The 51,576-nt window shown below is 38.0% G+C and carries 42 protein-coding genes, 3 tRNA genes and 1 riboswitch; of the genes, 22 read left to right on the top strand and 23 right to left on the bottom strand.

Features of this window, described 5'->3' with window-relative positions; translation table 11 throughout:
• From Q0M21_RS04915 to tgt, 5 genes are all read right to left on the bottom strand, one after another.
• The coding region (locus tag Q0M21_RS04915; protein WP_295335255.1) for a replicative DNA helicase at positions 1-1,044 on the bottom strand (1,044 nt) is incomplete at its 3' end.
• A gap of 139 nt (positions 1,045-1,183) precedes the next feature.
• The gene (locus tag Q0M21_RS04920; protein WP_295335257.1) at positions 1,184-2,137 is read right to left on the bottom strand and encodes an acetyl-CoA carboxylase carboxyltransferase subunit alpha; all 954 of its coding nucleotides are present in this window, start codon (positions 2,135-2,137) and stop codon (positions 1,184-1,186) included.
• A 101-nt stretch (positions 2,138-2,238) separates the two neighbouring features.
• Positions 2,239-3,117, bottom strand: a complete 879-nt coding sequence (locus Q0M21_RS04925) for a DMT family transporter (RefSeq protein ID WP_295335259.1) — start codon at positions 3,115-3,117, stop codon at positions 2,239-2,241.
• Entirely contained in the window at positions 3,104-4,189 is a 1,086-nt protein-coding gene (locus tag Q0M21_RS04930; protein ID WP_295335261.1) for an LptF/LptG family permease, read from the bottom strand. Before Q0M21_RS04930 ends, Q0M21_RS04925 begins: the two co-directional genes overlap by 14 nt.
• Before the next feature lie 80 nt (positions 4,190-4,269).
• The gene (gene tgt / locus Q0M21_RS04935) at positions 4,270-5,400 is read right to left on the bottom strand and encodes a tRNA guanosine(34) transglycosylase Tgt (RefSeq protein ID WP_295335263.1); all 1,131 of its coding nucleotides are present in this window, start codon (positions 5,398-5,400) and stop codon (positions 4,270-4,272) included.
• A 143-nt stretch (positions 5,401-5,543) separates the two neighbouring features.
• On the opposite strand from tgt, the gene Q0M21_RS04940 reads away from it, so the two are divergent.
• From Q0M21_RS04940 to Q0M21_RS04950, 3 genes are all read left to right on the top strand, one after another.
• Complete coding sequence (locus tag Q0M21_RS04940; RefSeq protein WP_295335264.1) at positions 5,544-6,050, top strand: GNAT family N-acetyltransferase; 507 nt, start codon at positions 5,544-5,546, stop codon at positions 6,048-6,050.
• Positions 6,051-6,158: 108 nt separating this feature from the next.
• On the top strand, positions 6,159-7,004 hold the full coding sequence (locus Q0M21_RS04945) for a transketolase (protein WP_295335265.1): 846 nt from the start codon (positions 6,159-6,161) through the stop codon (positions 7,002-7,004).
• A gap of 4 nt (positions 7,005-7,008) precedes the next feature.
• Positions 7,009-7,962, top strand: coding sequence for a transketolase C-terminal domain-containing protein (locus tag Q0M21_RS04950; RefSeq protein WP_295335267.1), 954 nt, complete (start codon positions 7,009-7,011; stop codon positions 7,960-7,962).
• A gap of 48 nt (positions 7,963-8,010) precedes the next feature.
• Here Q0M21_RS04950 and Q0M21_RS04955 read toward each other — a convergent pair whose 3' ends face one another.
• Entirely contained in the window at positions 8,011-9,045 is a 1,035-nt protein-coding gene (locus Q0M21_RS04955; protein WP_295335269.1) for an FKBP-type peptidylprolyl isomerase, read from the bottom strand.
• A 79-nt stretch (positions 9,046-9,124) separates the two neighbouring features.
• Here Q0M21_RS04955 and Q0M21_RS04960 point away from each other — a divergent pair, with 79 nt between their 5' ends.
• The gene (locus tag Q0M21_RS04960; RefSeq protein ID WP_295335271.1) at positions 9,125-9,499 is read left to right on the top strand and encodes a S4 domain-containing protein; all 375 of its coding nucleotides are present in this window, start codon (positions 9,125-9,127) and stop codon (positions 9,497-9,499) included.
• Between the two features lie 56 nt (positions 9,500-9,555).
• Here Q0M21_RS04960 and Q0M21_RS04965 read toward each other — a convergent pair whose 3' ends face one another.
• On the bottom strand, positions 9,556-15,411 hold the full coding sequence (locus tag Q0M21_RS04965; protein WP_295335273.1) for a fibronectin type III domain-containing protein: 5,856 nt from the start codon (positions 15,409-15,411) through the stop codon (positions 9,556-9,558).
• A 345-nt stretch (positions 15,412-15,756) separates the two neighbouring features.
• On the opposite strand from Q0M21_RS04965, the gene Q0M21_RS04970 reads away from it, so the two are divergent.
• Complete coding sequence (locus Q0M21_RS04970; RefSeq protein WP_295335274.1) at positions 15,757-16,251, top strand: phosphoribosyltransferase domain-containing protein; 495 nt, start codon at positions 15,757-15,759, stop codon at positions 16,249-16,251.
• Here Q0M21_RS04970 and Q0M21_RS04975 read toward each other — a convergent pair.
• Positions 16,243-16,761, bottom strand: coding sequence for a shikimate kinase (locus Q0M21_RS04975; protein ID WP_295335276.1), 519 nt, complete (start codon positions 16,759-16,761; stop codon positions 16,243-16,245). The genes Q0M21_RS04970 and Q0M21_RS04975 overlap by 9 nt on opposite strands.
• Before the next feature lie 128 nt (positions 16,762-16,889).
• On the opposite strand from Q0M21_RS04975, the gene Q0M21_RS04980 reads away from it, so the two are divergent.
• The 6 genes from Q0M21_RS04980 (at position 16,890) to Q0M21_RS05005 (ending at position 20,970) form a co-directional block, all read left to right on the top strand.
• Positions 16,890-16,962: transfer RNA gene (locus tag Q0M21_RS04980), tRNA-Lys, on the top strand.
• A gap of 40 nt (positions 16,963-17,002) precedes the next feature.
• Positions 17,003-17,084, top strand: a tRNA-OTHER gene (locus tag Q0M21_RS04985).
• Between the two features lie 183 nt (positions 17,085-17,267).
• The gene (locus Q0M21_RS04990) at positions 17,268-18,164 is read left to right on the top strand and encodes a MerR family transcriptional regulator (RefSeq protein WP_295335278.1); all 897 of its coding nucleotides are present in this window, start codon (positions 17,268-17,270) and stop codon (positions 18,162-18,164) included.
• Between the two features lie 48 nt (positions 18,165-18,212).
• Positions 18,213-19,670: an NAD(P)/FAD-dependent oxidoreductase gene (locus tag Q0M21_RS04995; protein WP_295335280.1), complete on the top strand. Its 1,458-nt coding sequence runs from the start codon at positions 18,213-18,215 to the stop codon at positions 19,668-19,670.
• 12 nt (positions 19,671-19,682) lie between these two features.
• Entirely contained in the window at positions 19,683-20,522 is an 840-nt protein-coding gene (locus Q0M21_RS05000; protein WP_295335281.1) for a phytoene/squalene synthase family protein, read from the top strand.
• Between the two features lie 4 nt (positions 20,523-20,526).
• Positions 20,527-20,970, top strand: coding sequence for a sterol desaturase family protein (locus tag Q0M21_RS05005; RefSeq protein ID WP_295335283.1), 444 nt, complete (start codon positions 20,527-20,529; stop codon positions 20,968-20,970).
• 36 nt (positions 20,971-21,006) lie between these two features.
• Here the strand turns inward: Q0M21_RS05005 and Q0M21_RS05010 are convergent, their stop codons facing one another.
• Genes Q0M21_RS05010 through Q0M21_RS05025 form a run of 4 tightly spaced genes read right to left on the bottom strand, consistent with a single transcriptional unit; the run spans position 21,007 to position 23,093 of the window.
• Entirely contained in the window at positions 21,007-21,540 is a 534-nt protein-coding gene (locus Q0M21_RS05010) for a DUF4252 domain-containing protein (protein WP_295335284.1), read from the bottom strand.
• Positions 21,541-21,546: 6 nt separating this feature from the next.
• The gene (locus Q0M21_RS05015) at positions 21,547-22,134 is read right to left on the bottom strand and encodes a DUF4252 domain-containing protein (protein WP_295335286.1); all 588 of its coding nucleotides are present in this window, start codon (positions 22,132-22,134) and stop codon (positions 21,547-21,549) included.
• Between the two features lie 16 nt (positions 22,135-22,150).
• The gene (locus tag Q0M21_RS05020) at positions 22,151-22,597 is read right to left on the bottom strand and encodes a hypothetical protein (protein ID WP_295335288.1); all 447 of its coding nucleotides are present in this window, start codon (positions 22,595-22,597) and stop codon (positions 22,151-22,153) included.
• Entirely contained in the window at positions 22,584-23,093 is a 510-nt protein-coding gene (locus Q0M21_RS05025) for a sigma-70 family RNA polymerase sigma factor (RefSeq protein ID WP_295335290.1), read from the bottom strand. Before Q0M21_RS05025 ends, Q0M21_RS05020 begins: the two co-directional genes overlap by 14 nt.
• A 123-nt stretch (positions 23,094-23,216) precedes the next feature.
• On the opposite strand from Q0M21_RS05025, the gene Q0M21_RS05030 reads away from it, so the two are divergent.
• Positions 23,217-24,617, top strand: coding sequence for a S41 family peptidase (locus tag Q0M21_RS05030; protein ID WP_295335291.1), 1,401 nt, complete (start codon positions 23,217-23,219; stop codon positions 24,615-24,617).
• A gap of 72 nt (positions 24,618-24,689) precedes the next feature.
• Here Q0M21_RS05030 and Q0M21_RS05035 read toward each other — a convergent pair whose 3' ends face one another.
• A complete protein-coding gene (locus Q0M21_RS05035; protein WP_295335293.1) occupies positions 24,690-26,642 on the bottom strand; it encodes a TonB-dependent siderophore receptor in 1,953 nt (650 codons plus the stop codon).
• A 156-nt stretch (positions 26,643-26,798) separates the two neighbouring features.
• A riboswitch (cobalamin riboswitch) is annotated at positions 26,799-27,035 on the bottom strand.
• A gap of 259 nt (positions 27,036-27,294) precedes the next feature.
• On the opposite strand from Q0M21_RS05035, the gene Q0M21_RS05040 reads away from it, so the two are divergent.
• Genes Q0M21_RS05040 through Q0M21_RS05050 form a run of 3 tightly spaced genes read left to right on the top strand, consistent with a single transcriptional unit; the run spans position 27,295 to position 30,247 of the window.
• On the top strand, positions 27,295-28,431 hold the full coding sequence (locus Q0M21_RS05040) for an ABC transporter substrate-binding protein (RefSeq protein WP_295335295.1): 1,137 nt from the start codon (positions 27,295-27,297) through the stop codon (positions 28,429-28,431).
• Between the two features lies 1 nt (position 28,432).
• Positions 28,433-29,461 (top strand): iron ABC transporter permease, encoded by a 1,029-nt coding sequence (locus Q0M21_RS05045; RefSeq protein WP_295335297.1) that lies wholly within the window; start codon positions 28,433-28,435, stop codon positions 29,459-29,461.
• Positions 29,462-30,247 carry an ABC transporter ATP-binding protein gene (locus Q0M21_RS05050; protein WP_295335299.1) on the top strand — a complete coding sequence of 262 codons (786 nt, stop codon included), beginning with the start codon at positions 29,462-29,464 and terminating at the stop codon, positions 30,245-30,247.
• Here Q0M21_RS05050 and Q0M21_RS05055 read toward each other — a convergent pair.
• The 3 genes from Q0M21_RS05055 to Q0M21_RS05065 all read right to left on the bottom strand — a co-directional run bounded on the left by Q0M21_RS05055 (position 30,237) and on the right by Q0M21_RS05065 (position 32,319).
• On the bottom strand, positions 30,237-30,701 hold the full coding sequence (locus Q0M21_RS05055) for a tRNA (cytidine(34)-2'-O)-methyltransferase (RefSeq protein WP_295335301.1): 465 nt from the start codon (positions 30,699-30,701) through the stop codon (positions 30,237-30,239). The genes Q0M21_RS05050 and Q0M21_RS05055 overlap by 11 nt on opposite strands.
• 30 nt (positions 30,702-30,731) lie before the next feature.
• Positions 30,732-31,301 carry a pseudouridine synthase gene (locus Q0M21_RS05060; RefSeq protein ID WP_295335302.1) on the bottom strand — a complete coding sequence of 190 codons (570 nt, stop codon included), beginning with the start codon at positions 31,299-31,301 and terminating at the stop codon, positions 30,732-30,734.
• 67 nt (positions 31,302-31,368) lie between these two features.
• On the bottom strand, positions 31,369-32,319 hold the full coding sequence (locus tag Q0M21_RS05065) for a DUF4476 domain-containing protein (RefSeq protein ID WP_295335304.1): 951 nt from the start codon (positions 32,317-32,319) through the stop codon (positions 31,369-31,371).
• Between the two features lie 156 nt (positions 32,320-32,475).
• Between Q0M21_RS05065 and rmuC the strand changes: the two genes are divergently transcribed.
• The 3 genes from rmuC to Q0M21_RS05080 all read left to right on the top strand — a co-directional run bounded on the left by rmuC (position 32,476) and on the right by Q0M21_RS05080 (position 37,537).
• Positions 32,476-33,801, top strand: coding sequence for a DNA recombination protein RmuC (gene rmuC, locus Q0M21_RS05070; protein ID WP_295335306.1), 1,326 nt, complete (start codon positions 32,476-32,478; stop codon positions 33,799-33,801).
• 133 nt (positions 33,802-33,934) lie between these two features.
• Positions 33,935-35,062: a hypothetical protein gene (locus Q0M21_RS05075; RefSeq protein ID WP_295335307.1), complete on the top strand. Its 1,128-nt coding sequence runs from the start codon at positions 33,935-33,937 to the stop codon at positions 35,060-35,062.
• Positions 35,063-35,086: 24 nt separating this feature from the next.
• A complete protein-coding gene (locus tag Q0M21_RS05080) occupies positions 35,087-37,537 on the top strand; it encodes an FG-GAP-like repeat-containing protein (RefSeq protein WP_295335309.1) in 2,451 nt (816 codons plus the stop codon).
• Between the two features lie 75 nt (positions 37,538-37,612).
• On the opposite strand, the gene Q0M21_RS05085 is transcribed toward Q0M21_RS05080, so the two are convergent.
• On the bottom strand, positions 37,613-38,116 hold the full coding sequence (locus tag Q0M21_RS05085; protein ID WP_295335311.1) for a GNAT family N-acetyltransferase: 504 nt from the start codon (positions 38,114-38,116) through the stop codon (positions 37,613-37,615).
• 3 nt (positions 38,117-38,119) lie between these two features.
• Positions 38,120-38,575: a DUF1801 domain-containing protein gene (locus tag Q0M21_RS05090; RefSeq protein WP_295335313.1), complete on the bottom strand. Its 456-nt coding sequence runs from the start codon at positions 38,573-38,575 to the stop codon at positions 38,120-38,122.
• Positions 38,576-38,647: 72 nt separating this feature from the next.
• Here Q0M21_RS05090 and Q0M21_RS05095 point away from each other — a divergent pair, with 72 nt between their 5' ends.
• Both Q0M21_RS05095 and Q0M21_RS05100 read left to right on the top strand, forming a co-directional pair.
• A complete protein-coding gene (locus Q0M21_RS05095; protein WP_295335315.1) occupies positions 38,648-39,658 on the top strand; it encodes a DUF3667 domain-containing protein in 1,011 nt (336 codons plus the stop codon).
• 16 nt (positions 39,659-39,674) lie between these two features.
• Positions 39,675-40,697: a M28 family metallopeptidase gene (locus Q0M21_RS05100; RefSeq protein ID WP_295335317.1), complete on the top strand. Its 1,023-nt coding sequence runs from the start codon at positions 39,675-39,677 to the stop codon at positions 40,695-40,697.
• Positions 40,698-40,750: 53 nt separating this feature from the next.
• On the opposite strand, the gene Q0M21_RS05105 is transcribed toward Q0M21_RS05100, so the two are convergent.
• The 4 genes from Q0M21_RS05105 to Q0M21_RS05120 all read right to left on the bottom strand — a co-directional run bounded on the left by Q0M21_RS05105 (position 40,751) and on the right by Q0M21_RS05120 (position 43,181).
• Positions 40,751-40,826 (bottom strand) — tRNA-His (locus tag Q0M21_RS05105).
• A gap of 86 nt (positions 40,827-40,912) precedes the next feature.
• Positions 40,913-41,629 (bottom strand): bacillithiol biosynthesis deacetylase BshB1, encoded by a 717-nt coding sequence (bshB1, locus tag Q0M21_RS05110; RefSeq protein ID WP_295335319.1) that lies wholly within the window; start codon positions 41,627-41,629, stop codon positions 40,913-40,915.
• Between the two features lie 67 nt (positions 41,630-41,696).
• A complete protein-coding gene (locus tag Q0M21_RS05115) occupies positions 41,697-42,758 on the bottom strand; it encodes an isochorismate synthase (RefSeq protein WP_295335321.1) in 1,062 nt (353 codons plus the stop codon).
• On the bottom strand, positions 42,759-43,181 hold the full coding sequence (locus Q0M21_RS05120) for a PaaI family thioesterase (RefSeq protein WP_295335323.1): 423 nt from the start codon (positions 43,179-43,181) through the stop codon (positions 42,759-42,761).
• A 208-nt stretch (positions 43,182-43,389) separates the two neighbouring features.
• Between Q0M21_RS05120 and Q0M21_RS05125 the strand changes: the two genes are divergently transcribed.
• Positions 43,390-44,886, top strand: a complete 1,497-nt coding sequence (locus Q0M21_RS05125; RefSeq protein WP_295335325.1) for a hypothetical protein — start codon at positions 43,390-43,392, stop codon at positions 44,884-44,886.
• Between the two features lie 64 nt (positions 44,887-44,950).
• Here Q0M21_RS05125 and Q0M21_RS05130 read toward each other — a convergent pair whose 3' ends face one another.
• Positions 44,951-47,476 carry a T9SS type A sorting domain-containing protein gene (locus tag Q0M21_RS05130; RefSeq protein ID WP_295335326.1) on the bottom strand — a complete coding sequence of 842 codons (2,526 nt, stop codon included), beginning with the start codon at positions 47,474-47,476 and terminating at the stop codon, positions 44,951-44,953.
• Positions 47,477-47,633: 157 nt separating this feature from the next.
• Here Q0M21_RS05130 and purL point away from each other — a divergent pair, with 157 nt between their 5' ends.
• Complete coding sequence (gene purL, locus Q0M21_RS05135) at positions 47,634-51,320, top strand: phosphoribosylformylglycinamidine synthase (RefSeq protein ID WP_295335327.1); 3,687 nt, start codon at positions 47,634-47,636, stop codon at positions 51,318-51,320.
• Positions 51,321-51,576: the final 256 nt, after the last annotated feature.

Below are 51,576 nucleotides of genomic sequence, written 5' to 3' on the forward strand. Positions count from 1 at the left end.
TCCTTTACCGTTACCACCGGCTGTCATCAACTGAAGGTAATCGACAATAATCATTTTGATCCCGTGTTGGGAAGACAAACGTCGGGCTTTCGCTCTTAAATCGAAGATGGAAAGTGACGGCGTGTCATCGATGTATAAAGGAGCTTTTTCTAAGTCTTTTACTTTAGTGGACAATTGTTCCCACTCGTGTTTTTCCAATTTTCCGGTACGCAATTTTTCGGAAGACAAACCGGTTTCAGAGGAAATCAAACGGGTGATTAACTGTACGGAGGACATCTCCAAAGAGAACAATGCTACCGGTGCACCAAAATCAATGGCCATATTTCTGGCCATCGACAATACGAAGGCCGTTTTACCCATACCCGGACGTGCGGCAATAATAATCAAATCGGATGGTTGCCAACCTGAGGTTACTTGATCCAACTTTTCAAAACCGGTTGGAATACCGCTCAGTCCTTCTTTGTTGGCTATTTCTTCAATTCTTTTTTTGGCTTGGATGACCAAACTTTGTGCTGTTTCCGAGCTTCGCTTGATGTTGCCTTGCGTTACTTCGTAGAGCTTGGATTCGGCTTTATCAAGCAAATCGAATACGTCGGTGGATTCGTCGTAGGATTCCTCTATAATTTCCGAAGAAATTTTGATCAAACTTCTTTGGATATATTTTTGTAAAATAATTCTAGAATGGAACTCAATATGCGCCGACGAAGATATTTTTTGGGTAAGCTGAATCAGATAGAAATCGCCTCCCGCCAATTCCAATTTGCCGTTCTTTTTGAGCTGAGCGGAAACTGTTAACAAGTCGATAGGTTGCGAATCGGTGAATAACTGAAAAATTGCTTCGAAAATGTGTTTGTGAGCGTCTTTGTAAAAGGCATCGGGCTGAAGGATATCGATGACCTCATCCACCCCTTTTTTATCGATCATCATAGCGCCCAAAACCGCTTCTTCTAAATCGAGCGCTTGCGGTGGGAGTTTTCCTTTTTCTAAATTGATGATGGTAGTTTTATCTACTTTAATCGGGTTAATATTTCTAAGATTTTCCATGAAACGAAAGTAACCAATTTGGTCAAATTTATGAGATTGAGTTATTCAAAAACGATGTTTATAAGTTTGTTTTTTTGTTGATAACCCAAAAAAAATCCGAAACCATTGGGCTTCGGATTTGAGTTAAATTTTGTAAGAATTACTCCTTGAACTCGCCCATTTTGCTGTATTTATCCATCCTCTGCGACACTAATTCGTCTGTTGATAAATCTTTCAATTCATTAAAGGCTTTCATGATGTATTGCTCTACGGTTTTAAAAGTAGTTTCCTTGTCGTAATGAGCGCCGCCAAGCGGTTCCGGAATCACATCGTCTACTAACTTCATTTTTTTCATATCTGTAGAGGTTAGTTTTAATGCTTCGGCTGCTCTCTCTTTGTACTCCCAACTTTTCCATAAGATAGACGAACAAGATTCAGGAGAAATTACGGAGTACCAAGTGTTCTCCATCATTAATACTCTGTCACCTACTCCAATTCCTAATGCACCACCGGAAGCACCTTCACCGATGATTACACAAATGATAGGTACTTTTAAGCGAATCATTTCTAAAATATTACGAGCAATGGCTTCACCTTGTCCGCGTTCTTCCGCTTCTAAGCCCGGATAAGCACCCGGAGTATCAATTAAAGTTACTACAGGAATATTGAACTTTTCAGCCATTTTCATTAAGCGAAGTGCTTTGCGGTAACCTTCCGGACTAGCCATACCAAAGTTGCGCAATTGACGCATTTTGGTATTAATTCCTTTTTGTTGACCGATTAACATGAACGATTGACCGTCGATTTTACCCAATCCGCCTACCATGGCTTTGTCATCCTTGAAATTTCTATCGCCAAATAATTCCAAAAAAGTACCTTTGGTTAAGTTGGTAATGTGTTCTAAAGTGTATGGCCTGTTAGGATGACGAGACAACTGAACGCGTTGCCAAGCGGTTAGGTTTTTATAGATTTTTCTTTTAGTTTCCTCTAATTTTTTCTCTATTTGTTTGCAAGTGTTGGTCACGTCTACATCAGACTCCTGACCGATTAACTGGCATTTATCTAGTTGATCTTCTAATTCCTTGATAGGAAGTTCAAAATCTAAATATTCCATAGTATGTTAGTTTTGTTTTAACGAATAGCAAATATAAAATTTTAAATTGTGATAAAAAGCAATTCCGGCAGATTAGTTTTAAACATAGTTATGCGCTAAATTCACTGTTTTTTTCTGCTTTTGATGATGGCATTTAAGAGCACTGTCAGTAAAATAATGACTGCACCTACGTAGAAACCAAAGCTCATTTTTTCTTTCTCTTCAAAAATCAGAACGGCTAAAATGATGCCGTAAATCGGTTCCAGATTGATGGTTAACATAACGGTATACGGACTCAAAAACTTCATTACGGCCGTTGAGGCGATAAAGGCATAAGCCGTACAAACCGAACTCAATATCAACAGATATACTAGATTTTTCATAGATAGCTGGAAAAACTCAACTGAAAAACTACCGAAGAACAGTAATAAAAACGAAAAAAAGACTACACCACCACTGAGTTCATAGAAGGAGATTACCGTTGCATCGTATGATTTTACCAAGCGACTGTTGATAACGGCAAACAAAGCAGATAAAAAGGCTGAAGTCAAAGCCGTTACAATCCCGAGGAAATAATTACCTTCAACATTGAAGATAATATACAATCCGACCACTACCAATAATCCAAAGAACAACTCGTAAGGTACTATTTTTTTACCGTACAAAATAGGCTCTAAAATAGCAGCGAATAATGCTCCCGTTGACAAGCAAGCTAAGGTAATAGAGACGTTAGAGATTTTTATTGCATGGAAGAAAGTAAACCAATGCAGGGCGATGATGAAACCGGAGAACAAAAACTGTAGCAAGATTTTGGTCGGCACCCGCAACGGTAATTTTTTGTAATAGATGTAAATGGCAATAAAGCCTACAGCAAATAGCATTCTGAACCAAACCAAAGGCAAAGCATCCAGCGTTATCAGCGCACCCAAGATGGCTGTAAATCCCCAAATGAAAACAATTAAATGGAGATGCAAATAACTTTTCAGGTTATCGTTTGGCATTGCGTAATAGGTAAAGGGCTAAAATTCCGAAGACAATATTGGGTGTCCAAACGGCTAACATAGGCGGCGCTGTGGATTTCTCAGCTAAAACTCCGAAAACTTTATCTAAAAAGACAAACGCAAAGGCTAAAACAATTCCGATAGCCAAGTTCGCCCCCATTCCGCCGCGGCGTTTCATGGCTGAGACAGCTACCGCTATGATGGTTAAGATGAAAGCTGATACCGGAATACTGTACTTTTTGTAAAGTACCACCAAATACGTATTGATATTGGAGGAACCACGTGCTTTTTCTTTATCAATAAACTTGTGCAATTCGTTTAAAGGCAATGTTTCAGCTATGTACACTACCGGTGTTAAATCTTCTAAATCAAAATTGAAAATCGTATCTTTTTTTTCACCGGACTCTATGATGTCGCCCATGGCACCAACTTTGCGTTTGGTGTAATTGTATAGCGTATAATTCTTTTCTTTTTCGTTCCACTTGATTCTGCTGGCAATTAGTTTGTATTTTAACTGATCGCCTTCAAATTTCTCCATGGAAAAATTAAATGCCATTTTGGAAACCTCTTGAAAATTGCTCACAAAAATGTATTCGTCTTTACTAATTTGACGGAATACATCGGAGTTGTCTCTTACCTCATTTTGACCATTACCAACCAGGTATCGGTATCGGAAACTTTTAAATCCGGCGCTGGCACTCGGCACCAAATACACGCTCATTATCAAAGCGAAAATAGAAACAATAGTTGCCCCGATGATATATGGTCGCATAAAACGAGTAAAGGAGATGCCGGAGCTTAAAATGGCAATAATTTCAGTATTATTGGCCAGCTTGGATGTAAACCATATGACTGATAGGAACAAGAAAATCGGGAACAATAAATTGGCAAAATAGATGGTAAAGTCCATGTAGTAAAGTGCAATTTCTTTGAATGGCACCTTGTTTTCAATCATACGGTTGACTTTCTCCGAAACATCAATCACTATACCGATAGGTATGAACATCAGCAGCATTACAGAGAATGTGGCGAGATATCGTTTTAAGATGTATTTGTCTATTATTTTCAGCATCTTTTGTTGTATGTTGTGAGCTGTATGTCTCAAGTTGCTGTTCTTTAAAACCTAGAACTTACAACTTGGAACCTACACCTTTATAACCTTTGACTCATTTGTTTCACCATCATATCTTTCCAAGTTCTGAAATCACCGGCTATGATGTGTTTTCTGGCTTCTCGTACCAACCACATGTAAAATCCGAGGTTGTGTATAGTAGCGATTTGTTTGCCTAAAAACTCATTTGCGGCAAATAAATGTCGTAAATACGCTTTGGTGTATTCTGTATCCACAAAAGTATGTCCCATTTCATCAATCGGAGAGAAATCGGCTTCCCATTTTTTATTTTTGATATTGATGGTACCATTAGCGGTGAACAACATACCGTTTCTGGCATTACGGGTTGGCATCACACAATCGAACATATCAATGCCTAAAGCGATATTTTCCAAGATATTAATCGGCGTTCCGACACCCATCAAATACCTTGGTTTGTCTTGCGGTAAAATGGCAGTAACTACTTCAGTCATGGCGTACATTTCTTCGGCCGGCTCTCCTACCGATAAGCCACCGATAGCATTTCCTTCGGCACCGGCATTGGCGATGTATTCGGCTGATTGTTGGCGTAAATCTTTGTAGGTACTACCTTGAACAATGGGAAAAAAAGTTTGGTCGTAGCCGTATTTGGTTGGCACTTTCTCCAAGTGTTTGATACAGCGATCCAACCAACGGTGCGTCATGTGCATAGAGCGTTGGGCATAGCGATAATCACAAGGATAAGGCGTACATTCGTCAAAAGCCATGATGATATCGGCACCAATAGTGCGTTGGATTTCCATCACATTTTCGGGCGTAAATACGTGGTAAGAACCGTCGATATGCGACTTAAACTTTACGCCTTCTTCTTTAATTTTTCGATTAGCCGAAAGCGAGTACACTTGGTAGCCGCCGCTATCGGTTAAAATATTTCGGTCCCAATTCATAAACTTATGCAATCCACCTGCTTTTTCCAAAATATCGGTTTGCGGACGAAGGTATAAGTGGTAAGTATTTCCGAGAATGATATCGGGATTGATTTCTTCTTTCAATTCGCGTTGGTGTACACCTTTCACAGACGCAACAGTACCAACAGGCATAAATATAGGGGTTTCAATTACACCGTGATCAGTGGTAATACTACCGGCACGGGCACTTGAATTAGGATCTTTGGCTAATAAATCAAATTTCATAAAACGCTTTTACAGTCGGCAAAGATAAAAGATTTAGGATTTAGGATTTAGGATTTAGGATTTTATTTAACAGGTATTCCTAACCTTTATGGCGATAGTAAAAATCTTATTGTTACTTTAGACAACAAAAAAACGAAAAACAAATGACACAGTTGCCACCCTACGATTCTTTTCCGGAGATTCACAATGAGCTTGTTTTGTTGAGAGACATTTTAACTACGGAAGCGGAAGCCATCATTGACATTTCTTACTACTATGGTAAAAAAGCAACTACTACTGAAGATGTGCTACTGATGCTGGCTAAAATCCAAAAAGACTATACAGAAGGCAACGCTATCAACTGGGGAATAATCGAAACTACCAGTGGACAAATTGCAGGTTCCTGTGGCTATTACCGCGGATTTGAAAATGGTACCGGAGAATTAGGTTGTATTTTACTTGAGGAATTCAGAGGCAAAGGACTGATGACATCCGCCATGCAATTGGCCATCAGATTCGGATGGGAACAAATGAAACTCAATCGTATAATATCACTTACCAAAAAAGACAATACTAAAGCTATTCAACTCCTGAAACGTTTGGGTTTTGTTGCCACAGCCCACCTGGAAAATAACTATGTAGAATTTGAGCTTAAAAAGCCTAACAGTTAGATTTAGCTAAAAGCTTATTGACAATCCTTTGATAACTTGTTTTAAAATCATTTGCCTTCCTATAAAATTAGAAGTACTTTTGAGGCATAATTATACATCCTATATATAATGTCAAACACACAACATTTACAAGATTTTACAACCCAGGTCAGAAGAGACATTCTTCGTATGGTTCATGCCGTAAATTCGGGACATCCCGGAGGATCTTTGGGTTGTGCGGAATTTTTCACCGTATTGTACCAACACCAAATGCAACGCAAAGCAGGATTTGATATGAACGGTATCGGAGAAGATTTATTTTTCCTTTCAAACGGGCATATTTCACCTGTTTTTTACAGCGTTTTGGCGCGTAGCGGTTATTTTCCGGTATCGGAGTTGGCTACTTTCCGCAAACTAAACTCTCGTTTACAAGGCCATCCCACTACTCACGAAGGCTTACCAGGCGTTCGCATGGCTTCGGGTTCTTTGGGACAAGGTTTATCCGTGGCGATTGGTGCTGCACAAGCCAAAAAATTAAACGGTGACAATCACTTGGTTTACTCACTTCACGGTGACGGTGAACTACAGGAAGGTCAGAATTGGGAAGCCATCATGTACGCTTCTGCTAAAAAAGTGGACAATTTAATCGCTACGATTGATTACAACGGCCAACAAATTGACGGTTCTACGGATGATGTTTTGAGTTTGGGTAATTTAAAAGCCAAGTTTGAAGCTTTTGATTGGGACGTTTTAGAGATTACAGAAGGCAATAACATCGAGGCAATCAAGGCCGGTTTAGCTGAAGCGAAAAGCAGAACCGGAAAAGGAAAACCGGTTTGTGTGCTGATGCACACCGTTATGGGGAATGGCGTTGATTTTATGATGCACACACATGCTTGGCACGGAAAAGCTCCTAACGACGAGCAACTGGCTAATGGATTGGCACAAAATAAAGAAACCTTAGGCGACTACTAAAATTATGAAAAAATATACAAACACAGGAAGTAAAGATACCCGTTCCGGATTTGGGGCAGGAATGACCGAATTGGGACAAAAAAACGAAAACGTTGTGGCGCTTTGTGCCGATTTGATTGGATCGTTGAAATTTGACGATTTCAAAAAGAATCACCCCGAGCGTTTTTTCCAAGTAGGGATTGCCGAAGCGAATATGATTGGTATAGCAGCCGGATTAACCATAGGCGGTAAAATTCCGTTTACGGGAACTTTTGCCAATTTCTCTACCGGAAGAGTTTACGATCAAATTCGCCAATCAGTGGCTTACTCTGATAAGAACGTAAAGATTTGTGCCTCACACGCCGGATTAACTTTAGGAGAAGACGGTGCTACGCATCAAATTCTGGAAGACATCGGATTGATGAAAATGTTACCGGGAATGACGGTTATCAATACTTGCGATTACAACCAAACTAAAGCGGCTACTATTGCTTTAGCGGAACATCATGGCCCTGCATATTTGCGTTTCGGACGCCCTGTAGTGCCAAATTTCACACCGGCCGATGAACCGTTCATCATTGGAAAAGCCATCATGCTCAATGAAGGTACTGATGTAACTATCATTGCTACCGGACATTTGGTTTGGGAAGCTTTAATTGCTGCTGAAGCGTTAGAAGCTAAAGGAATTTCTGCAGAAGTTATCAATATTCATACTATTAAACCTTTAGATGACGAAGCCATTTTGAAATCGGTAGCTAAAACCGGTTGCGTAGTTACCGCTGAAGAGCACAATATTTTAGGTGGATTAGGCGAAAGCGTTGCCAGAGTGTTGGCTTTGAATACTCCGGCACCTCAAGAATTTGTTGCGGTTAATGACAGCTTTGGCGAAAGTGGTACACCGGAACAATTAATGGAAAAATACAAATTAAATCACCAAGCCATAACAGAAGCTGCAGAGCGAGTGATCAAAAGAAAATAATTGCTCTATAATATAAAAAGAAAAGCCGCTAAAATTAGCGGCTTTTTTTTATTGATTATGATTACATAGATTGGAAAGGTGTCTTTTCTTGCCATCGCTACAGAGCGGAATATCAGCAAACGGATAAGGGGCATTGGTTAGTGGATTTTTAATTTCACTGGAGGTAGTGAAGTAATCACCATCATCGTCGATGTCCAAGAAGTCCGGCGAGCCGTCACCATCAGTATCATCAGGATTACTTACACCCTGTCCCAACACTCTAACATAACCATCAGGCACACCATTGATTACTGTTGTAGAACCATCTGCATTAACAATCACTGAGTTAAGGTCTTCTAAGTAAGAAGGTATACCATCATTATCATTATCTACCCTTTGGATTTCGTATAGTTTAAAACTAAAAATCAATGGAGAGTAAGAAGGAATCGTTCCGGAAGAATTGTTGTAATAACCTAATCCGGAAGGAATAAACATAATACCGGCTCCAAAGTTAGCATAAGACAAAGTACCATCAGGATTAGCGCTGTAAGTTCCGGTTTTGAACTTTGGAAATATTTCCGACCAACCTTTAATTAAAGTAGATAGTGTTAAATAATTTTCAGGTGTTATAGTTTCTTCAAATTCCTTCAAAGAAATTTTTTCTATCTCCTGCTCATTGATGGTTTCTTTCTTGGTGTAAATGTAGCTACCTCTGTAGGAAGTTAAAACGCGATCTACATTACAAGGTGAATTACTGGTTGTCCCGGATCCTTGGCGCAATTGAATATAGTAAATTTTATAAGTGATATCGTCTTGGGATACATAATGAGCTTGTAACGGATAATCCGTTTGATTCCAAACAGAAGTTTGTGTTCCGCCTTCCGGTATTTCATAAAAAGACACATCTTGGTCTTCTGTATTACCCGGACTGTTGGTTACCTCCATGTAATGCGTTTGCAAAAACTCTTCAATATTGGCTAAATCAGTAGCAAACTGTTCTGCATAGTCACGTTTTGGAGCAACTGTATTACTATCACTTTTAGAACATGAAGCAGCAAAAATTACTGTAACAAAAAACAAAGCTACCTTAGAAAAATTATTCATTTTTATTCTATTTTTGAGCTCGCAAGATACAATATTGATTTATTTTTGTGAACTATTTAACGTTGATTTTGTAAAAAAAATGAGAGTAGACAAATATCTTTGGTGTGTGCGTTATTACAAAACCCGAAACATGGTTACTGAAGCTTGTCGAAAAAATCAAATCACCGTCAACGGTCAAGTGGCTAAGCCTTCTCGAGAAGTTTTTCCTATGGACAAAATTACTTTCAGAAAAGATCAAATTACCTACGTTATTACCGTTTTGGATATTCCTTTGAATCGCGTTGGCGCTAAATTGGTTGACATCTACAGAAAAGATGAAACACCGCCTGAAGCTTTTGCTCACTTGGAGATGCTTAAACTATCCAAAGAACACTACAGAAAAACTGGAGTCGGAAGGCCTACGAAAAGAGATCGCAGGGATCTTGACAACTTTGACTTGGACAATGATTATTAATCAAAATTGGTAACTAACGATTTAGTCAACAATCCGATACAGCGCTGAAAAATTGACTATCTAACTACTTTTTTGGTGATTATTTGTCCGCTATCAGACTCTATCTGAATCAAAAGAACCTCGTTACTCAATCCGCCGTTAACAACCGTTTGATTGGAATCTATTGATTGTAAATCGAATAACAAACGTCCTCTTATATCAAATACTTTTACCGATTTCATAATAATCTTACCGGTATTAACTACAAAATTTTGTTCAGAATTTTTATAGACCACTACCTGATTAGCTGTGAAATCGGGGTTTAAAACTCCCAACAATTGCGACTCAAATCTAATCTTAAATCGGTCATCAAAAGTTCCCGAAGGAGTAGTAAATTCATAGTCTCCGGCTTTTAAATCATGGATAATATTGAATTGAGTATCCTCTAAATAAATATTTTGATTGTTAAATAAACCGTCAAAACTTGATATCCTAATTTTGTATACTCCGGAAATTGTAGATTTAAATCCTAATGGAATTACATCTGTTGGGAGAAATGGCAAAGCTTTTCCTTGAATTGACAGCTTTTTACCTTCATGAGGAACGTATAATGCAACAACATTACCTACATCAACCATTTCACCATCAAAACCTCTGTCCATTCCGGTATTGGTTGCATTTTCTATATATGCAACTAACGTTTGTTTAAAAGCTCCTTGATTATTGTAAACATCTAACCAAAAACGGTGTCGCTCCAAACCAACAGCGTTTTGAGTTGTTTGATTACTCATCCTGAAAAATTGGTCGTTATTACCTGTAATTCTCATACTGTTCTTGAATAAAATTGTTCCTGAAGACAATCCTTTCACAAAAAATCCTTGTCCGGAGGCAATCTTACCATTAGGCACACTGGTATTTAAACCCGGATTAGCAGCTGAAGAACCCGTGCCTACCCCACCAGAGTAGTTATACATTGCATAATCTCCCGCATTATAAACATTGTTAGTTATTGGAGTATTATGTGTCCATAAATATATGGTTGCATCAATTAACGGAATATTTGCAGGGTCAGACAAAAATGCATCTGCACTCAATGCACTAGGGTAAGGATTTCCAATCAGATTAAATTGATTTGCATTACCTATAACCGACAAAGTGATATCTCCGGTATTGGGCACTCCTATAAATGATCCGTTAAAATTATTTGCTGTTGTAACATTAAAAGGGGAAACATCCGGAGCTCTGACTAAATACCCTTTACCGGGTATCATTGGAACATTAGTTGTTGCATAAGCCCAATTGTTTATCAAAGGATTGTAATAGAAAAACATTGAGCTTGAAGGCGAGAATGATATTAAGGTTTGCGGAGCAACAGGAGTTGACCAATAAACATAATCAAATCTTTTTATTGGAGTGCTTATTCTTTTGTAGGTTATATTGCCGGTGTTCGAGAAAGGCAGTCCTAAATTATTGAGAGAGTTTACTTGAACTAAACTAGAATTATTTTCAAAGATTAGGCTACCTCCTACTATTTTAACATCGTTTTGAACGTTCAAAGTGTGACCGGAATTAATTACAATATCCCCGGATAACACCTCAACTGAACAAGCTTCTAAATCACCAGTTGAAGAAAAATTAGAATCTCCACAATCGAACACAACTTTAGTATTAAAATTAGGCAACCCATTACTCCAAGATACGCCATCCCAACGCGTTGTGGGGTATGCTATTGATACAAAGTTGGAATAAACAACAGGACAAGATCCATTTTGCATAACTGCACGGTAATAACGTGTTCCGGAAAATGTTCCAATACTACTAGACGTTAGTACAGCAGTTGTATTAGCAATTGACGTTAAACCTGTGGTAAAAGCAGAATCGCTTGCATATTCCCAACGCACAATACTTCCCCCAGAAAAGCCTGTCAAAGTTAAATCTGAGGCCTGCCATGTGGCACAAATTAATTGATCACTGGAAAGTACTCCAGCGTTAGGCGTTGGAGTAACTGTGATATTAGTAGTTGAACTTGCTGAACAACCATTGGATCCAACTACACTTCCTGTATAAATTGTTGACACGTTAGGCTTCGTGTAAACAGTACCTGTTGGTGTACCGGCAATGTAAGGTATTGATGCCGCTGCATCAAAATAAAGTGCCGTTGGTGGATTCCAAGTTACTTCTACTGCTAAATTTCCGGTAATGCTAACATTGTCAATCGCCCATCCAAAGTCCCAAGTAGCATCATACAAAAATCTTATCTTAACATTGGCAAGTCCTACATAAGCATTCATATTGATATTGGCATTACTAAAACTTGAGGGTGACCCCTGATTAGAAAGATAATTGCCAACAATAATCCAACTCACGCCTCCATCAGTTGACACTTCAACTCTTGCCTTATTTCCGGGTATATATCTTAAAAAATGAAAAAAGCTCAACGTTGCGCTGGTATAACCGGATAAATTAATAGAGGGAGATTCTAAATAGGTAAGAGTTCTGTTGGTTCCCGGACTTCCCTGTGCGTCAGAATTTGTCAAATAAAATTGAGAAACGTCGTTACTATTCATTGTGATATTCCAATAGGAACTTGAATAAGCATATGGACTTGGTCTTAAAGTCCAAGCTGCATTAGCTACAATTCCACCAACTGATGCATTAATTTTAGTCCAATTATTAGTAGGCGCATTGAAGTTTTCGCTAAAAATAACTACCGGTGTAGACAAATCTAAACTGGCATTTAAAGTTTGTATGGCTCCTTCACACAGAGTTGTAGAGGCAGGAACAATTGCAATTGCCGGAGGATCAGGATTAACTGTTACCGCATAAGAAATTACAGTTGAACACAAACCTCCTGAAGATTGAGATGCTGTTAAGATATAATTTGTAGTAACTAATGGACTAAAAGTAAAACCGGAATTAACATTTCCTGTTAAACCAACAGTAGTATTCCAAACAAATGTATCATAAGATTCAAACCCTGTCAGAGTTACGAGCCCAACAGATTCTCCCTTACAGATAGTTGAAGAAGTAGCACTGAAAGATATTGGCGGTGGTGCAGTAACGGTTGCAGTAACAGGTGTTAATAAAGATCGACAAATATTCGACAACTTCCAATTGTATGCGTAAAAGAAGAAAGTATTATCATAGTCATTCCCGGTAATATTTGCTATTGATGATGTATAAGGGTATGAAGCATTATCAATGTTTCCAATCAAGCCGGAAGCAGGCAATGTTTCAAAATACAGAAAGTAATTCCCTACAGCCAAATCTAAACCCAGCGAAATAGTTTGTGGAGTGTTTCCTCCGGCGACATTGGTGGTATAATTGTAAGATGCAACTATAACATTTACTGCGTTTCTAATTTCAATTGTTCCATTCTGACCTGCAGTCATCGGATAGATATCAAAAGATTGTAGCGTTGTGGCAGCTGTTACTGAAAATCCTATCAATGTTTGTACCGCTTGTGTCCCTAATGATCCTCCTTGAATGGATGGTGAAATAGGTCCTAAACTTACCAGTCCACCCGGAGCCTTAGATTGTGCATAAAAGACCGTAGTGGTTGATAACGTTGGAGTAACAAAAGTAGTCCCTGTAGATAATAAAGTTGTTCCAGATGAGTCAGAATACCATTCAATAGTTGATCCGGGAGCTCCAATAGCCTGTAAACTGGTAGAACCACCTCCGCACAATGTTCCGGATGTAACACTCAAAGGAAGCGCAGCAGCACAATCAGTACTAAAAGTTTGAATAGTACTCCAAATACTCTTATCGGTAGTACCGCAATTTCCTCGTACCCAAACATAGTATAAAGTAGCCGGAGCCAATCCGGAAACTGTAGCTGTAGTAGTACCAAATCCAACTACTGAACTTGGAATAGTAGAAAAACCAGGGGTTGTATTTGATGTACTAACATAAATTTCATAACCTTCTGATGGTTCCGGAACTGAGGCAGACCAAGTAATAACCGCTGAATTACTGGTAACCGTTAGCACAGACAAATCAGTTGGTTCATAACAAGTTGGAGACACAATGATACTGATATCATCAATCAATATTTTACTCTGATTAGCAAAACTGTACCCTTGAAATCCAATATAGTAAATATTATCGGCTACCGGAGTAAAATCTACTGTAGCTGTTTGGTATACGGTATTCTGAAAATTTAACAAATCCAATATGGTATTGTTCATGCCACTTTCACTCGCGCCAGTCCCCAAACGAACTCTCAAATTCTCAGAATATATTCCTGTACTTTGAGTGTTGTATTTAAACTTTAAACGATAAGTAACACCGGCAGTTAGATTTAATCCCGGAGAAAAAAACCAATCATCAGAATCGGCACTGGAACTTGTATCCAAATGTAAAGCATTCGGATTGGATGAAGGTTGTACATTTTGTGTACTCCATGTGTTTAAATCCGAATTGTTGTCCGCTACCGTAAAACAACTTGGCAATGAATTTAAGGCAGTAGAATCAAAATTCTGAAAATAAGGTATGTTGTATGCCCCGCAAACAGTGGTACAAGTGGCTGTTGCACTATTAACATTACAAGTTAAACCAACAGCTCTAACTCTGAAATAATATGTAGTTAAAGGAAGTAAACCAGAAATCACTAAATTGGTTGATCCTGATGAGGATGCTCCGCTAAAAGAAGGTAATAATGCTGTAAATGTACTGTTGGTAGATACATCGATAAGGTAGTCTGTTGCTCCAGCAACTGCTGTCCATGACGCGGTAAAAGAATTACCTTCTACAGTAGAGGCTGTTAAACCTGTCGGTGCTGCAATACAAGTTGTTTTAGAAGCTGTAATCATAGCTCCTAAGTTATAATATGGCCCTCCTAAACACCCGGCATTGTAAGGAATAACCCAGTAGTAATAGGTTGTGTTTGGCGTCAAAGCTGTTTGTGTAAAAGTAGTGGCATTAGTAACACTCAAAACCGTGTAAATGCCAGATATTACATTTGATACAGCCCAATAAGTTCTATTCGGCACATCAGAAACAGTCGGAGGAGTATTGACAGTACTTCTCAAAATTAAATAATTAGTAGGTGCCGGACTGGCAGCGGTAAAACTATTGCCTGTAAAAGAAGTTGATGTCACACCGGTATTTCCAACAACCAAAGAAGTTGGTCCGGCAGTAGGTGTTGTGCAAGGTAAGGGCGGTGTGTAGGTATACTTTAAACCACTATTGGGATATTCGGTAATACTAGTCCTAACAGTGCTGGAATTAGCTGTACCGTTTACTGTCTTTCCAAACCACGAAGCATTGGTATTCACACCGGTTTGCAATCGGTTTTGAACATCTCTTTGGGTAAAATTATTTGATGCTCCCCTAATCCCAACTTGTGCATTTAGAACCGTAACATCATCAGGAGCACATACTCCATAAGAGAATTCGATTGTGTTACTAGTTTCATTCAATCTAATCTGAAAATTGAAGTTCCCTGTTTTAGACTTCCTTCTGACATTACTCCATTGAACAACGAAAGTTCTGTTTGGGGCAGAACCGATAGTTTGATAAGCAATATTGTCCGTTGTAGCAATCAAATCAAGACCTAAAGCACTAATCGTTCCTCCATTAGTAAAAACTGTTGCAACACTTAAAGGAAGATAATTATTAGCGGTTGGTTGAACTCCAAATGATATATAACCATTAGGACTGATGAAGCATTGGGTTTGTGTTATGCCATCATAAACAAAATCAAACCCCAAAGTGGCCTGAAAAGCTGATCCCGGAGTATGATCATCCCAAGGTGCTGTGTAGGCAACCGAAGGACTAGTTAAAGCATTGTATACAGCATTTGATTCACTAAATGAATAAGTGGCAACTTGCGCTTTGGTTGTTTGATAAAAGCAAAACAACACTATGACACCAACCAAATCAATCCATCTTTTTTTATACTTAAAACCAAATCCTTTTCTAAAAAACATACAAATCAATAGGTATAATTCAACGTGAAGCAATAACGAAATTTAAAATCAAAACAAAAAATAATTATCATAAATCAGTAAAAACCAGCCCAATAGATAATCACTGGTAAATTTAAAGCAAAACTTTAAATTGTTAGGTAATTAAAAAAAATTGTTTTAAATAATCGTCAAAAGACATTAAAAAATCGACAAAAAGCACTAAACTGTAGATATAGCAATAAATAACATACATCCATAAAAAACATCTATTACTTTTCGGTAAGTATTTTTAAATACTAAACATCATTTTAACTAATGGGTTTATAAAAGTAAAAAGAAGCCATTATCTTTGATAAAAAAATTAAGATGACAAATATTATTCTCAATCACCAAGAAATCGAACACAAAATCAGAAGAATTGCTTATCAGATTTATGAAACCTTTGCGGAGGAAGATGAAGTTGTATTAGCCGGAATTGCCTCTAATGGTTTCATACTAGCGCAAAAAATTGGTCAGGTTTTAAATGAAATTTCGGATTGTCAAATTACTTTATGTGAAGTTAAAATCGACAAGACCAATCCTTTTAAACCTATCACTACATCAGTAACTGAAGAAGCTTATAAAAATAAGTGTATTGTTTTGGTAGATGATGTACTAAACTCAGGCACAACTCTGATTTATGGCGTAAAACACTTTCTGAATGTTCCGGTGAAAAAATTCAAAACCGTTGTTTTAATCGATCGCAATCACAAGAAATACCCTGTAAAAGCTGATTTCAAAGGTATTTCGCTTTCTACTTCCTTAAAAGAACACGTACAAGTAGTGTTTGAAGCGAATAATGATCATGCGTATTTAGTGTAATTTCCGGAGAATTTCTTCCGCAACAGCTTCAGGCATTTTTCCGTCGACACTTACAACATTAAGAGCTTGATGATAGAAATAGCTCCGATCAAAAAGATTTTTGGCGATGAACTCCCGTAATTCTTCCTCTGACTTGTTGCACACTAACGGACGATTTCCCGAATCCATCAACAAGCGTTTGTAAAGTTCAGGTATTGAAGCTTTCAAATAAAACGAAACAACATTCGTAGCCTTTAACAGCAAGTGATTATTGGCATAACAAGGCGTACCGCCACCGGTAGCAATGACTACAGATTGTGGTGCCTCTATCCATTTTTTAAATTCGAGATGTTCTTTTTTCCGGAAATAGATTTCACCATACTTGGTAAAGATTTCACTAATAGATAAGTTTTCTGCTTTTTCGATGTTTTCATCTAAATCTACAAAGTCAATTTGTAGTTTTTCGGCAATAATTTTACCTACCGTCGACTTCCCAACCGCCATATAACCGACCAAAACAATTTTTACCATCGCAATAAAACCTTATAAATTAAGCCCTTACAGACTATCCCAGAAAAAAGGCAAATTTATAGCAAAATTGCTTTGAAATATAAATAATAACGTCTTATATTTGCACCCGCATTCAAGAAATGAATATTGACTCGATAGCTCAGTTGGTAGAGCACAACACTTTTAATGTTGGGGTCCTGGGTTCGAGCCCCAGTCGGGTCACAAAAAGTTGTTCGCCAAGCGGATGACTTTTTTTGTTTTCGGCCACGTGGAGAAATTGGTAGACTCGCCCTCTTGAGGGGGTGGTGTCGCAAGACGTGTCAGTTCGAATCTGATCGTGGTCACTAAAACGTTAAAAGCACTCTGTTCAGAGTGTTTTTTTTACCTCAAAATAACTATTTTCTTTCTAAAACACTGCAGGAACACCTTGAATTCCTAATCTATTGCTCTTTTTTTGAAAGTTTTAGCCCAAAAACATGCTTGGTAAATTAATTTTACTAATTTTGTTTAACTAAATCAAATAAAAGATGAACAATATTAAAAGTGTTTTTAGCATTAAAGACTTGGAGAACTTATCCGGTATAAAAGCACACACCATCAGAATATGGGAAAAAAGGTATAATGTACTCGAGCCTATGAGAACAGAAACTAATATCCGAATGTATGATTTAGAGAATCTTCAAAAGCTGCTCAACATCACCCTTTTACACAATCATGGCTACAAAATATCAAAAATCTCTAAACTTTCAGAGGATAGAATCCCGGAGTTGGTAAATGAAATCATTTCTGAAAAAAGCGCCAAACATCACGCCATCAGTTCTTTTAAAATAGCTATGATGAATTTTGATCAGGCGTTGTTTTTTAACACGTACAGCAAGCTGCTTGTTGAAAAATCTTTCAGAGATGTTTTTTATGAGGTCTTTATTCCGTTAATCCAAGAAATAGGATTGTTATGGCAAACTAATACCATCAGTCCGGCACACGAACATTTTATTACCTACCTTATTAAGCAAAAAATACTCACCAATACTGAGGTAGTTCAGTCCCAAGAACCTACCAGATCAGATAAGGTTTTTGTACTATACTTGCCTATGAATGAAATTCACGAATTGGGATTGATGTATTTAAACTACGAAATTCTAAACCATGGTTACAAAACTATCTATTTAGGTGAGAGTGTACCGACTGACAGTTTGAAAGATTTGAAGAAACATTTTGACAATATTGTTTACTTGTGTTATTCCACAGTAGAACCTACTAAATCCGAAATAAATCCCTATATAAAAGAACTACAAACTGAAATCATGGACGATTCTTCCCAATTATGGTTGATTGGTCGTATGATAGAACATGTTGACCCAAGACTTTTATCGGAAAAAACCATTACCTTTAACAGCATTAAAGAATTAGTAGAATTTATCTAGACAAATATTTTTTTATTGTTTAACTTTTTTCTATTTTTGTTAAACAATATGAGAAAGAAAATCAAAATAATCGGTTCCGGATTCTCGTCGCTTGCCGCGGCTTGTTATCTTGCCCAACAAGGCAACGAAGTAGTAGTGTATGAAAAAAACAGTACTATAGGCGGAAGAGCTCGTCAGCTCAAAAAAGAGGGTTTCACTTTTGACATCGGTCCAACATGGTATTGGATGCCGGATGTTTTTGAACGATTTTTTGCCGACTTCGGTAAAAAGCCTTCAGATTACTACCATCTTATCAAACTCAATCCTGCTTATCAAGTGTACTTTGGCGTCAAAGACTTTGTTACAATAGCGGATAATTTGCCGGAAATCGTAACGGTCTTCGAATCCATCGAAAAAGGTAGCGGTGCGAAACTGACCGAATTTATGAAAGAAGCCCAAAGCAATTATGATATTGCAATTAAAGATTTGGTCTATCGTCCCGGTGTTTCACCTCTGGAATTAGTGACTTTGGAGACTGCCAAAAAAGTGAATCAGTTTTTCGGAAATATTTCCAAAGACATCCGTCGCCGATTCAAGAATACCAAACTCATCCAAATATTAGAATTTCCGGTTTTATTTTTAGGAGCTAAACCTTCAGACACACCGTCATTTTACAGTTTTATGAACTTTGCCGATTTTGGCTTAGGTACTTGGCATCCCAAAAACGGAATGTATAGTGTGATAGTAGCTATGGAAAGCTTGGCTAAAGAATTAGGTGTAACATTTCAACTCAATGCCAATGTTGATAAAATTATTGTCAATGACGGTAAAGCCAGTGCCATAGTAGTAAACGGTGAAACTATTAACGGAGATGTGATTTTAAGCGGTGCCGATTATCATCACAGTGAAACGTTGTTAGAACCAAAATACCGTGCTTATTCTGAAAAATATTGGGATAAGAAAACCTTTGCGCCTTCGTCTCTTCTTTTTTATGTAGGCTTTGACAAAAAAATTGAAAACGTTGAACATCACTCTCTGTTCTTTGATGTCGACTTTGATACACACGCAGCCGCCATTTACGACACACCGCAATGGCCTAAAGAACCACTTTTTTACGCCAGCTTTCCTTCAAAAACAGATGACAATGCTGCACCGGAAGGGAAAGAAGCCGGTATATTTTTAATTCCGTTGGCACCAGGCTTGAAGGATACAGCAGAGTTACGCAATCTTTATTTCGAAAAAATAATTACGCGCTTTGAAAAATTAACACAACAAACTGTAAAAGAAAACATTATCTTTAGAGAATCTTTTTGTGTCAATGACTTCATCAAAGATTACAATTCGTACAAAGGGAATGCTTACGGGTTAGCCAACACCCTATTGCAAACCGCTTTTTTAAGACCTAAATTGAAAAGTAAAAAAGTTAAAAATCTATTTTTTACCGGTCAATTAACTGTCCCAGGTCCCGGAGTGCCACCATCGCTAATTTCGGGGAAATTGGTAGCTGAACTTATTGAAAAAAACTAAAAATATCATGCTATGAAATCAATCTTTGACACTGTATCTTTTGATTGCAGCAAGAATGTAACCAAGTCTTACAGCACTTCTTTTTCTGCTGCTGTAAAAATGTTGGCGCCAAGCATTCGCCAGGACATTTACAACATTTACGGATTTGTTCGCTTTGCCGATGAAATTGTTGATACTTTTCACGATTACAACAAGGAACATCTTTTTGAGAGATTTGAAAAAGATTTGGCTGATGCTTTAGAAAACAAAATCAGCTTGAATCCTATTTTAAATTCTTTTCAACACACAGTACATAAGTATCAAATTCCGAATACATTGATTGCTGCTTTTATGAAAAGTATGAAAATGGATTTGCACAAAAAAGAATACCAAACCTATGACGAATACCATGAGTATATTTATGGCTCTGCCGATGTGGTTGGCTTGATGTGTTTAAAAGTATTCGTTAATGGCGATGATAAAAAATTTGCTGAATTAGAACATTCTGCAATGCGTTTAGGTTCGGCTTTCCAAAAAGTGAATTTCTTGCGTGACTTGAAAGCTGATTTCGAAGATTTGAGCAGAACCTATTTCCCGAACACCGATTTATCACGATTGGACGAACAATCCAAAAACGAAATCATCAAGGAAATTGAAACTGATTTTCAAGTAGGTTTTGAAGGGATTTTAAAACTACCTTTAGAAGCTAAATTCGGTGTTTACACAGCTTTTGTTTACTACAAAAAGTTGCTTTCTAAATTGAAGAAAACGCCTTCTATGGAAATCAAAAATACTCGAATCCGAGTACCGGATTACGAGAAAATTGGTTTGTTGGCCAAGTGTTATGTGAATTATCGTTTAAATTTAATCTAAAATCATGTTACTACATATAGTTGTTTTTTTAATTACTTTTTGTGGGATGGAATTTATGGCTTGGTTTAGTCACAAGTACATCATGCACGGCTTTTTATGGAACTTACACGCCGATCATCACAAAAAAGACCACGATTCTTGGTTTGAGCGCAATGATGCTTTTTTTATATTTTATGCCGTTGTTAGTGTGGGATTCTTTTTATTGTGGCAAAATGATATTTTAGAAATCGGATTGGCTATAGGATTGGGCATTTTTGCCTACGGATTAGCTTATTTTATGGTGCATGACATTTTTATACACCAACGCTTTAAGTTGTTCCGAAATGCCAATAATCGTTACGCCAGAGCGGTAAGAAGAGCTCACAAAATGCACCACAAACACATCGGTAAAGAAGACGGAGAGTGTTTCGGGATGCTGATTGTTCCGCTCAAATATTTCAAAAATTAAATAAAAAATCCCGATTGAATCGGGATTTTTGGTTGCTTATTTTAACAATCCTTGCAAGGGTTTTAATTGCTCCATGTCGATGTTGGCACTTTGCAGTACGCTTATCATATTCATAATATTATTAGGGTTCATATCGTTGCCTAATATTCGCACCACGGCAAAACCATTTTCTTGACTTTTAGCAAAAAACACAAATTCATCGATATTATCCTCTTCTCCTACAAAACTGACAGAAGCACCATCTTTTCCTGAACCAATTTTTATTAATTCTTGGTAATCCTTCCCTTTTAAAATGGTTCCCACTTTTTGTGTTTCACTTTGGTACTGTGCTGCATTTTGTTGATTCGATTTGAATACTAAAATGTTCATTTTGTCGAATGAAGCCAAGGCCGATTGTTGTTCAGAGGATAACTTTGCCTTATCTACATCAATGATACCGGGTGAAACATCCAACAATACAAAATCTTTGTTTTCCGATTTTTCTACAAAATATTTTTGCAAACTGGGTTCATTCGTACAACTCATTAAAAATAAAGAGACTAAAACTGCGGTGAAAAAAGCTAGTTTCATGGCTTACTATTTATTGCCTTTAGGACCTTTGTTTCCTTTTGACGCTTTCTTTAAATCATCGCCACCGGGTAATTTCATTTTATCAGTAAGTACGGAAAGCTCATCTAAATCGAAGTTCCCAATTAACGACATCAGCACGGTTTCTTCATTACCGGCACCGTCCACAAACATTAATAACTCTCTGATTTGGGAATCGGTAGCTCCAGATTTTACATAAATTTTTACGCTTTTCCCTTTGTCGTTTACTCGCATCAACTCTTCCATAGCAGCCGTTTTCATATACTTATCAGCAGTAGCTTTCATTTCAGCAGCTTTGGTATCGCTTTGAGTGGCAAAAACTTTGAGACTTTCTAACTTTTTGATTAAATCAACGTACAATTGGGTTTCTTTGTCTTCAACTTTCATTTTACTCAAAAGGGAAAACATTTTTTTATTTACGATAACCGTTCTGATTTTCTCTTGATCTTCAAACTTATCGAAGACACTTTGTCCAAAAGAGGTGTGGGACACTATTACTAATAATAGACTTAAAAAAAATTTCTTACTCATGGTTAAAAAATTGTGGTTTTGGTATTTGTGAATTGTTGATTTCATGATTTCTTGATTGTTTTTATTTAAAAATGATGTTTTTTGATTGTTCGTATTCGCTTAAATAGTGCATACTCTCGATGCCTTCATTTACACTTAACGAAATCATTTCCAGCGCTTTTTGTGTTTCTCTGAAAGCGACCTCAGGGTCATCATAAGTACCGAAATCTTCTGTTACCGGTTGGTTATAATGATTGAAAGTAAAAAAGCCAACACCGAGCAAAACTACTACAGACGCCGCTACTGATAGCCAAAGGATGTAATTGTGTTTCTTAGCCTTCAGCGGAATCGCAGCAGTAAACTGTTCTTGTTTTGCCTGAGCAGTATAACCAAAAATAGCCCTATATTGCTCTAAAGGCGGAGCAACGTTTTCGGAAGAAAAATAGGCCTTTAATTCTTTTTCTTCTACCAAAGTTGTTTCTGCTTCAAAGTATTTTTCTATTAATTTTTCTATTCTATCCAATGCCATAATGATGGGTTTTTGTCATTGTTTCTCTGATGGTTTTTCGGGCTCTGGACAAAGCGGTTCTGATGGCCGACTCGTTCATTCCCAAAATTTCACTGATTTCTTCAAATTCCATTTCTTCAATGTCGCGCATTTGCACAATTAACTTTTGTTGCTCCGGAAGGTCGTTCATAATTTTCTCCACCCAATCCCAAGTATCTTTATCTTCTACTTGTTTGTGCAAACCGGCTTCCCGATCGGTAAAATTGTTATGCACTATTCTCATATTCCCGGCGCGTTTCGACTTTAACTGATCCAAACAATAGTTTTTGGTCATTGTCATCGCTACCGCTTCTATACTTTTATACTCGTTTAAATTGTCATTTTTATGCCATAGTTTCACCAAAACTTCCTGAGTTGCATCTTCGGCTTCTTCCGTACTGACGAGCAAACGCTTCGCCATTCGGAAGACTTTATCCTTAAAAGGATTCACCAATTGCATAAACTCTTTTTGGTTCATCAAAACAATATTTGGTTAACGGTTATACAAGCAAGACGAGTCATGATTTTTTTTGTTACATACAAAATAGAAATAATTAATCTAAACTTATTAAATTTACGTTGATTAAATAAAAAATCTGCTATGAAAAACTTATTTAAATCTGCATTATGGCTGAGTTTACTTGTCTTCACCTTCAGTTGTACGGATAATGATGATAATCCTGTTCCGGCGAGTTTGGAAGTGAAAGATTTTGTGTGGAAAGGCATGAATTTATACTATTTATGGCAAGCCGATGTCACTGATTTGGCTGATGACCGTTTTGCCAATCAAAGTCAGCTGAATAATTTTTTGGAAGGTTTTGACGAACCTACTACGTTGTTCAACGCCTTGAGAGTTGACACGTCTATCGACCGTTTTAGTGTTATTTACAGCGATTATTCGTTATTAGAAGGTGCGCTTTCGGGCAATACTCTAAACAACGGAATGGATTTCGCGCTGCGTTACAAACAGGGCAGTACAACTGATATTTATGGTTGGGTTCGTTACATCATACCCAACTCTGATGCCGCCACAAAGTCCATACAACGCGGCGACATTTTTTATGCCATCAATGATACTCCGTTAACAGTGGATAATTTTCGAAGTTTATTGGCCAATAACACCTACACTCTTAGTTTAGCGGATTATGACGGCGGAAATATCACCCCAAATGGTGAATCGGTTACGCTAACGAAAACAGCTTTAGCAGAAAATCCGATTTTGTTAAGTACTGTCATCAACAGCGGTTCACATAATATTGGCTATCTGATGTACAATGCTTTTTATTCGAATTATGACAACCAACTGAATTCGGTCTTCGGTACTTTTCAATCGCAAAACGTGACCGATTTGGTGTTGGATTTACGTTACAATTCGGGTGGTTCTGTAAGTACAGCCACCAAATTGGCCAGTATGATAACCGGACAATTTACGGGACAACTTTTTGCCAAACAGCAATGGAATGCCAAAGCCCAAAGCTATTTTGAAAGCAATAATCCATCGAGTATAGAAAACCGATTTGTAGGCAATCTCAACAGTTTGAATTTAAATAAAGTATACATTCTAACTTCCAACGCTACAGCTTCGGCCAGCGAATTGGTTATCAATTGTTTGAAACCGTACATTACTGTGGTGCAAATCGGAACCACTACAACCGGTAAAAATGTAGGCTCTATAACTTTGTATGATTCGCCTACTTTTGCCAAACAGAATGTGAATCCGCGTCACAAATATGCGATGCAACCGATTGTATTGAAAATTGTGGATAAAAACGGTTTCGGCGATTATACTTCAGGTATAGTGCCTACTACTCCATTGCCGGAAAGTCTGGATAATTTAGGTGTTTTAGGAAATCCGGACGAACCTTTACTCAATGCTGCCATCAATCAAATTACCGGTAGTGGCCGACCGATACCGTCAATGCCAAGAAACATCCAAAAGGACTTTACCGATGCTAAGACAATGGTTCCGCTGAAAACTGAAATGTATGTTGAACGCAAGTAAAAATCAAAATCAAAAAAGGCTAACTTAAAAGTTAGCCTTTTTTTTTAACAAAATGTTTTACCGAATTTCGGATTACAACACAAAGTTCAACCCTATTTTAAAATTCCTTCCTCGGGTGGAATACCCAATATTTTCTACAAAAGTTTCGTTGAAAATATTAGTTGCTGTGGCAAAAACACTCATTCGTCCTTTCATTAATTCGTATTTGACTAAGCAATTTACCAACTGATACGAATCTAATACCACATCGGTTACTCCAAAAGTATTGCCATCGAAAAACATATCTTTTCGGACGTCAAAATATTGATAGTTTACATTGAACAAGGTTCTGCTGTTGGGCTGATAATCCAAACTTGCATTGGCTTTGTGTTTCGGTATTAATCGATCTAAAGCCTTATCCACTTGTGTGAACGTATAGTTAGCGTTCAATTTTAATTGAGAAGTCAACTCATAAGACACTTCCGTTTCAATCCCTTTGGCTTTATTTGTTCCGTTGATATTTACGTAAAACGATTCAAAAGTATCCGGATTGTAAAAGAAGTCAATGGAATTATTTTGGTCACGGTAAAACGCCACCGTTTCCCATCTTAACTTATTGGACATCAATTGCGTTTCAAAACCTACTTCAGCAGTGGCATTTTTCTCCGGAGTTAAAGCAGCGTTACCATATTCCGAGTACAATTGGTACAAACTCGGCGTAATGTAAGCCGTACTGTAAGAGGCTACTAACTTCAAAGGAAAAGCCGTTTTAAAATTGTAGGACGGATTAAAATTGTACACAAAATTATTGCCGTAAGCACTGTGGTTATTCAATCGAGCTCCGGCATTGAGGTTCAACCCGAAATCAAAATGATACACCAAAGTGGAATACCCATCGATAATATTAAATTTGGTCGATTGGTTCTCGATATTCCCGAAAGGTGTTTTACTCAACATATCGTTGAACTGGTAATTCACTCCCAAAATCACGGCAAAATCTTTGTTGACATTGTACTTGTTCACTCCGTCAATCACGACATTTCTGGATTCATAAACCGAATAATCCGTTGTACCCGAAAAACTATTGAACTCTTTGTAATCGCGTACAATTTTGTTGAAACCTGAATTCAGGATAAACTCGCCTTTTCGGTATTGATATTTAGGCGAAAAACCAAAGCGCACTTGTTCAGAGGTAGTCGTGTTGATGGCCGTATCGTTAAAACCGGTATTGTCAAAAGTCAAATCGTAACCGTTTTTCAATCGGTCGTAATTTCCGAAAAAGTTTAGGCTTAATTTCTCAGTCGCTTTGAAGCCGAATTTAGCAATGGCATTCTGACGGGAAAATCGATCGTCTTCATAGGCAACCGATTCGTTAGGAGGCGCTATCTGCGACATATTTCCGGTTTCCGTACTGTTGATTCCGGCAAAATAATTCACTTTTTTGTAGTTACCGTTTACCGAAATACCTTGGTTAAAATCCTGACCGTTGTATTTTTTATCGTTCGAAGTATTGTTGGAACCAATATTCAGATAAGCGTTTCCTTCGATTTCTTTTTTCGACCCTTTTTTCAGGGTAATGTTGATTACACCCGTTGCCGCGCCTGTTCCGTATAAGGTACTGGCAGCGCCTTTCATCACTTCGATGCTTTCCACCTGTTCTACCGGCAGCAAACGCAAATCATATTCTAAACTGATGCCGGAAGCGTCAGTAACCGGAATACCGTCAATTAAGATTAATACTTGTCGGTTTTTACCACCGCGAATATAGTAGCCGAGGTTTTTACCGTTAGCCGATTGGTTACCGTTGATTTCCACACCGGTAACTTGCGACAAAACAGTAGCCAGACTTTGACCGGTTTTGTTCGCTAAATCTTTAGCCGAGATAACTTCAATGATTTTTCCCGATTTTTCTTTGCTTTGTGCAAATTTGGTATCGGAGATAACCACTTCTTTCAATGAATTCACTTTTACGGAATCCTTTTCTTGCGCCCAAGCACAAGTTACTACCAATGCGAAGAATGCACTGATTTTACTGTTTTTTTTCATTTTAAATTAAACACTGTCAATAAAATTAAACTATCATTTGCAGCAAGACTGAAAACTCAGAAACGCCAGGAAACTAATTTTTTAATTTTACTGAATTACTAATGTTGGGAGAAAAGCATAGAATTTACCCATACCCAAACCTTTTTTCCCGAAAGTTTGTTACTCAATGAATTAGGCAGGTCTCCTGGCTTGCGTCTTGTTGTTGACCTTCCCGTTTTGAATATTAGCTATTAAATTTTTGATATTTAAAATCTAAAATCATGAACAGTGGTGTTGCAGATAACAACAAGCTTGATAGCTTACAGTTGCGGGAACAGCTTTGGATTTTAACCAAATTCCCTTTTAATGCGATTTTGAACTTCAAAATGCGCAACCATAATTCGGGTGCAAAAGTAATAGAAATAATGCTATTTTAACCCTAACAAGCCGAATTTATTCTTCTTTTTTCTTAGAAAACTTGACAATCAGCCAAATAAATCCAACTAAAAAATGCAACAGGATAATTCCGCCAACGAGGTACATAAAAGTATTAGAATCGTCTCTCATGGTTTTTTCTGTAAAATTAAGCAGATAAAAATCTTGGTTTAGCATCAAATGTTACAAGAGTCAAAATATTCAGCAACAATCTTCTATTTTTGCAAAAAATAATTGAATGAAAACCTATTATCGTTTGTTGTTCGTTTTGGCACTAAGTGTCGTATTCGCACAATGCAAAAAAGAGACTGTAACTACTGAGCGAATCGATTCCCAAAATACCATTCGCCACGCCAAAGGTTTTTCCATTCGAAATTACGAGGGCTACACTGTTGTCACTGTGCGAAATCCTTGGCCTAAAGCGACAAAAACCTATACTTACATCTTAAAAGAAAAAAACGGTATAGTTCCGGACAGCCTTTCACAAAACCCAATTATTGCTATTCCGATAAAAAGTATCGTAGTAACCTCAACGACGCACGTTCCATCTTTAGAAATGTTGAAAAAGGAAAATACCTTAATTGGTTTTCCTAATCTCGATTACATTTCTTCGGAAAAAGTGAGAGCCAGAATAGAAGCCGGAAAAGTGAAAGAATTGGGCATGAATCAAAATTTAAACACTGAAGTACTGCTCAATTTACAACCCGATGTGATTATCGGTTATGGCATCGACAACAACAATCCAACCTTAGATAATTTGCAAAAAAGCGGTTTAAAAGTCATGCTTAACGGCGATTGGAACGAAGAAACACCGCTGGGTAAAGCCGAATGGATCAAGTTTTTCGGCGCTTTGTACGGGCAACAAAAAAAGGCAGAGGAAATCTTCAGCAAAATAGAAAAAGAGTATTTAAAAACCATAAAGATTGCCCAAAGCGCTGGGGAGACACCAACTATTTTAGCCGGAGATATGTTCGAAGACCGTTGGTATTTACCCAAAGGGAACAGCTGGGGAAGCTTACTTCTAAAAGAAGCCAAAGGTCATTACTTATGGTCTGAAACTACCGGAACCGGCAGTTTGTCGCTTTCTCTTGAAACGGTATTGGAAAAAGCCAAAAATGCCGACATTTGGATTACATCGGGACAATTTGCCTCTTTGAAAGAGATGACCGCTGCCAATCCGCATTACCGTCAATTTAAAGCCTTTCAAAATAAAAATGTATATTCGTTCAGCGCTAGAAAAGGAAAAACCGGTGGTACTTTGTACTATGAATTGGCTCCAAATCGTCCGGATATTATTTTGAAAGACATTGTCAAAATTTTACACCCGGAATTATTGCCGAGTTACCAACCTTTCTTTTTCGAGAAATTACAATAAATTGAAAAACCAAAGTCGAAATACACTACTCTTCACGCTTTTGTCGTTAACCTTGTTACTGACATTGCTCTTGAATATTGCTTTCGGGCAAGTGGCTATTCCGATTAAAGAAGTATTCAAAAGTTTATTGGGCGGTCAAACCGAAAAAGAAACTTGGGAATACATCATTATGAATTTCAGATTACCCAAAGCCATTACTGCTATTCTGGTTGGTATGGGATTATCGGTTAGCGGTTTATTGATGCAAACATTTTTCCGAAATCCTATGGCCGGTCCTTATGTGTTGGGATTGAGTTCGGGTTCCAGTTTAGGCGTGGCTTTTGTGCTGTTGGGGGCCAGTTTTTTGCCTTCAGTGTTTTCACAATTTTTAGTATCCTCTTATGGAATCATCTTAGCTTCCTGCTTGGGCAGTTTGTTTGTTTTACTAATGATTCTGGTAGTATCGCAAAGATTACGCGACACGATGTCGATCCTCATTGTCGGTTTAATGTTCAGTAGTTTTACGGCAGCTATAGTGAGTGTTTTCAGCTATTTCAGTACCGCCGAACAATTACAGAAATACACTTTTTGGTCGATGGGAAGCATCGGTAATTTGTCGTGGGAAAGCATCCTAATCCTTACCGTCTCAGTGGCGTTGGGTTTGATGTTGAGTTTACTCACCTTAAAACCTTTGGATGCTTTATTGTTGGGAGAAAACTACGCTAAAAGTATGGGCTTGAATATCAAAAAAGCCCGATTGTTAATTATATTGGCTACCAGTATTTTGGCTGGAAGTATTACTGCATTTGCCGGACCGATTGCGTTTGTCGGTTTGGCTGTACCGCATTTGTCGAAATTAATTTTCCATACCAGCAATCACCGGATATTATTTGTAAGCACATTACTTATTGGCGCCATCATCATGCTGGTTTGTGATGCCGTTTCACAAATGCCGGGCTTTGAGTTCACGCTGCCTATTAATGCGATTACTTCTATCATTGGAGCGCCGGTAGTAGTTTGGTTGATTGTCAGAAAAAAAAGCTTGTCTTAAATGAGTATCGAAAACAACATTATAACTACCCAAGAATTGCACATTGGTTACCAATCCAAAGGTAAAACCAATACCATAGCTGCTAATCTCAATTTGCGATTGGCTTCGGGGCAACTCATTACGTTGGTAGGTGCGAACGGTGTGGGAAAATCAACTTTACTGCGCACTTTAACCGGCATTCAAAAACCTCTTCATGGCACTGTATTTTTAAACGAGAATAACATACACGAAATCCCGACAACCGATTTAGCGCAAGAGCTAAGTTTGGTTTTGACCGAAAAATTGCCTGCCAATAACTTAACGGTATATGAAATTATTGCACTTGGAAGACAACCCTACACCAATTGGTTAGGACAACTTTCCGAGACAGATCATGAGAAGATTAAGCAAGCGATAGCCTTGACTCAAATTGAGCATTTGACCTCAAAAAAACATCATGAAATTAGTGACGGGCAATTGCAAATTGTACTTATAGCCAGAGCTTTGGCACAAGACACACCGATTATCATTTTGGATGAACCGACTACGCATTTGGATTTGGTACACAAGGTTTCGGTGTTTAAATTGTTGAAAAGACTGTCTTTAGAAACTAATAAATGTATTTTGTTTTCCACACACGACGTTGACTTGGCCATTCAACTCAGTGATCAGATGATAGTGATGACTGAAGACAAAGTTCACCAAGACCAGCCCTGCAACTTAATTACGCAAGGTGTTTTTAATGCTCTTTTCAAAGACGATTCCATCACTTTTGACAGTGAAAAAGGAAAGTTTATTATTTCGTAATCTTATTGACGCTGATTTGTCGCTTGGCTTCACCTACCACAAAAGCCACAGAATTAGCAATATTATAACTGCGGATTAGTTTCGACATCGGTATGGTTAAATGGTTTTCAAATTGGGCCAAAACTTCCTGACTCAACCCTACGCTTTCTTTCCCGAAAACCAGCCAATCTTCATCTTGAAATGTTACTTCGTATATCGATTTTGTCGCATGAGAACTCATCAAAAACACTCTGGATTTGTCCGGTATTTGCGCAATCCATTCCGCTACATTGTTGTATTCCTTCCAATCCAAATGCACCCAATAATCCAAACCGGAACGCTTTAAGTTTTTATCGGTAATTTCAAAACCATACGGTTTGATTAAGTGTAAACGACTTTCGGTTCCCACGCACAAACGACCAATATTTCCGGTATTGTTAGGGATTTCGGGTTCGACTAGTACAATATTAAGCATCGATTATCAGGTTATTAAAGGATAAAATTGTTAAAGGTTGAAGGCCGCCACCGGCATTACTTCGCCGGCTTTTAGGTTTTGCAAAGTTAGGTTTCCTACTCGAATTCGGACCAATCGTAAGGTAGGAAATCCGACAGCTGCCGTCATTTTACGTACTTGACGGAATTTGCCTTCGGTAAGTGTGATGGAAACCCAACTGGTTGGGCCATGGCGTTCCTCTCGAATTCTTCTACCCTCGCCAATAAATTCAGGTAAGTCAGCAACGATTTTAGCTTGGCATGGTTTTGTGGTATAGCGAATCCCTTTAAAACCGATTTCAACGCCGTTTTCCAATTGTGTTACTGCTTCAGGCGTAATGATACCATCTACTTGGGCGTAATATTCTTTTTCGATGGTTTGACTTCTCACAATTTCACTCATCATCCCATCGGTAGTCAGCAACAGCAAGCCTTCCGAATCTTCGTCGAGACGACCAATAGCCATTGTCCCATCGGGAAAATCGTAAAGCTCACCCAGCAGCTTCTTGTGGCGTTTTATTCCATATACAAACTGACTCAGATAGCTGTGTGGTTTATGCAATAAAAAGTGACGATGTTTCATGATAGAATTTGGGCAAAAATAAAAAGACCATCGCAACGGATGGTCTTTACTGAAATTTATTTTCAAATTATTGTCGACTTTGAACGTAATCAGATAATTCATCCACATTACTGCTGAATGAAAAGATACCGTTCAATTTGAAATAATTTCTTGGCTCGATGCAATAATCGTAAGCGTATTTGGCAAACTCTAACTTATTATCTTCGAAATTAAAAGTATTGGCAATTTGCATGATTTGATCCACATTCAAACAGTTAGCTGTAATTACTTGCTTGGCTGTTTTCAAACGAGTATCTTCAAAACTTTGCTTTTTAATGGTAGCCAAAGCAGCATTAAAATTCCCAGCAGTCATACAGCTTCTACCGTTACAACCTCTTACCGGCTCAATATGATCAGCTACATGACCGCCACCTACGGTTGTTGTGGTTGTAGTAGTTTGTGTAACAGCACCGCCACCCATAGAATCATTAATAGTTATACCCATGTTAACACCTCCAACACTAACACCAACACCCATAGCAGCACCACCGGCTTGTGTAGTGGTAGTAGTGGTAGTTTGTGTTACGCCTACAACCGGTTGTTGTACCGGAACAACTACGGCAGGTCTTGGTTGTCCGTAGTGAATTACGTGTACATTGGAAGGTGGAATAAAATCAGGTCGAACCGGAATAGAAGAGAAATAGTTCAACTTCATTTTGGTTTTGTTATTCTTATCTCTTTTAATTTTATAAGTCACATCGGAAAAAATCCCGTCAACATCGGTCAACATTAAGTTGTTTTTGGTAATATCCATCAAAGTTTTATCCTCAAATCTGATTTTGGCATTGTAATAAGGTTGGTTCAAATCTTCCACTCTTAAATTCGTTTGCGGAACATCGTTAATTACTTCTCCGTTAAGGATTAAGGTAAATCTATCGCCGTCTTCCGAAAAAATAGTTAAGTGCCCCACCGGCCCTAACTGGGCAAAAGAAAGTGAGGTAAAAAGCAAAATAGCCGAAAATGTAATTTTTTTAATCATAGCTTACTGTGGTTTTAAAATAGGTTTGTTAATAGTTTATTTTCTCAAAAAAAGCACTTTTCAAAAACGGTGCCAATTTAGGAAACAATTTTCAAAATACTATAAAATGTAGTGCAAAACTCTGTATATTTAGACTTTATATTTTTACTTATACACATGAATGATAATTTAATGATAATCATCGCCTTTACTATTGCCTTAGCCATTGGGATTTTCTTAGGCAAAACACTATTTGCCGCACAATCCAAATCGGATAGAGCTTCGTTAGAAGAAAAGATTAACGGTTTGTTGCAACAAATAGAACAACTCAAAAATCAGATCAGCCAAACCTTACAAGAACGCGAAAATATTCGTGCCGAGAAAGAAGCGTTAGCCATTCAATTATCGAAAAAAGAAACCGATTTTGAGAATCTTTGGGAACGCAACAAAGAACAAAAGGAAGAAGTGGAAAAACTTCAGGAAAAATTTACCAAAGAATTTGAAAACTTAGCCAATAAAATTCTAGAAGAAAAAACAGTGAAGTTTACCGAACAAAACAAGGAAAACCTCAGAAACATCCTTTCACCATTGCAGGATAAAATTCAGTTGTTTGAAAAGAAAGTTGAGGACACTCATAAAGAAAGTATAGATTATCACGCCGCCTTGCGCCAACAAATTTTGGGCTTACGCGAGATGAATGAACAGATGAGCAAGGAAACATTAAACTTGACCAAAGCGCTCAAAGGCGACAGTAAAATGCAAGGGAATTGGGGCGAGTTGGTTTTGGAACGCGTTTTAGAAAAATCAGGTTTGGAGAAAGGTAGAGAATATGAAGTGCAACAAAGTTTTGTAACCGAAGAAGGCAATCGCTTATTCCCGGATGTAGTGATTAATTTACCCGATGGTAAGAAAATGATAGTTGATTCGAAAGTGACTTTAACCGCTTACGAACGATACATCAATGCGGAAGACGAAACCGAAAAAACGCAATTTTTAAAAGAGCACCTCATGGCCATCAAACGACATGTGGACCAATTGAGTGAAAAAAATTACCACGATTTGTACCAGATGGAAAGTCCGGATTTTGTATTGCTTTTCATCCCGATTGAATCTGCCTTTGCCTTAGCTTTAAACGAAGATACCGGCTTATACAATAAGGCATTTGAAAAGAACATTGTTATTGTAACACCTTCCACTTTATTAGCAACGTTACGCACCATCGACAGTATGTGGACCAATCAAAAACAACAAGAAAATGCTGTAGAAATAGCACGTCAAGCCGGAGCTTTATATGACAAGTTTGAAGGCTTTGTATCCGATTTGGTAAAAATAGGTAAAAAAATGGATGAAGCTAAAGTTGAATACGGCAATGCCATGAACAAACTTTTCGAAGGTAAAGGAAACCTCATCAACAGCGTAGAAAAATTGAAAAAAATGGGCGCCAAAGCCAAAAAAGCACTGCCGGATAATATCTTACAGCGTGCCAATAAAGATCTGGAATAAAATTCATTTTTAGCCGGAAAATAGTATAAAACTTAGGTGTTTCGCAAAAAAACAAAGAGTATCTTGAGGAAATTTGTTAATTTTTAGATTTTTAGCAAAATATTATTATATTTGGTCAGCATTTTAAAAATATATGAAACACAATTACCTACAAGCATTACTTTTAGCCTTCACTTTTAGCGTTTTTTTTTCATGTTCAGACAATGACGATGAAGAATACACTCCAATTTCTCCTGTTGTTGTTGATTTAACACAGGTACCTTATCCTAAATTGTCCGATTACAATTTTTTTGAAGGAGCCTTAAAAAACTTATCGCCTTCTCTTAATGTGATTCCTTATGAACCGGCAAGTGTCCTTTTTAGTGATTATGCTCACAAAAAACGTTTTATTTGGATGCCCGCAGGCACTAAAGCTACTTATAACGGAGATGATGAAATTTTAAACTTACCGGTTGGAGCTGCAATAATTAAGAATTTTTATTACGATAAAATTCAACCCTCTGATACCCCGAAAATCATTGAAACTCGTATTATGATTCGTAAGTCTGATGGTTGGATGTTTGCGGATTATGTTTGGAATGACGAGCAAACTGAAGCCTTTTTAGATTTGAACGGCAGTTACAAACAAATTACTTTCAAAGATGATAACAATGTAGTTCGCAACGTTAATTACAGAATTCCCTCTGAAGCTCAATGCATTGTTTGTCACAAGTACAAGCAAACTGTTAATGGAGAAGAGGTAACCACTTTTATTCCTATCGGTATCAAACCACAAAACCTTAATTTCAACTATAACTACGGCAACGAAACTAAAAATCAATTGACGAAATGGATTGAGCAAGGATATTTGGAAAACAATTTTACTTTTCCTACTGCTGAAAATACAACTATTAATTATAGTGACGCCACGCAACCTTTGGAAAAAAGAGTTCGCTCCTATTTAGATATCAACTGCGCACATTGTCACAGAGAAACCGGTCATTGTGATTACAGACCACTTCGATTGAGCTTTGCGGAAACTAGTGGTGCCAATGGGCGTACCAACATGGGCGTTTGTGTTCCTACTGTCGACATGCAAGATTTTGACCCGGAATTAAGTAACTTAATTACCCCTAGTAAGCCATCACAATCTATGCTGTTTTTCAGAATTAACACCACTAACGAAAGTTTCATGATGCCTTTACATGGCAGAGCTTTAATACATGATGAAGGAGTTGCGCTGATAGAAGAATGGATTAATTCTCTCCAAGACTGTCCTTAATTTTAAACTAATCAAATCACAAAAATGAAGAAAATTACACTTTTAATTATTATGATTTCGGTAAGCTTATCGTCGTTGGCGCAAGACAATTGTGCTGGTGCTACGCCTATTACAGCAGCCGGAACATTTACCATAAGTACTATTAATGGTACAGAATTGCCTACAACCACATGTAGCTTTACCAATACTGGTACAACAGCAGCAGAGTGGTATGCTTATACTCCTTCACAAAATTACACCGTAACCGTTTCTTCTGACTTGCCGGAAAATATCTGCAGAGACACTCGCTTAAGAATTTACACCGGTTCATGTACAGCCCTAACCTGTGTGATTGCCGATGATGATTCCGGGGTTATCGCATGTAATTCAGGGAATACGAACTCATATCTTTCTAAAGCCACCTTTAATGCCGTAGCCGGTCAAACCTATTACATCGTTTGGGACAACAGATACCAATCTACCGGTTTCAATTTTCAGGTAACTGAAATCCCTGCCGGGTACAATCCGTGTAATGCAGCGGTAACAGTAACAGCGGGTACAACTTCTGTACCTGCTATTGATCAAACCAACATAACAACCAGTTGTTCTACGGCAGCATTATCAAAATGGTATGCTTATACCCCATCTGTAAATGCAAATGTTACCATCACTTCTGATTTGATGGCTAACATCTGTAAAGATACTAACCTTAGTGTTTACACCGGTAACTGTTCTAACGGATTAACTTGTTTAGGAAGTGATGATAATTCTGGTGTTATTGCATGTAACATCGGCAATTCTAATTCTAACTTATCTACTTATTCATTTATGGCTTCAGCCGGCGTTACCTATTACATCGTTTGGGACAACAAATGGAGTGCCACTGGTTTTGATTTCCAAATTGTTGAAACTCCAATTATCGTTCCTGTAAATTACAACAATCAAAACATTGCAACCATTAATAGTTCTTTTAACATTTGTATTGTTGATATGAATGGCGATTACAAAGATGACATCGTTGGGGTAAGTGCTAACAACTTAAGAGTACATTTCCAAGGCAATACACCGGGATCATTTACCGTAACTGACTTCCCTATAACCGGTACAAGTGATATGCCGTCTTGGAGTATGGCTGCCGGTGATTATAATAAAGACGGATACAATGACTTAATGTTAGGAAGTGGTTCAGGGTTGACTTTTTGGAGATCAGCCAACAACGGTACTTCATACCTTAATATTAATCCTTCTGAATACATTTTTTGTCAAAGAACCAACTTTGTTGACATCAATAACGATGGTCACTTAGATGCTTTCTCTTGTCACGATATTGACCCAAATGTTTATTATTTGAATGACGGCAATGCTAACATGACCTATTACCAATCGGGTACGCCGGGAGCTTACATGTTAGGAATTACTCCTAGCGGTGGTAACTATGCTTCGTTGTGGACTGATTTTGATAATGATGGTGATTTAGATATGTTCATCTCTAAATGTTCCGGACCTCCTTGTGAATTGCACAGAAATGATGGCAATGGAGTATTTACCGATATTTCAGCTCAAGCGGGCATCAACGTTACCCCTATTCAAACTTGGTCTTCAGCCATAGCAGATTTTGACAATGACGATGATATGGACGTGATTATCACAGCTAGTGCAGGTTCACACAAATTCTTTCGAAATAACAGAGATACTTCAACAGTAGCTTTCACCAACATCACAGCCGGTTCAGGTTGGGACACCAATACGTCAACCAACATCGACAATATTGCTTACGATTTTGATAATGACGGAAAAGTTGATGTTTTAGGTGGTGGTAATAAAATAATGTTCAACCAAGGCAGTAATGTATTTTCTCCTGTAAATTATAACGCTATCAGTGTAGGTGCTGTAGGCGATTTGAATAACGATGGCTTTTTAGACATTCAAAACGGAGCTACGATTCGTTACGGTGTTCCAAATGGCAATAACTGGGTTAAGGTAACATTACAAGGAATCCAAAGTAACAGAAATGGTATAGGAGCTCGTGTTGAAATATATGGGCCTTGGGGAAAACAAATCAGAGACATTCGCAGTGGTGAAGGCTTCCGTTATATGAGTACTTTAAATGCTCACTTCGGTATCGGCACTTCTACAGTTGTCAACCAAGTAGTTATTAAATGGCCTTCAGGAATTGTTGACATTTATAATAATGTGACACCAAACCAACCTTTACACGTAGTTGAAGGTGCTACTTTAGGTATTGATGCTTTTGAAAGCACAGTATTTACAGTATACCCTAATCCGGTTAAAAACACTATCAATATAGCGATTAACACTGCGAACCCGGTTGAGTTTGTAACGGCTCAAGTATATGATTTAAGCGGTAAAATGGTATATCAAACACCGGTATCCAATCAAACTATTACTGTGAACCAACTTTCAAAAGGCACTTACATCTTGATGCTAAGAGACAGTAACGGCAAAGATTACAGTCAGAAATTCATCAAGGAATAATTAAAATATATGTCATAAAAAAGTCCCGTTTAATTCGGGACTTTTTTTACTTATAGACAAAATTAAAATGGGCCTTTAGCTTTTGAATGTCTTCTCCATCACATAATCATCCATTATATAACCGTTGCCTATATCGATTACTTCTTCTTTAACAATGACAAATCCTGTTTTTTCATAAAAATGAATGGCCGAATTGTACTTATTGACGTTTAAAAACAGTGCCTTATCTCCTTTTGCTTTGGCTTCATTTGCTATAAAGTTGACTAAAGCTTTGCCGGTTCCTTTTGTTTGTTGGGAAGACAAAACATAAATCTTGTGAATTTTTGTCTTTTCCGAAGCTTCGACATGGTGTTCATAAGCAGCAAAACCAACTGTCTCATTTCCTTCTTGAACCAATATAAAATGATGTTTTTTTTGATTGGCTTGCTCTTGCAATGAAGTAATACTATACATTTTATCAAGCATGTATTCAATTTGGGCAGCGTTTAAAATATTACCGTAGGTTTTTGGCCAAACTTCAAAAGCAATAGCTCTGACTGCTGTAAATTGGGTATCCGAATTAGGAATAATTTGCAGCATGGTTTACTTCTTTAAAACCGATTCGTAAGTTTGAATCCAATCGGCAACCGAAATTTTCTGCACTAATTCACCAATCAAATCATACGGAATATCTTCTATTTTTTTGAAACGAACACAGCTTTTCCCCATATCGAGCTTGTATTTGCAACGCTTTCCGTATTCAGCCACAAACCAATCGTGCAAATTCTTATCGGCATAAATACCCATATGATAAAAAGCTACAAAGTTTTTCTGCGAAGCCAAACCCATAAACGGAAGCGGATCTTTCGGATTGCAGTGATAACCGCTAGGATAAATGGAATGTGGTACACAATAGCCCATCATTCCATACCCCATTGATTCTTTAAATCCTATGGGTAAATTATCCAAAATGGTTTTTCGAAGTTGTTGAAGGGCTTTCTTTCGGTCATCCGGCAAAGTATTGATGTACTCATCGGGTGTTTTGGCAGTAGATTGCATCGTTTTATATTTAGTCTTCCAAAAATAGAAATTATTTTAATAGTTTTACGGATAGAACCGTTGCAAAAAGTTATGTCAAAAAACGAACTCAGAAAAGATAAAACCTGCTTGAACTGTCGACATGTAGTTGAACATCGATTTTGTCCGAACTGTGGTCAGGAAAATACGGATACCCGGAAGACATTTCATCATTTGTTTGTCCATTTTTTTGAAGATTTAACCCATTACGAAAACGCCTTTTGGAAAACCATAAGAAATTTATTCTTCAAACCGGCATCCCTAACCAAAGAGTATCTTTCCGGAAAACGCCTATCCTATTTAGCACCGGTACGACTGTATATCTTTATTAGTTTCATAACCTTCTTTTTGATTTCAATTTTCCCTAACGACCCGGAATCGGATGAATCAATTCTAGACCTGAATGAAATCCAAACCACTACAAATGCTCAATCAAAAGACAGTTTAGCACTCTCTCAAGATGAACGCTATTCGAGTAATGCTAAAATGAATGAGGGTTTTTTGAATTTTGGGTTCAATACACTCAGAGAATTGGATTCGGTTCAACGATATGGTCCTAAAGATCGAAAACTATCAGACTGGGAATACAACATCATCAAAAAAACACTGCTAATCAAAGCCAAGTACAACCGGAAAGAAATGATGGAAAAATTCGCCGAAGAGTCCAAACGCAATTTCCCCAAAGTGCTTTTTATTTACATGCCGCTATTTGCCTTTGTCCTATGGCTATTTCACAGTAAAAAACGTTGGTATTACTTTGATCACGGTATTTTTACTTTACATTATTTTTCGTTTTTGTTGCTCACGGTATTATTGCTGTTCTTTTTCAGAAAATTGATGGGTTACCTTCCGGATAACGGGTTGATTTTATTCCTGAAAACGGTAATAGAAGGTGCAGGCTATATTTGGATGTTTTATTATTTCTTTCCGGCTCACCATAGATTTTACGGAGAAACAAGAACCATCTCATTCCTTAAGAGCACTGTTATGTTTTTCATCAATTTGGTATTGATGTCTGTTTTATTGCTTATTTTTATTGTTTACACTTTCATCAATATTCACTAATCTTCAATAAAATGCTATGAAACTAATTAAAATAACCCTGTTTGTGCTGGTCTCGTTGGCAGCAAGTTGCGGGACGCCTAAAGAGACCAAAATTAAAAAAGGCATCGACAGCTACTTGAACGATATTTCCATTGAACGATTGCGTACTAATTTAACGGTAATTGCTTCTGATGAAATGGAAGGTCGAGAAACGGGTAGCGAAGGCCAAAAGAAAGCCGGTCGATACATTATCGAGTTCTATCAAAAAAACGGCATTGCTTTTCCTAAAGGCGCCACAGATTATTACCAAAAAGTACCAGCCGCATTTTTGAATGCCAAAAGAAACGAAAACCTACCGGATTCGGAGAACATTTGGGCCTTTATTGAAGGTTCTGAAAAACCGGATGAAATTGTGGTGCTTTCGGCCCATTACGACCACGTAGGGATTAAAAACGGAGAAGTGTACAATGGTGCCGATGATGACGGTTCGGGAACGGTAGCCTTAATGGAAATGGCGGCCGCTTTTCAAAAGGCGAAGAACGAGGGCAACGGTCCGAAACGCTCTATCCTGATTTTGCACGTAACCGGAGAAGAACACGGTTTGCACGGTTCTAGATACTATTCGGAAAATCCGTTATTTCCGTTACAAAATACAGTGGCCGATGTGAACATTGACATGATAGGAAGACGCGATGATTTTCACAAAGACACCAACAATTATGTTTATGTGATTGGTTCCGATTATTTATCGACCGATTTGCATAAGATTTGTGAAAATATCAACAAGGAATACACCCAACTAACCCTTGATTACAAATACAACGACAGAAATGATCCTAACCGATTTTACTATCGTTCCGACCATTACAACTTTGCCAAACACAATATTCCGTCGGTATTCCTTTTTAACGGAATTCACGCTGACTATCACAAACCCGGAGATGATGTCAGCAAAATTGAATTTGATGCTTTAACCAAAAGAACCCAATATGCCTTTGCCATTGCTTGGGAAATTGCTAATAGAGAAAAGCGTTTAGCGGTAGATAGATCAGGTAAATAGGCTCTAACTTTCAGATACAAAAAAAGCCCCGAAATACGGGGCTTTTGATTTTTGGGTGAATGAGGGGTCTCGAACCCCCGACCTTCGGAACCACAATCCGACGCTCTAACCAACTGAGCTACAATCACCATTTGTGGTTGCAAAACAACCTAAGTTGCTTTTGCGAGTGCAAATATAGTGCAAAACTTAACTTTTGCAAAGGTTTTTTATATTTTTTAAATCAAATCTCCTAAGCTCTTGACTGCCACGTATCTCTCGGTTGTAAAACCTTCGGCATAATCTACTCCTATCAATCGTCCAAAGTCCTGAGAGCGATAATGAATGCTTTCCAAAAAGTTTTTGGTAGCAATCGGTGTTACGGGTTCATCAGAGTTTTCAGAGTAGAATTGGGAAACATAAGCCAAAATGGACTCTGTTTTTTTATCTATAAAATCCGAAATGTCGACAACAAAATCTGGCGTGATGTTTTTCCATTGGATGTAATGATACACAACTTTCGGTCGCCAAGCCAACTGTTCCTCACCTTCGTGAGTTGTTTCAATTTTACGCAAACCCGATAAAAAACAGGCATCGGAAACCAACTTACTGCCTTTTCCATGGTCAATATGTCGGTCATCAATTGCATTGCAAATCACAATCTCGGGTTGGTATTTTCGAATTCGCTTGATGATTTCCAACTGATGCGCTTCATCATTGACAAAAAAACCATCGCGCATGTCCAAGTTCTCTCGCACAGATATCCCTAAAATCTTGGCTGCCAAACTCGACTCCTGATTCCTGATTTCCACCGAACCTCGGGTTCCGAGTTCGCCACGTGTCAAATCGATTATCCCTACTTTTTTTCCTAACGAAACTTCTTTAGCGATTGTGCCGCTACAACCCAATTCAACATCATCAGGATGAGCTCCGAAAGCTAATATGTCTAATTTCATATAAATTCTTTTAAAATTTCATCATTGCTATTGTTAATGCATTTTGTCGTTGCAAAAATATCACTATTTACAAAACCTTTCTCATCGTCATCGATTTGTTTACTGTTTCGATAAATTCTGCCTCCGGCACACTGTCTTTGGTAATGCCGCAACCGATGAATAATTCAACTTGCTTGTCGTTGATTTTCATGCAACGTAAATTAACAAACAAATCGGATTGCTCAGTTCGGAATGTGGCCAAATCGATATTCAATTCACCCAAAAATCCCGAATAATAACTTCTGTCATACGGTTCGTTTCGCAAGATAAAATTCTTTGCCGCCGCTTTCGGCAATCCGCAAACAGCTGATGTCGGATGCAACGCTTTGATAATTTCTTCCAAGTTACTGTCGCTACCAATAGCCGCTGTAATATCGGTCTTGATGTGCCACAAATTCCCGGCTTGTACAGAATACGGACTCGAAACAGTGAGTTCCGACACTTTATCTGCCAAACTTTGGATAATAAAATCGGTCACCAACTGTTGTTCCTCAATTTCCTTTTCTTGCCATACTACATTCGTAACGTCTGTCACCGCTTGCGTTCCGGCCAAAGCAACGGTTTGTATGCTTTCTTGATTGATTTTTAAAAACTGTTCCGGACTGGCTCCTGCCCACATTCCAATTTTCGGATGAAAAAAACAATATTTGAAAGCGGTCGGATAAAAAGCAACCAACTTATTAAAAACCGTTTCCAACTCAAAAGAAGTAACAACAACCATCGTTTTACGAGACAAAACCACTTTCTCAAATGCGCCTTGAGCAATAGCTTCGACTCCTGCTGTCACCAAAGCTTCAAAATCCTTTTTAGCGGATTCGTCTACCTCAATGATTGGATTAGAAGACAATAAAAAGTCAGTTTCCTTTATCATCTCGACATAAACTTCTGATTCAGCTTGTGGAATATATGGAATCAAATCGCCGTCAAAAGGTGCAAAAACAAATCCCTTTTCGCCAAAATCTTTTAAAAAATGTAAGCTGTCGTCCGTCTGAAATAAACCAATCATGCGGTCGGCGTTGGGCTTAGCATACAACACAAACGGCAATTGTTTTTCCAATTGCGCTTTGACTTTAACAAACAAATCCGTCATTTATCTTCTGGGTAAAATCATGTTAGTCAACTTACACAACGAAATCAGTTTGTCGTTTTCATCGGTGATTTTAATTTCCCACAAATGAATACTTCTGCCTTGGTGTATGATTTTTGCGGTACAAAACACTATTCCGTCTCGCTTGCTTTTTAAATGATTAGCCGAAATCTCAATGCCACGCACTTCTTGCTTTTCTGTATTGATAAACATCAATGAAGCTGCACTACCAACGCTCTCCGCCAAAGCTACCGTAGCACCGCCGTGTAACAATCCCATCGGTTGATGCACTCTGGAATTCACAGGCATTTTCGCTTTTAAAAAGCCTTCTCCGGCGTCGATATATTCTATTTCTAAGGTTTCCATCAAAGTGTTTTTGCTCCATTCGTTGCACAATTGTAACACTTTTTCTCTGTCCAATGCCATAGCTTAAATTTTTCACGAAATTACTACTTATTTCCCACAAGGAAAAAAGCCGACACCACGAATATACTATAATGGTTTTTTTACCGTTATTTACCAAGACTATAGTCAAATTTTCAAATCGACTTATTTTCAAATTAAACTATAATACCTACATTTACGACCGGAGACTGTTAGGTCGAATTGTACAAAGTAAAAATTCATAATACTGATGCGCTATCTTATTTTCTTTTTTATAATTGGTTTAACTTTATTCACCAGTTCTTGTCGACAAGATTTTGAATTTGAACCTAGTACAGGCGGTTTGTTTTTCTCAAAAGACACCGTGTATTTAGATACCGTTTTTACCAACATCGGTTCGAGCACCTATACTTTAAAAGTATACAACAGAAGTAACAAAGACATCAAAATCCCAACCATACAATTAGGAAAAGGACAAGCTTCCAAATACCGCATGACCGTTGATGGTATGGTAGGCAATAACAACCGAGTGTTTAATGATGTGGAATTGTTGGCCAAAGATAGTATGTATATTTTCATTGAAGTTACAGCCGATGTAGCCGAAGCCAATCCAACCGATTTCTTATATACCGATATCATTGAATTCCGACACGCCAATGGAGAAGTGCAAGATGTAGATTTAGTGACACTAATCCAAGATGCGTATTTTTTATATCCGAAACGATTTGCCGACGGCACTACCGAAACACTCACCATTGAAGGTATAGAAGAACCGGTGTATGGTTTCTTTTTAGATGAAAATGATCCCGTTAACGGCAATGAATACGTCTGGGGCAGTGATAAACCTTACGTTGTTTATGGCTATGCTGCTGTTCCCGGAGGAAAAACTTTGAACGTTCAACCCGGCGCTCGGGTACATTTTCATGCCGATTCGGGTTTAATTGTGGGAAATGGCGCTTCTTTTAAAGCCAATGGAACACTGGAAAACAACATCGTTTTTGAAGGCGATCGCTTAGAACCGGGGTTTTCAGACGTGGCCGGACAATGGCAAACCATTTGGTTAACCGCCGGAAGTACCGGAAATGAAATCGATAACGTCATCATCAAAAATGCCGCAGTCGGTTTGAATATCGATAGTAATGACGGTGGTTTTACGACTATTAAAAACACTCAAATTTACAATTCGTCCTTAATTGGTTTGTACGCAAAAACAGCTAAAATCAAAGGTGAAAATATCGTTATTAATTATGCCGGTATAGCTTCTTTAGCTTGCACTTTGGGCGGAAGCTACGAATTCAAACATTGTACGTTTAACAACAATTGGTCGAGTTCGCGTCAAGTAGCAGTTTTGCTGAACAATTATTATAAAGACGAAAACGAAGTCCAAGTACCTTTCGATTTGGTGCAAGCCGATTTTAAAAACTGTATCATTTATGGCAGCAATACTTATGAACTGGCACTCGATCCGGGCACATCAGGTCAATTCAATCATTCCTTTACTAAGTGTTTGTTGAAATTCGGCAGCAGTACCAATCCGTTGTACAGTTTCCTTTTCGATAATCCGGAAATCAAACGCAATGAAAATCCTAGATTTTTAAATATACAAAACAACCAACTCAATATAGGTGATGATTCAGCCGCCAGAGGATTTGGAGATGATATAAACGTAGGTTTTGATATTTTAGGAAATCCGAGAACAACTCCTTTTGATGCCGGCGCTTATAACTGGAACACTTTTGAGGATTAAATGATTTTTTTCTACATACAAAAAAGCTTCCTTTTGGGAAGCTTTTTTTATTATTTCTTATAGACTATTTCTTGATAAACTTAGTAGTAGCTGTCCCTTCATCGGTAACCAATTTGATAAAGTAACTGCCGTATTTAAGATTTGAAATGTCAATTCTATCAACCTGATTTGCATTTGGGAAAACAAAAACCATTTGACCTAAAAGATTATAAATTGCAATCGACTTTAAGGTAATCGTTTCCTTTGCTTTGATATTTAAAAATTCATTCGCCGGATTGGGGAATAAACTAAAATAGTTGGAGAACTCAAAATCTCGGTTTTCTAGTGCTTCGATAGTCGTTGAAGCAGTATTGGTTACTATAGGATAGTTATAATCGAAATAAATATTAGCATTGTTGGTAAAAGTATCGCCTATCACCAAAGTTGGTTTGATTTTAATTTTAAAGGCAATGTAACCGTCATTATTAGCATCATCAAAAGGCAATTGAATATTTTCAAAGATAAACTCTACCTTACTTCCCTCAATTCTGGTAATAAAAGAATGGCTACTATTTATTGGAACTAGTGAATTGATATCAAATTTAGAGGAATTAATAATATCTCTTACCACTATATTTTCGGCCAAATAGGTTCCGGTATTTTCAAAACGAATCACATAATGGACATATTGACCAATCATTTCCGGTCCGACTATATTACCCTCTAAACAAGTTTTATCATTTGGGTCAAACGAACCAACAACAATTTGTTTAAGACTTTTTATATTATCAGGTAAAAACTCGTCTCCCGTCAAAGGGTTTATGGTCACAGTAAAATCCAATTGATCTCCTATGTTAACCGGAGGTGTTTCCATTGGCGAATTGACATTCATTTTCACTTCGATAACTCTGGTTTCAAAAGGCTGTAAACTAGTATAACCCCAAGAAAGCAAGTCGAAACTCTGGCTGTTAGGTACAGGATTTGAAGAAACCAAATCCATTAAACCATCTTCAAACGATAAGGTAATATTTCCCGATTGCATCGAAGTCCCTTTATTTTTGTATACTATGATATAGTTGGCATCAAAACCCGGTCGAGCCCCGTCGATTGGGATAATTGTAACTTCCAAATCATTGTGTAAACCATTAGGTGTGATGCAAAAGCTTTGGCTGTACGGGCTAGCATCTTCAGGAAAACTTACTGAAATATTTGGAGGCGAAACCGAAAAATAAGAGGGGTTTTCCAAAACGGGAATGATGCTAAATTGCCCTGCTTGGAATGGTATTGTGAAATTCCCTGAATCATCCGCAATATAATTTGCTGAGATAAAACCGTTAGTATAAGCATAATTAAGATTGGGAAAAACTAAGTCGTCAAAGTTACAACCATTATTATCAGCATCATATTTTTGATTCCCGCTGACTGTGTAAAATACACCGCCAGGAACAAAAGAGCAATAGGTATTAAAATTATACCCATTGTTATACAAATAATAATAACTATTAGAGTCATATTCATCCGTACAAATGAAGTCTAAATTAGGATTGCTCTGAACATCAACATATTCGTTGCTACCATTTTTTAAATTTAAGTAAACCAGTTGATTATATCCAACATTTAAACTCCATAAACTTCTACAATCAGTAGTGTCTAAAACAGTTAACTGGTTGTGGGAACAATACAACTGAGATAAACTTTGCTTGTTACTTAAATCGAGTGAAGCAATCTGATTATGACTACAAAACAATCCTTGAAGTAATGGATTATTTGACAAGTCTAAGGCAGTCAAATTATTGTTTTCAATATTAAGATATTTTAACTGTGATAAGTTAGAGAGATTAATTGATGTTAGTAAATTACCACCAAGGTATAATTCCTCTAAGTTTGGATTATTAGAGAAATCAAAAGATGTTGCTGAATTTCCAAAAAAACCAAAATTTTTGAGCTGAGTCAAACTGCTGATATCGATGGTTGTGAGACCAATTAAACCTGCATCCAAAAAAGTCAGGTTAGGCAACGTACTCAAATTGAGAGATGTGGTTAAATTAGGTAAAGATGAGATTTGCAATTTTGTAAGATTGGGAAGATAACCAAAACTTAAATATGTAAATAAGTTCTCACTACAGTTCAATTCGGTTAAATTAGTTAAAATAGCTGTATCAATACTTGTTAATTGATTATCAGAACAATCCAATTTTGAGATTTGATTGATAGGACTCAAAATCAAAGAGGTCAAATTATTTTCAGAGCAGTCTAATTCAATTAAATTAACCAAATTAGTTATGTCAAGTGAAGTGATTGTATTGTAGTGGCAGTCCAAACGTACTAAGTTAGTGAAATAATTAATTCCGTTCAAACTATTTCCAATTGCTGCACTGTAACCGTTTAAATTTAACTCTACCACATTCAAGGCTTCGCTTACTTGGATTTCGCCGTCGCTATTTGCATCAACCTTAAAATATTCTCCAGCTGAATTTTTAGCAATAGTGTTGTTGGTGTTAGCTTGAGTTAGTCTATATTTAAACATACTGGAACCTGAAAAGGAAATTATCTGGGCATCCGCATATAATCCTGAAAGAATTATAAAAACAAAAAGGTAAAATTTCTTCATTAGCTAATGTTAATCAATCAAAAATATAAAAAAAATTATTACAAAAATTGTATTTTAAACACAATTTAAAATCATTTAAAAAGTATGAAAAACTCTTTTTGATACTTCTCTTTTTTACGTTAAATTTGCACCAACAACAACTACTAAATACAACACAATGATTCATTTCTTCGGAAACGAAAGTACTACTGTTTTTGCCGTACAAACGCAAAGCGAACTTTCGGCAGAAAACATCTCAAAATTAAACTGGCTTTTTGGCAACGCACATAAAATAGAAAAATCCGTCCTGACGGATTTTTTTGTTGGTCCACGTGCCGCTATGGTGACGCCTTGGAGTACCAATGCCGTAGAAATCACCCAAAATATGGGCATCGAAGGCATTATCCGAATTGAGGAATTCGAAAAAGTCACTGAAAACTTTTCCGATTTCGACCCGATGCTTTCGCAAAAGTACAACGAGTTAACCCAAGATATTTTCACCATCAACATCCAACCGGAACCGATATTAGAAATCGATGATATCGCCGCTTACAACCAAAAAGAAGGTTTGGCGTTGAGCGAAGAAGAGGTCGCTTACTTAAATGGCGTTTCCCAAAAAATAGGTCGAAAACTAACCGATTCTGAAGTGTTTGGATTTTCTCAAGTCAATTCAGAACACTGTCGCCATAAAATTTTCAACGGCACTTTTGTAATTGACGGACAAGAAAAAGAGACTTCCCTATTCAAACTCATCAAAAAAACATCAGCCGAACATCCAAACGATATCGTTTCGGCTTACAAAGATAACGTAGCTTTTATCAAAGGCCCGAAAGTTACCCAATTCGCGCCCAAAAGTGCCGACAAACCTGACTTTTACGAAACCAAAGAATTCGATTCGGTGATTTCCTTAAAAGCCGAAACCCATAATTTCCCAACTACTGTAGAACCTTTCAACGGAGCAGCAACGGGTTCGGGTGGTGAAATACGCGACCGATTAGCCGGTGGACAAGGCTCATTGCCTTTGGCCGGCACTGCTGTTTATATGACGGCCTATTCCCGATTAAAAGATAACCGCGAATGGGAAAACGGTATGACCGAAAGAAAATGGTTGTACCAAACCCCAATGGACATCTTAATCAAAGCCTCCAACGGCGCTTCCGATTTTGGGAATAAATTCGGGCAACCGCTAATCACAGGTTCCATCCTAACCTTCGAACACGAGGAAGAACCCGAGGCTACGCCGAACGGAGCGAAGCTAAACAGAAAACTCGGCTACGACAAAGTCATCATGCAAGCCGGAGGTATTGGCTACGGAAAGCTGGACCAATCCATCAAAAAGAAACCTAGCGCAGGAGACAAAATCGTTATCCTTGGCGGTGAGAATTACCGAATCGGAATGGGAGGTGCCGCAGTTTCCTCAGCCGATACCGGTGCTTTTGGTTCGGGAATCGAACTCAACGCCATCCAACGTTCCAATCCTGAAATGCAAAAACGCGCGGCTAATGCCATTCGCGCTTTGGTAGAAAGTGATGACAATCCGATTGTATCCATACACGATCACGGCGCCGGCGGTCATTTGAACTGTCTATCCGAATTGGTAGAAGAAACTGGTGGTTTAATCGATTTAGACAAATTGCCGGTGGGCGATCCAACCTTGTCGGCCAAAGAAGTCATCGGCAACGAATCGCAGGAAAGAATGGGATTGGTAATCGGTCAAAAAGACTTGGATACTTTGCAACGTATCGCAGAACGAGAGCGTTCGCCGATGTACCAAGTGGGTGACGTAACTGCCAACAAACGCTTTACTTTCGAAGGACAAAAAACAGGTAGCAAACCCATGGATTTGGCTTTGGAAGACATGTTCGGCAGTTCACCCAAAACCATCATGGCGGATAAAACCATACAAAGAAATTATACTGATTTAGAGTATAGTTCCGATTATATTCAAGACTACTTAAGAGACGTTTTGAAACTCGAAGCCGTAGCTTGTAAAGACTGGTTGACCAATAAAGTCGATCGTTGCGTAGGCGGAAGAGTCGCCAAACAACAATGTGTCGGACCTTTACAATTGCCGCTAAACAATGTGGGCGTAATGGCCTTAGATTTTAACGGAAAAGAAGGTATTGCCACTTCAATTGGCCACGCTCCTATTTCGGCATTAATCGACCCGAAAGCCGGTAGCCGAAATGCCATAGCCGAAGCTTTATCCAACATCGTTTTTGCCCCTTTAAAAGACAATTTAAAAAGTGTTTCGTTGTCCGCTAACTGGATGTGGGCTTGTAAAAACGAAGGCGAAGATGCCCGTTTGTACGAAGCGGTTCAGGCTTGCTCTGAATTTGCCATCGATTTAGGCATCAACATTCCTACCGGAAAAGATTCGCTTTCCATGAAACAAAAATATCCGAACGACGAAGTGATTGCACCGGGAACGGTAATTATTTCGGCAGCCGGAAATTGTTCTAATATTACCAAAGTGGTAGAACCGGTTTTACAACGCAACGGTGGTTCCATTTACTATATCAATCTATCCCAAGACGAATTTAAATTGGGCGGAAGTTCTTTTGCCCAAACCCTAAATAAAATTGGTGCTGAAACGCCAACCATTAAAGATGCCGCTTTCTTTAAAAAGGCCTTCAATGCTGTACAGAATTTAATCAAAGACCGACAAATCGTTGCCGGACATGATATCGGGAGCGGTGGTTTGATTACAACGCTATTGGAAATGTGTTTTGCCGATAACGATTTAGGAGCGAAAATCGACTTCTCTTCATTGGAAGAAAATGATTTGGTTAAAATCCTATTTGCAGAAAACATCGGATTGGTATTGCAAGCTAAAGACGATGCAACCTTTGAAAAAGCCTTAGAAGGAATTGAGTTTTTCAAAATTGGAGAAGTCTCAACAACTCCATCATTGGAATTTGGGATTTGGAATTTAGATATTGCGAGTTTACGCGATGTTTGGTTTGAAACTTCTTATTTGTTAGACCAAAAGCAATCCAAAAACAACACCGCTCGAGAACGTTTTAACAATTACAGTCACCAACCTTTACAATACCAATTTCCAAGTCATTTTACAGGTCTGAAGCCTGTCATCTCGAGCGCAGTCGAGAGACCAAAAGCTGCCATCATCCGTGAAAAAGGCAGCAATTCCGAACGCGAAATGGCGAATGCCATGTACTTAGCCGGATTTGATGTCAAAGACGTTCACATGACCGATTTAATCTCAGGTAGAGAAACACTGGAAGATATTCAATTCATTGGTGCTGTTGGAGGTTTTTCGAATTCCGATGTTTTGGGCTCTGCAAAAGGTTGGGCCGGTGCCTTTTTATACAACGAGAAAGCAAACACTGCTTTGAAAAACTTCCTTAAAAGAGAAGACACTTTATCAGTAGGCATCTGCAACGGTTGCCAATTGTTCATGGAATTGGAAGTCATTAACCCGGAACATGAGATTCACGGTAAAATGAAACACAACGATTCTCACAAACATGAGAGCATCTTTACCTCGGTTACGGTTCAAGAAAACCATTCCGTAATGCTGAAAACCCTCGCCGGAGCAACCTTAGGTGTTTGGGTGTCGCATGGCGAAGGTAAATTCCACTTACCTTATGAAGAAAGTAAGTACAACATCGTAGCCAAATACGCTTACGAAGGCTATCCTGCCAATCCCAACGGTTCCGACTACAACACCGCAATGTTATGTGATAAAACCGGTCGCCACTTAGTCATGATGCCTCACATTGAGCGCTCCACTTTCCCATGGAACTGGGCATATTATCCTGACAGAGGACAAAAAGACGAAGTTTCACCTTGGCTTGAAGCTTTTGTCAATGCCAGAAAATGGATTGAAAACCAAAATAAATAAATTGAAACCCGCTCCTTAGAGTGGGTTTTTTATTGGGGCGTGTCCTTTCAGGCCGGGCTATCCGCTGTATCTTTTACTGTTATAACTTATATCTAAACCAATGCCTTAATCAAAACAGTAAAAGGATGCCGCTCCTATCCCTCACGCGAAGCATTGCCTTTACAACAAACCTTTTTATCTATTGGATTTGATATTAAAAGGAGGAAGCCCGGTGGGCTTCAGGTAGTTTTGATTTATCAAAACCATATAAAACAAA

This window comes from Flavobacterium sp. (genome assembly GCF_024710485.1).
Lineage (GTDB): Bacteria > Bacteroidota > Bacteroidia > Flavobacteriales > Flavobacteriaceae > Flavobacterium.

Excerpts from the sequence above, each read along its gene's own strand:
- Q0M21_RS04920 (WP_295335257.1), bottom strand. The coding sequence starts at position 2,137 with ATGGAATATTTAGATTTTGAACTTCCTATCAAGGAATTAGAAGATCAA.
- Q0M21_RS04925 (WP_295335259.1), bottom strand. The coding sequence starts at position 3,117 with ATGCCAAACGATAACCTGAAAAGTTATTTGCATCTCCATTTAATTGTT.
- Q0M21_RS04930 (WP_295335261.1), bottom strand. The coding sequence starts at position 4,189 with ATGCTGAAAATAATAGACAAATACATCTTAAAACGATATCTCGCCACA.
- tgt (WP_295335263.1), bottom strand. The coding sequence starts at position 5,400 with ATGAAATTTGATTTATTAGCCAAAGATCCTAATTCAAGTGCCCGTGCC.
- Q0M21_RS04940 (WP_295335264.1), top strand. The coding sequence starts at position 5,544 with ATGACACAGTTGCCACCCTACGATTCTTTTCCGGAGATTCACAATGAG.
- Q0M21_RS04945 (WP_295335265.1), top strand. The coding sequence starts at position 6,159 with ATGTCAAACACACAACATTTACAAGATTTTACAACCCAGGTCAGAAGA.
- Q0M21_RS04950 (WP_295335267.1), top strand. The coding sequence starts at position 7,009 with ATGAAAAAATATACAAACACAGGAAGTAAAGATACCCGTTCCGGATTT.
- Q0M21_RS04955 (WP_295335269.1), bottom strand. The coding sequence starts at position 9,045 with ATGAATAATTTTTCTAAGGTAGCTTTGTTTTTTGTTACAGTAATTTTT.
- Q0M21_RS04960 (WP_295335271.1), top strand. The coding sequence starts at position 9,125 with ATGAGAGTAGACAAATATCTTTGGTGTGTGCGTTATTACAAAACCCGA.
- Q0M21_RS04965 (WP_295335273.1), bottom strand. The coding sequence starts at position 15,411 with ATGTTTTTTAGAAAAGGATTTGGTTTTAAGTATAAAAAAAGATGGATT.
- Q0M21_RS04970 (WP_295335274.1), top strand. The coding sequence starts at position 15,757 with ATGACAAATATTATTCTCAATCACCAAGAAATCGAACACAAAATCAGA.
- Q0M21_RS04975 (WP_295335276.1), bottom strand. The coding sequence starts at position 16,761 with ATGGTAAAAATTGTTTTGGTCGGTTATATGGCGGTTGGGAAGTCGACG.
- Q0M21_RS04990 (WP_295335278.1), top strand. The coding sequence starts at position 17,268 with ATGAACAATATTAAAAGTGTTTTTAGCATTAAAGACTTGGAGAACTTA.
- Q0M21_RS04995 (WP_295335280.1), top strand. The coding sequence starts at position 18,213 with ATGAGAAAGAAAATCAAAATAATCGGTTCCGGATTCTCGTCGCTTGCC.
- Q0M21_RS05000 (WP_295335281.1), top strand. The coding sequence starts at position 19,683 with ATGAAATCAATCTTTGACACTGTATCTTTTGATTGCAGCAAGAATGTA.
- Q0M21_RS05005 (WP_295335283.1), top strand. The coding sequence starts at position 20,527 with ATGTTACTACATATAGTTGTTTTTTTAATTACTTTTTGTGGGATGGAA.
- Q0M21_RS05010 (WP_295335284.1), bottom strand. The coding sequence starts at position 21,540 with ATGAAACTAGCTTTTTTCACCGCAGTTTTAGTCTCTTTATTTTTAATG.
- Q0M21_RS05015 (WP_295335286.1), bottom strand. The coding sequence starts at position 22,134 with ATGAAATCAACAATTCACAAATACCAAAACCACAATTTTTTAACCATG.
- Q0M21_RS05020 (WP_295335288.1), bottom strand. The coding sequence starts at position 22,597 with ATGGCATTGGATAGAATAGAAAAATTAATAGAAAAATACTTTGAAGCA.
- Q0M21_RS05025 (WP_295335290.1), bottom strand. The coding sequence starts at position 23,093 with ATGAACCAAAAAGAGTTTATGCAATTGGTGAATCCTTTTAAGGATAAA.
- Q0M21_RS05030 (WP_295335291.1), top strand. The coding sequence starts at position 23,217 with ATGAAAAACTTATTTAAATCTGCATTATGGCTGAGTTTACTTGTCTTC.
- Q0M21_RS05035 (WP_295335293.1), bottom strand. The coding sequence starts at position 26,642 with ATGAAAAAAAACAGTAAAATCAGTGCATTCTTCGCATTGGTAGTAACT.
- Q0M21_RS05040 (WP_295335295.1), top strand. The coding sequence starts at position 27,295 with ATGAAAACCTATTATCGTTTGTTGTTCGTTTTGGCACTAAGTGTCGTA.
- Q0M21_RS05050 (WP_295335299.1), top strand. The coding sequence starts at position 29,462 with ATGAGTATCGAAAACAACATTATAACTACCCAAGAATTGCACATTGGT.
- Q0M21_RS05055 (WP_295335301.1), bottom strand. The coding sequence starts at position 30,701 with ATGCTTAATATTGTACTAGTCGAACCCGAAATCCCTAACAATACCGGA.
- Q0M21_RS05060 (WP_295335302.1), bottom strand. The coding sequence starts at position 31,301 with ATGAAACATCGTCACTTTTTATTGCATAAACCACACAGCTATCTGAGT.
- Q0M21_RS05065 (WP_295335304.1), bottom strand. The coding sequence starts at position 32,319 with ATGATTAAAAAAATTACATTTTCGGCTATTTTGCTTTTTACCTCACTT.
- rmuC (WP_295335306.1), top strand. The coding sequence starts at position 32,476 with ATGAATGATAATTTAATGATAATCATCGCCTTTACTATTGCCTTAGCC.
- Q0M21_RS05075 (WP_295335307.1), top strand. The coding sequence starts at position 33,935 with ATGAAACACAATTACCTACAAGCATTACTTTTAGCCTTCACTTTTAGC.
- Q0M21_RS05080 (WP_295335309.1), top strand. The coding sequence starts at position 35,087 with ATGAAGAAAATTACACTTTTAATTATTATGATTTCGGTAAGCTTATCG.
- Q0M21_RS05085 (WP_295335311.1), bottom strand. The coding sequence starts at position 38,116 with ATGCTGCAAATTATTCCTAATTCGGATACCCAATTTACAGCAGTCAGA.
- Q0M21_RS05090 (WP_295335313.1), bottom strand. The coding sequence starts at position 38,575 with ATGCAATCTACTGCCAAAACACCCGATGAGTACATCAATACTTTGCCG.
- Q0M21_RS05095 (WP_295335315.1), top strand. The coding sequence starts at position 38,648 with ATGTCAAAAAACGAACTCAGAAAAGATAAAACCTGCTTGAACTGTCGA.
- Q0M21_RS05100 (WP_295335317.1), top strand. The coding sequence starts at position 39,675 with ATGAAACTAATTAAAATAACCCTGTTTGTGCTGGTCTCGTTGGCAGCA.
- bshB1 (WP_295335319.1), bottom strand. The coding sequence starts at position 41,629 with ATGAAATTAGACATATTAGCTTTCGGAGCTCATCCTGATGATGTTGAA.
- Q0M21_RS05115 (WP_295335321.1), bottom strand. The coding sequence starts at position 42,758 with ATGACGGATTTGTTTGTTAAAGTCAAAGCGCAATTGGAAAAACAATTG.
- Q0M21_RS05120 (WP_295335323.1), bottom strand. The coding sequence starts at position 43,181 with ATGGCATTGGACAGAGAAAAAGTGTTACAATTGTGCAACGAATGGAGC.
- Q0M21_RS05125 (WP_295335325.1), top strand. The coding sequence starts at position 43,390 with ATGCGCTATCTTATTTTCTTTTTTATAATTGGTTTAACTTTATTCACC.
- Q0M21_RS05130 (WP_295335326.1), bottom strand. The coding sequence starts at position 47,476 with ATGAAGAAATTTTACCTTTTTGTTTTTATAATTCTTTCAGGATTATAT.
- purL (WP_295335327.1), top strand. The coding sequence starts at position 47,634 with ATGATTCATTTCTTCGGAAACGAAAGTACTACTGTTTTTGCCGTACAA.